The sequence below is a fragment of the Methylobacterium sp. 13MFTsu3.1M2 genome, from assembly GCF_900112625.1.
Lineage (GTDB): Bacteria > Pseudomonadota > Alphaproteobacteria > Rhizobiales > Beijerinckiaceae > Methylobacterium.
Genome location: NZ_FOMM01000026.1, coordinates 1 through 55958, shown reverse-complemented (window position 1 = coordinate 55958; position 55958 = coordinate 1). Strand labels below are relative to the sequence as shown.

The following is a 55958-nucleotide window of genomic DNA, read 5'->3' as shown; positions in this document are numbered from 1 at the left end:
TGGCGACCTGGAACTGCGACGCCGGTCCCTCCGGCCACGGGATCGCCGCGGTCCCGCCGGGCCGGCCCGGCCGCCCTCCGCCCGGCGGATCATGGAACCTCGCGGCGTTCGAGCGCCATCGCGCGGCCTATCTGGCGCGGGCGCGCCGCATCCTGGGCTGCCCGGCCCAGGCGGAGGACGTCGTCCAGGACGTGCTGCTCCGGCTGATCGCCGATCCGCCCCCGGCCGAGACCGCGATCCAGGCCGCCTATGTCGGGCGGATGGTGCGCAACCTCGCCCTAGACCGGGCGCGGCGGCAGGGCCTCGAGCGGCGCCTGTTCACCGGCCTCGACGCCGCGCCGGACCCGGCCGATCCCGGCACCGGCACTCCCGAGGCGGCCGCGGCGTCGCGGGAATCCCTACGGCAGGTGGAGGCCGCGGTGGCCGAGCTGCCGGAGCCGGTGCGCACGGCCTTCCAGCTCCACCGGGTCGAGGGCGTGCCGCAGATCGAGATCGCGGCCCGGCTCGGGGTCTCGCGCGCCCTGGTGTGCGGCCTCGTGCGCCGCGGCCACCTGCACTGCCTCGCGGCCCTCGACCGGCGCTGCGCCGCCTGCCCGGCGCGCGCCGAGGCCCCAGGCCGGCAGCGGCGCCGGACCGCGCCCGTCGGCCAGGACCTCGGCCGCGGCCCAGCGCAGGCGATCATCAGCCCGCCGGCGACGGGCCCGTAGGCGGGGGCGGGGGCGTCACCGGACGCTCATCCCTGTTCGCGGAGGGCGGTCTAGGCGGGCACCGCGGGAGGCCGCGGCACGGCGTCGGCAGCGGCCGCCCCCGGCACCCAGAGCCGGTCGCGCACGAAGTGCTCGCGCGACAGCGCGACCAGGGCCGCGCGCTTGTGGGGGAAGTCGATGGTCGCGATCGTCGCGAAGCCGGAGCCGTGGAGGTTCCGGATCTGCTGGGCGTGATCGGCCCGCGGCTCGCCGACGACGCGCTGCGTGCGCGGCTCGTCGAGGAACAGGTAGTGCATCAGCGACGGCAGCCAGGCCGAGAGCGCGGGCCGCCCGCGTACGGACGCGTCGCCGATCGCGACGTGCCAGCCGCGGTCGTAGGGGCCGGCCTCGTAGAGCGGCCCGAGGCGGCTCTCCCGCGCCCAGTACAGCTCGAAATAGCCGAACGGCCTGCCGTCGAGGCAGCCGAACAGCGGCAGGGTCGCGGGGTCGGCCTGGAGCCCGGCGATGTAGGCGGCGTGCGCCTCCAGGGTACCGGTCTCCTGCCAGATCGCGGCGATGCGGGGGTCGTTCATCCAGGTAGAGAACAGGGCGACGTCGCCGGGCTCCGTCATCGTGCGGAAGCTCAGACGCCGATCGAGCCACGGGATCGCCCGCGCGTAGACCGTGCCGGCGGGCGTCCGGGGCCGCAGCGGGTGGCGGCGGCCGGCCGTGGCGGTGAACAGCTCGGGGAAGGGCGGCCGGGCCCGCGGGAGCCAGCGGGCGGCGCATTGCCAGAGGAGCCCCGGCAGGATCTCGACCCCGTCGCCGTCACCGAGGGCCCGGGCCGCGCCGAGGTCGAGCAGCCGTCCGGACGTCGCCGGATCGGCCGCGACGACGATGCGCAGGACCTGCATGTCCTGGGCGGTCAGCGCCTCGGCGCGCGCCAGGATCGCCTCCGCGGCCGCCGCCGGCGCGACCGGCTCGGCGAGGCGGATCACCGGCACTTCGCGGGTCCCCTCCAGGGTGAGGGACACCGGCGCGGCGTCCCGCGCGGTTTCCAGCCCCCCGTCATCGCGCGGCTTCGGGGGATGCGCCCCCGCGTCGCGCATCCGCTGGCTCGAAGCGTCCGTCATCCGTCCTCCGCGCGTCGCCGGCACCTCCGCGTCGCCGGCACCTCCCTGACGGATGGGCCCGTCCGGCGTTCAGAGGTTTCGTGCGGGCGCCGTCCGCCGGCACCGGGTGCGACAGCATGAACGGCGCCCCGCCTCAACCGTCACTCCGTCGAAGCCCGAGCGGCGCAGGAGCGAGCGGATGGACAGGCACGGCCAGGAGGCGGGCGCGGACACGGCTGCGGAGGCAAGTCCGGGCACGGCCGGGGACACGGCCGGGGACGCAGCCAGGGACACCGCCGAGGCCCGGGCGCCGTCCCCCGCGCGAGCCTCCGCTCGGACGGCCGCCTGACATGCAGGCGCCCGAACCGACCTTCGAGACCCTGCGCGACGCCCATGTGGCGGCGCTCACCGGCTCCCTGATCGACGGCGTCGAGCACGGCCCCGGGGGCGCCGGCTACGTCTGGTCGCGCAGCATCCCGGACCCGACCGTGAACTTCGCCTTCGGCGTGCACCGTCCCGACCAGTTCGCCTGGGCGGGCGCGGCCGCCCTCGGGCGCGCGCGGGCGCCGGCCTTCCTGGCCCGGGACGACGGCGAGATCGCGCTTCTGCGCGCCCTGTTCGAGCCCGCGATCCTCTACCCGGCGCGCTGGATGGTGGCGCGGGAGCTTCCGGCGCCGGCCCCGGCCGGCAGCGCCGTCACCGTGCAGGCGACGCCCGCGCCGGGGCCGGATTTCGAGAGGGTCTTCGCCCACCTGTCCGACGCGCCGGGCGTGCGGACGCATCTGCGCCGCTACTACATCCCGGCGCTGCGCGCGGCTCGGGGCCGGCACGGCCTCGTGACCCTGCACCTCGTCCTGCGCGACGCCGCCGGCCCGGCGGCCTGCGCCAGCCTCTACCTGCGCGGCGAGACGGCGGGTCTGTACAATGTCAGCACGCGGGCCGACCGGCAGCGCCGCGGCCTCGGCACCGCCGTGACGGTCGCTGCCCTGCGCGAGGCGCGGGCGCGGGGGGCCGCCCAGGTCTTCCTGCAATGCCCCGCCGACGGCAGGACCGAGGCCCTCTACGCGCGGGCAGGCTTCCGGACGGCCTGCGCGCCGACCCTGCTGTGCACGACCCCGCCCTGATCCGGACCCGCTCAGAACAGCTCCGCGCCGTACCCGTCGGGCGTGAGGCCGAGGACGAACCCGATCTCCGCCTCCGCGTCGCGCAGGACGAGCGCACTGGCCGGACCGGTCACGACCTTGCCCCGTCCCTCGATCCGGGCGCCGTAGCGACCGCGGGGTTCGAGGGCGGCCAGCGCCGCGAGGGCACGGCGCACCGCTCGCGGGTGGCGGACGCCGTTCTCGTCGCGCCAAGCCGCCTCCTCGCCGGGCCAGACCCGCCGGGGGAGGTGCTGCACGCCGGCGCGCGCGGGCGGCCGCAGGGCCGCGGCGAGGCGCGCGCGGAGCCTCACGGCCGGCCGATCCAGGCGGCGCGCAGGATCCGCAGGGGCGCGGCCGGCACGGGCCTCCGGACGGGCGCGAGCGGGAGCGCATCAAGCACCACCGCGCTGGCGAGCGCCGCGGCCAGGGGCGCGTAGTCGGCCAGATGCACGCCGTCCCGGTGGAGGCCCGGACCGGCGAGGCCGCCGGTGCCGAATCGCCACGGCGCGAACGGGTCGAAGAAGGTGCGGCCCCCCGCGGCGCAGAGTGCCGCGAGGCGATCCGAGAAGACCGCGACGGCGGCGGGATCGCGCCCGGTCGCCCCGGCACCGATCGGCGGGATCGCCGCGACGAAGACCTGCGCGGCCCAGGCCTCCAGGCGGCGCAGGATATCCCGGACATCGGCCTCGAACCGGTCGACCACCCGGGCCCGCTCGGGATGGCGCCAGCGCTGGATGTCGTTGGTGCCGATGATCAGCACCGCGGCCGCGCAGCGGACCGGGACGCACAGCGCCGCGAGCTGGCGGCCGCAATCGGCCGCGGTGCTGCCGCCGACCGCGACGTTGATGCAGGGCCGGCCGCCGAGATCCGGCGCGCCGACGAGCTCCGCGTGGGAATTGCCGGCGAGCAGCACGCTGCCGGGCGCGGCCGCCCGGAGGGCCGCGCGGATGCCGGGACGCCGCTCGGCGAAGCGGTGCCCGACGATCCGCCCGTGCCGCCAGTGCCGGGCCGCATTCTCGATCCAGTGGGCGCCCATGGCTGTCCTGATCAGGCGTGAGGGAGCGGCCGCTCCCGGACGGCCGGGACCGGAGGATGACGGGCGCGGGCCGGTCCGCAGCCCGGATACAGGGGACGACAGGTCACGTGCGGCCGAACGACTTGCCGCCGCGAGACGAATCACCGGATAAACTTCTCAGAAACACGCGTTAATATGATCCAGTACACTAGATCACCTTCACCACGTATATGTGGGAAAAATTCACACGTCAATCGCGGCGCGGGCGCGATCGGGCGCATGTGCCGGGCCGGACACCTTCCGGCGGCCGCGGCGCCGCGCTACCTCGGGACTCGCGGGGCGCCGTCGGCCGCCCGGGAGCGGCGGGGAGCCAGGATGGCGAGCGCGATGATCAGGGACCGGGTCTTCATCGTCACGGGCGCGGGCTCGGGCCTCGGGGAGGCGACGGCGCGGGGCCTCGCGGCGGCGGGGGCGCGGGTGGTCGTGGCCGACATCGCCCGGGAGGCCGGCGCCCGTGTGGCGGCGGACCTCGGGGCGCAGGCCCGTTTCGCTGAGACGGACGTCACCCGCGAGACGGACGGCGCGGCGGCGGTCCGGACGGCGCTCGACGCGTTCGGGCACCTCCACGGGCTGGTGAACTGCGCCGGCATCGCGCCGGGGGAGAAGGTGGTCGGCCGCGACGGGCCGCACCGGCTCGAGACCTTCGCGCGGGCGGTCTCGGTCAACCTCGTCGGCACGTTCAACATGATCCGGCTGGCCGCCGACGCCATCGCCCGCGAGGCGCCGGACGCGGCCGGCGCCCGGGGCGTGATCGTGAACACCGCCTCGATCGCGGCCTTCGACGGCCAGATCGGGCAGGCCGCCTACGCGGCCTCGAAGGGGGGGGTGGTGTCGATGACCCTGCCGATCGCCCGGGAGCTCGCCCGGCACGGCATCCGGGTGGTCACCATCGCGCCGGGCATCTTCGAGACGCCGATGATGGCGGGTCTGCCCCAGGACGTGCAGGACACGCTCGGCCAGAGCGTGCCGTTCCCAGCCCGCCTCGGCCGCCCGTCGGAATACGCCGACCTCGTCCGGCACATCTGCGAGAACCCGATGCTGAACGGCGAGACCATCCGGCTCGACGGGGCGCTGCGGATGCCGCCGCGCTGACGGCTCAGCCGATCGACACGCTGGTCAGCACCTCGGCGGCGCGGCGGACCTCGGCGGCGATCATCTCCTCGCTCGGGCCGTCGATCGGCAGGTCCGACAGGATCGCCGCCACGTCGCGCTTCACGTCCTCGCGGATCTCCGGGTTCTCCTCGGAGAGGCGCCCGATCAGGACGCCGAGCACGATCTCCAGGGCGGACAGCTTGGCGTGCAGGCGGGTGAACTCGTCCAGCGGCTCGGGCTCGTGCGCGGTCATGGCCTGCTCCATCGGGGGGACGTCCGCCGTCCCCGAGGGGCGCGCCGGATCGTCCGCGTGTCATACAGGGGCGCCGGCCGTCCGTCTCGCCGGGCCGTCGACCCCGCGCGGCCCCAGGCGCCGACCCGGCCCCGCCCGGGGACGGGACCCGAATTTTTTCCCGATCGCGGGCAACCGGATTTCCGGACCCGACGTTTCACGCATCCGTGAACGAACCCGCGAAGGGACACACCGCCATGATCACCCGTCTCACCGCCGCAGCCGGCCTCCTCGCCCTCTCCACCGGCCTCGCCCTGGCCCAGACGCCCACCGCGACGCCCGCCGAGCCGGCCACGAAGGCCGACAGCAACATGAAGGAGTGGCAGGTCGCCAAGGTCGCCAAGGTCGGCCTCGCCCAGGCGCTGGCCACCGCCGAGTCGCAGGGCGACGAGAAGGGCGGCCGCGCCATCGACGCCGACTTCGAGAAGGCCGGCAGCAAGGATCCGGCCCACTACGCGATCAAGGTCGTCTACCCGAGCGGCAAGCTCGTCGAGTACGGCATCAACGCCGATACCGGCGCCCTCTACAAGACCGAGAACCAGCCGTTCGAGCGCTACTTCACCCGGCTGAAGGCCTCCGACTTCCAGAACGCCAAGACCTCGCTGAAGGACGCGCTGGCCATCGCCGAGCAGAAGGCCGGCGGCGGCAAGGCCTACGAGGCCGAGGTCGAGAAGGACGGCTCCGCGGTGCAGTACGAGATCAAGGTCGCGGGCGCCGACAAGGAGCAGGAGGTCAAGGTCGGACCGGACGGCAAGGTCCTGAACTGAGGCCCTGAACAGAGGTCCCGGGCTGCGGCAGTGAAGGCTGCCGCAGCCCGCACCGACCTCGCGAGCGCAGCCAAGCGATCCAGGCGGCGCCGCGCTGATCCAGGGCACGCTGGCCCTGGGTCGCGTCGCCGCGCTCGCGAGGACGACCGGGCCGGTTGCTGCATCCTGTCGCTCCACCGTCCGGGGAGCCGTCGAGCCCTCACGGCGATTCCCCCTTGCGATGCGGCCCGAGCGGCCGCGAACGGGGAGGGCGGCATGGACGCCGGCGCGCAGGACACCGACGGCCGTCTCGGCCGGCCCCACACCCGGGTCGAGGGACCCGACAAGGTCACCGGCCGGGCGCTCTACAGCTCCGACCTCACCGGCCCGGACCGCGACACGGCCCACGCGGCCCTGGTGACCAGCACCATCGCCCGGGGCCGCGTCACCGGGTTCGACCTCGCCGCGGCCGAGCGGGTGCCGGGACTCCTGCGGATCTTCACCCACCGGGACCTCGCGGGCGCGGTGGCGCCGGTGAAGCACCTGATGGCCGGCGGCTTCGCCAACAGCTCGCACCGGCCCCTCGATTCCGACGCCGTCGCCTATGCCGGCCAGATCGTGGCGCTCGTGGTCGCCGAGACCCAGGAGGCCGCCGAGGCGACGGCCGGGGCGGTCAAGGTCTCCTATGCCGCGGAGCCCGCCGCCGGCGGCTTCGACGCCCCCGGCGCCGAGACCGTGCGCCTCGCCGACCTGAAGCCCCACCACGCGGACATCGCCCAGGGCGATGCCGAGGCGGGCTTCCGGGACGCGGCCCTCCGCGTCGAGGCGCGCTACGCGACGCCGGTCCAGCACCACAACCCGATCGAGCTGTTCACCACCCGGGCCGCCTGGGACGGCGAAAGGCTCACCGTCCACGAGCCGACCCGCTACGTCGGCGCCGTGCAGCACGGGCTCGCGGCGCAGCTCGGGCTCGATCCCGCGCAGGTGCGGGTGGTGGCGGGGCTGATCGGCGGCCATTTCGGCTCGAAATTCGCCCTGTCGCAGCACACCGCGCTGGTCGCGCTCGCGGCGCGGCACCTCGGCCGGCCGGTCTCGCTGGTGCCCAGCCGGCGACAGTGCTTCACCATCGCCAATTATCGGCCGGAATCGCGCCACCGCATCCGACTCGGCGCCGACCGGACGGGCCGGTTCACCGCCCTGGTCCACGAGGCCGAGACCGTGACGTCGCGCTTCGATCCCTTCGTCATGGAGGGCGCGGAGGTGACGGCGAGCCTCTACGCCTGCCCGAACATCCGCACCGAGGAGCGGGCCGTGCGGGTCGATCGCAACACGCCGGGGCCGATGCGGGCGCCCCCGGAGGTGCCGTTCCTGTTCGCCCTGGAGAGCGCCGTCGACGAGATGGCGGTCGCGCTCGGCATGGACCCGATCGCGCTGCGCCGCCTCAACGACACGGCGGTCGATCCGGTCTCCGGAAAACCGTTCTCGACCCGGCCGCTGATGGCCTGCTTCGACGCCGGCGCGAAGGCCTTCGGCTGGTCGCGCCGGGTGCCGCGCCCGGGCGCGATGCGCGACGGGCCCTGGCGGGTGGGTCTCGGCTGCGCGACTTCGGTGCGGCCCACCAAGATCGCGGCCGCGACCCTGCGGGTCCGGCTCGGCCCGGACGGCGCCGCGGAGGTCGCCTGCGCGCACCACGAGATCGGCAACGGCATCACCACGCTGCTGGCGATGGGCGCGGCGGACGGTCTCGGCGTGCCGGTGGAGCGGGTCACCGTCCGGCTCGGCGACACCGACCTGCCGGCGGCGGGGATCTCGGGCGGGTCGAGCACGACCACCAGCCTGATGAGCGCCCTGGCGCTCGGCTGCCGCCAGATCCGCGAGAGCCTGGCGCAGGCCGCGACCGGGCAGGGCGGGCGCCTCGCCGGCCGCGATCCGGGCAGCCTGCGCCTCGCGGGCGGCCGGCTCGCGGCGCCGGACGGGGCCGGGATCGCGCTCGGCGAGGTCGTCGGCCCGGAAGGCGTCGAGACGGTCGCGGAGTTCGTGCCCGAGGGCGGCGACCGGGAGAAGGCGCTCGCGGGCCTGCGGCAGGGCCATATCGGGCTCGCCCTCGGTGGGGGCGGGAAGGCCGTCTCCTGGGGCTTCGGCGCGCAGTTCGCCGAGGTCCACGTCCACGCCGAGACCGGGGAGATCCGCGTCGCCCGGCTCACCAGCGCCTTCGCGGCGGGGCGCATCCTCAACCCGCTGACCGCGCGGAGCCAGCTCACGGGCGGGATGATCTGGGGCCTCGGCTCGGCGCTGCTCGAAGAGACGGTGGTGGACGGCGCCGCCTACCGCAACCCGGATCTCGCCGAGTACCTCGTCCCCACGGCGGCCGACGCGCCGGAGGTGGAGGCGCTGCTGGTGCCCGATCCCGACGATCAGGTCGACGCGCTGGGCCTGAAGGGCCTGGGCGAGCTCGGGATCATTGGGGTGAACGCGGCCATCGCCAACGCGATCCACCACGCCACCGGCCGCCGGATCCGCAGCCTGCCGATCCGGCTGGAGGACGTGGCGTGAGGGGCTGACTCTCCTCCCCCTTGCGGGGAGGAGTTTGGGGATCGCAGATCCCGCGTGGGGGTGGGGCCGGAAAGGGCTCGGCGGTTCCTTCTGAACCACACCCACCCCTAACCCCTCCCCGCAAGGGGGAGGGGAATATCGGACGCGCTTGCCCGCCGACTACTCCATCGTCGGCGCGAGCTTCTTCACGCTCGCCACGTCCTCGCCGAGCCACGCCGCGTTCTTGGCGGTGCCGTCGAAGGTCGCGCTCGTCTTGAACAGCTCGTACTTGCCCTCCAGCGCGTAGGGCTTCGAGCGCGACAGCAGCTCGGCCACCGTGGCCTTGTCCATCGGCTTGAAGGTCTTCACCGCCTCGAAGGCCTGGTCGAGGTCGCGCTGGTTCTGGATGCCGGTGATCACCACCGAGACCGGCAGGTTCAGCGAGAAGTGCAGGTACTCGAGCGGCTTGATCGGCGCGTCCGCCTTCAGGATCACCCCGTCGCCGAAGGTCTTCATGGCGAGCGGCGCGATGCCGTTCTGCACGAGGTAGGGCAGGACGAGGTGGCTGAACGAGCGGAAATGCGCGTCCATCACGTTGACCGGCATCTGCACGGCATCGAAGTGGAAGCCGCGCTCGGCGGCGACCTCCAGCATCTGCAGGTGGATGCGCGGGTCCTTGTGGCCGGTGAAGCCGATGTAGCGCAGCTTGCCCTGCTTCTTTGCCTCTAGGAAGCCCTCCATGGCGCCGCCCTCGGCGAAGACCCGGTCCGGGTCGTCGTAGCGCAGGATCTCGTGGTGCTGGACGAGGTCGATCCGGTCCGTGCGCAGGCGCAGGAGCGACTGGTCGATCTGCTTGAGCGCCTCCTCCTTGGTCCGCCCGTCCATCTTGGACATCAGGAAGACCTTGTCGCGGTAGCCGCCCTGGGCCAGGGCCGCGCCCATGCGCAGCTCGGAGCGACCGTCGTTGTAGTCCCAGCAATTGTCCATGAAGGTGATGCCGCGGTCGATCCCGGCATGGATCAGCCGCGTCGCCTCGTCGTCCGTCACGGCGCTCTTGCCGAGATGGAACCCGCCCATGCCGATCGCCGAGATCTTTTCGGAGCTCTTCCCGAACGACCGGTAGAGCATCTCGCCCCGACGCTCGCCGGGATCGGTGACGAAGGGCAGGTCCGCGGGGTCCTGCGGGCGGTTGCCGGGGAGGACGGGGGCGTTCACGGCCGCACCCGCGCTGCCGGCGCCAGCGAGGCCCGCGCCGAGCACGGCGCCCTGGAGGAAGCTGCGGCGTTCCATCGGCTGTCTCCGTTCGAGGATGTCCTGGTGAGGGGAGGTAATGCGTCGGGCCGCGTCATCGTTCGGTCCCCGTGGCGAGGCGTCCCGCCGCGTGGAGCAGGCGCAGGGCGGCGCAGGCGGCGCCGTAGCCGTTGTCGATGTTGACCACCGTGATGCCCGGCGCGCAGCTCGCCAGCACGGCGTCGAGGGCGGCGCGCCCGCCCGCGGCGACACCGTAGCCCACGGAGGTCGGGACCGCGATCACCGCGCCGGCCACGAGGCCGCCGACGACGCTGGGCAAAGCCGCGTCCATGCCGGCGGCGACGATCACCACCGGGTGCGCCCGGATCTCCTCGATCCGCGTCGTCAGCCGCCACAGGCCGGCGACGCCGACATCGGCGAAGAGCGAGGCCGCCCGTCCGGCATAGGCCAGCACTCGCAGGGCCTCGCGGGCGACGGGTACGTCCGAGGTGCCGGCCGCCACCACCGCGACCCGGGCCGGGCCGGTGATCCGGGGGGCCTCGCCGAACACCGCCGTGCGCGAGACCGGGCAGTAGTCGAGCCGCGCGGCGTCCCGGAGCCGGTCGCGCTTCTCCGGGTCGAGGCGGGTGAGGAGCAGCGAGGCGCTGCGCGCCCGGGCGGCGTCCAGGATCGCGTCGATCTGCTCCGGGCTCTTGCCGGCGCAGAAGATCGCCTCCTCCAGCCCGATCCGCTCGGGCCGGGCGAAATCGAGGGTGAACTCTTCGGAGATGCTCACGCCCGGCCCTCCCGCGGCTCGACCAGGAAGGCGCTGCCGACCCGGTAGGGGGCGAAGCGGACCGGGCCGGCGAGACGGGCCGGCGCCATGTCCCGGATGCCCGCCCCGAGCGTCTCGCGACCCTCGGCGTCGAGGGCGGCGAGGCTCGCCGGATCGAGTTCCACCACCACGCCCTCGGCGCGGACCCGACAGCGGACGGCCCGTCCGGCTCCGTCGGTCGCCAGCGCTCCGCCGACCAGCCGCTCGACCGCGTGAATGAAGGTCAGGGTCTCCGGCTCGATGGCGATGCCGGTCTCGACCCGGCTCGACAGGCAGGGCGCGGCCGGCAATTCCGCCACGGCCCCGAGGCCGAGGTCGCGGGCGAGCGCCCGGACCGAAGCCTTGTCGAACCCGGCCTCCACGTAAGGGTGGCGCACGCCGTGCTCCCGGGCGGCGTCGAGGCCGGGGCGGTACTCGCCGAGGTCGTCGCGGTTCGCGCCCGACAGGATCTGGCGGTCGGTGACGCGCCGGACCGCGCCGTAGAGGTTGGTCTTGCAGAAGAAGCAGCGGTTGACTGGGTTTGCCCGATAGGCCGGGTCGGCGAACTCGCCGGCCTCGATCACCCGTAAGGACCAACCCTCGCGGGCGCCCTCGGCGCGCACGCGCGCGGTCGCTTCCTCCGGCACGGCCGGCGAGACCGCGTGGACCACCAGAGTAGCGCTTGGCGCCAGCCGGTGGGCGAGGGTGGCGAGCGTCAGGCTGTCGACCCCGCCGCTCACCGCCACCGCGACAGGGCCGAGCCCGGCGAGGACGGATTCCAGATGCTGGCGCGTCACCGCTCCTCCTGCTCCTGTTCCAGGGCGAGGCGCTCGGCCTCGCGGCGTAGGGCGGCCCGGGCCGCGTGGTCCGGACGGTCGCGGGCGTCGTCGGCCTCGGCTTTGGCGGTGCGCCCGCCCGGTCGCGCCACGATCTTCACGCGAATCGACCGGCCCTCGTGCTCGACCGTGCGGGCGGCGCGCGCGAGCACCGCGCCCTCCACGGGGTGGTAACGCAGGCCGATGGTCGTGGTCTCCCGGAAGCAGGCGGCGACCGCCGCCTCCAGGCTCTCCGGACGGACCAGGACCTGGATCCGGGCCATCATCCGGCCCTTCTTGCCGATGACCGGCATCTGCACGACGTCCACGATGCCGGGCTCGGCGCGCAGCCGGTCGAGGCCCGTGGCGAGATCCTCGCCGGACTGGTCGTCGACCTCGAAGGCGATCACCGCGAGATCCCGCTGGCCCGGGCGGGACGCGGCGCCGTCCTCAAGCACGAGGGCGCGCAGGCAGTTGCTCAGGCCCGGCAGGACCTTCGTGCCGAAGCCGATGCCGGTGCGCCCGAGGATCCCCCGGGGGCGACCCCGCCCGGGATCGTCGCCGCAGAGGTGGCGCAGGATCGCCGCGCCGGTGGGGGTGACGCGCTCGCCGGGGATCCCGTCGTCGAGGGTCGCGAAGCCCGCCAGCAGCAGCGTCGTGGCGGGGGCCGGGACGGGGAGGGGACCGTGCTGGGTCCGCACCCGGCCGGAGCCCAGTGGCAGGGCCGAGACGCTCCAGCTGCGCGCCTCCAAGGCGGCGATCAGGTGGGCGGCGGCGACGATGTCGGCGATCGAGTCGGCGGCGCCGACCTCGTGGAACGCCACCGCGTCGACCGCGATGCCGTGGACGCGGGCTTCCGCCGCGGCCAGATGCCCGAAGATGCCGAGCGCGTGCGCCCGCACCGAAGGCGCGAGATCCGCCGCCTCCAGCGCGGTGCGGATCTCCGACCAGGGACGGTGGCCGTGGTCGTGGGCATGATCGTGGCCGTGGTCGTGGGCATGATCGTGGGCATGATCGTGGCCGTGATCGTGGCCGTGATCGTGAGCATGCGGATGGTCGTGGTGCCCGGTATGCGCGTGCCGGTGCGGCGTGGGCTCCGACACGGGCGCCGACACGGTGAAGCGCGCGCCAGTGAGGATCCCATCGTTGTGCGCGCTGACCGCGCAGGCGATGCGCGCGTCGACCGCCTGGACGCTGGCGTACACGCCGGCCCGATGCTCGGGGAAGGCGTCCAGCAGGGCGGCGGCGAACATGTCGCCGGCGACGCCGCCGAGCGCGTCGAGGTGGATGTGCATCGTGTGTCGCGCGGGCGCCGGTGGCGGGTGACGGGTCCGCCTCAGATCGGCCGCGGCCGCCCCGCGGCAAGGCGCACGCGGCCTCCGGTGCCGCGGCGTATCGCCCGCGCCGCTCAGGAGAGCTGCAGGTAGGCCGGATCGAACAGCCCGCGCTCCCGCAGCCCGTCGAGGTCGCGGATCGTCAGGCGGCGGCTGCGCAGGGCGACGAGGCCGCCGGTGCGCAGCTCCTTCAGGGTGCGGTTGATGTGCACGCTCGTCTGGCCAAGGGCGTCGGCGAGGTCGGGCTGGGTCACCGGCATCGGCAGCGTCGTCCCGTCCGCGAGGCCGACGCGCGTCAACCGCAGGTGCAGCTCGCAGAACAGGTGCGCCAGCCGCTCGATCGCCGAGCGCCGGCCGACGCTGGCGATCCACTCGCGGTGGATCGCCGTGGCGGCGAGCAGCTCCCGCCACAGGCACTCCTCGACGGCGGGCCGGCCGCGGACCGCGTCGCCGATCTGCTCCGGGGCGATCCGCGCGACGGTGACGGGCGTCAGCGCGCCGATGGCGTGGTCCATGCGTGCCCGGCGGAACACGAACGGGTCGCACAGGTCGCCCGGCAGGAGCAGCGCGACGATCGCCCGCCGCCCGTCCGGGAACTGCTTGTACCGGCAGGCCCAGCCGTCGAGGATCAGGTGCGTGTGGTACGGGTCGCTCTGCTGCCCCTCGATATCCTGCCGGGCCGCGACGTGGCGGACATGCAGGCGCCCCAACCCGTCGAGGATCGCGCGGTCCTCGGGCGCGAGCCTGACATGCCGCTCCATCTTCCGTACGAACGGGTTGTCCACGTCCGCCTCCGGTCAGATCACCGGGGCGCCGGCGTGCCGGCGGCCGGGCAGTCGCCGGGACAGGCGCCGGGGAGGTCGCCGAAGCGGGGGGCCATGGGGGATCGGGCGACGTCGCGCCCATCCGAAGCGTCCCGAACGGCGCCGCCATGGGTATCGGTCAAATAATGAGGCACGGATATTTCTATCGGCAGGGGGCCAAACCGTCGCCCGAACATCGAAGTCCGGATCTTCTTGATCGGCTTGTGCCTGCAGCAGAAAAACGCGCGCCAACCTGTGTTAAGTCGGCGTTCTCGCCGGCGACGCGCTCCGCGAGCCCCCCTCGCTCAGGAGGCCGTGCCCCGGGTGAGGTCCGGGCGCCGCGCTACTCCGCGGCGGCGCCCACCGTATCGGCCATCCGCGCCCGGCGCGTGCCCAGGGGCTGCGGTTCGCCGACGGTTGTGTCCTCGGCGGTCTGATGCTCCATCTCGGCGTTCACCTGGGCGCCGGCCAGCACGATCATGGTCGAGAGCCAGATCCAGGTCATGAAGCCGATCGCCGCGCCGAGCGAGCCGTAGGTCTTGTTGTAGCTGCCGAAATGGCCGACGTACCAGGAGAACAGCAGCGACGCGACGATCCACAACACGGCCGCGAGGGCGCCCCCGAGCGTGACCCAGCGCCAGCGCGGCGCGTCCCGGCTCGGCCCGTAGCGGTAGAGCAGGGCGAGGCCGAGCAGCACCGCCAGGAGCAGGACCGGCCACCGCAGCAGCGCCAGCCACCAAGCGTCCGCGCCGAGCCCGACGAATTCCAGCACCACCGGCACCACCACCACCGCGGCCAGCGCCAGGAGGAGGAACAGGAGCGCCCCCGCCGTGAAGGCGAGGGAGACGAGATTGAGGACGAGGAAGTTGCGCTTCTCGCGCTCGTTGTAGACGAGGTTGAGGGCGTCGAAGACGTGCTTCACGCCGCCATTGGCGCTCCACACGGACAGGGCGATGCTGATGAGCAGGCTGAACCCGAGGGTGGTGTTGCCCTGCTCGTTCAGCCGCTTCACCTGGTCGCCGACGATCTCCAGGGCGCCCTGGGGCAGGATGCCCTGGAGGCTGGCGAGCTGGTCGTTGATGGTCGAGGCGTCGGCCACGAGGCCGTAGCAGGAGACCAGGGCCGCCACCGCCGGGAAGATCGCCAGGAGCGTGAAGAAGGTGACGCCGGCCGCGATCAGCGACAGGCGGTTCTCGCCGATGTCGTGATAGGCGCGCAGCGCGATGTCCTTCCAGCCCTTGGCGGGGATCTCGGTCGGCGTCGAGGCCTGCCGCCCGCGATCGGCCTCGGCCCGGGCCACGGCGTGGGCCTCCCGTCCCGCATGCGCGGGCGACGTCCGGCGCGCCCCGTCCCGGTCGGCGGACCGGCCGGGCGCACGGTCGACCGAGGCACCGACCGCGCCGCGCGCCGACCGGCGGGGGAGGGCGACGAGGCCGATCAGCGCGGTGGCGAGGGCGAGCGTCCAGACCGTCGAGGCGCCTCCCTCGGGCGCGGCGGCCCTGGCGGGGGCTGGATCGGGGGCAGGCATCGGCGACCTCGGCAGGGTTCGGGCAGACGGGGGCGGGCCTTCGGGGCCGCGCGTCGCAGCGTCCGGGTCGGCGCGCCCGGGACGGCGCGTCCGAATGGCCGCAGCTGCGAGGGGGAACGCCGCGGCGCGGGGAAGGGTTCGCCGTGCAGTTGCAACTCGACGACACACGACGCGGAGAACCGGCATGGCACGCCTGGACGGCGGGACGGTGGTCATCACCGGGGCCTCGAGCGGCATCGGCCGGGCGGCGGCCGAGGCCTTCGCGGCGCGGGGCGCCCGGGTGGTGCTGGCGGCGCGGCGGGCCGACGTGCTCGACGGAATCGCCCGCGACCTGCGCGCGTGGGGCGCCGAGGCCGTCGCGGTCCCCACCGACGTCACAGAGCCCGAGGCGGTGGACGCCCTGTCCCGGGCGGCACTCCGGGCCTTCGGCGGCATCGACGTCTGGATCAACAATGCCGGGGTGGGGGTGTTCGGCCCCCTGCTGGACGCTCCCCTGGACCTGCACCGGCAGACGATCGCGGTGAACCTGCTGGGCGCCGTGCACGGGGCCTACGCGGTGCTGCCGCATTTCCTCGACCGCGGCCGGGGGACGCTGATCAACACGGTCTCGATGGGCGGCTGGGCGCCGACGCCCTTCGCCGCCGCCTACACGGCCAGCAAGTTCGGCCTGCGCGGCTTCTCGGCGAGCCTGCGCCAGGAACTCGCCCGGCACCGCCACATCCGCGTCTGCGCCGTATTTCCCGCCATCGTCGACACGCCGGGCCTGGAGCACGGCGCCAATGTCAGCGGCCGGCGGCTCAATCCCGGGCACCTGTACTACGCGCCCGAGGCCGTGGCGGAGACCTATCTCCGCCTCACGCGCCACCCGCGCGACGAGGTCGCGGTCGGCTGGCCGGCCCGCCTCGCGCAGGTCGGCTACGCGCTGGCTCCGTACCAGACCGAGCACCTGATGGGTGCCGGGTTCCGGTGGGCCCTCGACCGGGCCGAACCCGGGCCGCGCACGCACGGGGCCCTGCGCGCGCCGACGCCGGAGGGCACGCGGGCCGACGGCGGCTGGCGCGCCCGCAAGGGCGTCCCCGATGCCGGAACCCTGAGTACGGCCCTCGGCACGGGGCTCGCCGCCGCAGGGGCCTGCGCGGCCGTCCTCGCCGGTCTCGCGGCGGCGCGGCGGTTCGGCGCCCGCGGCTGAGCCCCGTTCGGGACAGGCGTTAACCCATGTTGCGGCATGGGCGGCCGGGGCGCGCCACAACCGGTCCTCTGGGCTTGACCGGCCCGCCCGCCGACGACCGGACCGAATGCCCGACACCGAAGGCCCATCGCTCCTCGATCCCATCGCGGATGTCGCAGAGGAGGCCGGGGACGAGACCCGCTTCGGCCTGCCGGAGGCCGTGCGCGCCCATCTCGGCACGCTCCTCGGTCGCGCCTACGACCGGATCGACCTCGACTCGGACAGGGATGCGAACCCCTTCGCCGACCTGCTCGCGCGCCTGGAGACCGCCCTCGCGCAGGCCGAGGGCGAGCGCGACAGAACGTTCCGCGCGGGCCTGCTGCAGGTGGTGCCGGCGCTGCACCGGTTCGCGGTCTCGTTGACGCGCGACCCGGCCGCGGCGGACGATCTCGTGCAGGACACCCTGCTGCGCGGCTGGCGCGGCCGCGGCGGATTCACCCCCGGGACCAACCTGGAGGCGTGGCTGTTCACGATCCTCCGCAACGTCTTCTACAGCCAGCACCGCAAGCAGGGCCGCGAGGTCGCCGACACCGACGGCAGCTACGCCGACCGGCTGACCAGCATCCCCGAGCAGGGGGGCCATCTCGACCTGCAGGACGTGCGCGCGGCCCTGGATCGGCTCGCGCCGGTGATGCGGGAGGCGCTGGTCCTCGTGGCGATCGAGAACCTGAGCTACGAGGAGGCCGCCGTCGTCATGAACTGCCGGATCGGCACCGTGAAGAGCCGGGTCTGGCGCGCCCGCGAGCAACTCGCGCGCATGCTCGGCTACGGCGGCGACGAGATCGGCAGCGACGGGGTCATGCTCTCGGTGACCGGCACCTCGGCCTGATCGCGACGATTCTCACGATCGAATACGCCAATTCGACACTTCGACGGCCGTATTCGCAAGCAAATTGACTTAGGTGAAAGCGCCCGGGCTGCCGCCTGGGCGATATGGGGCGGGTTGGGTCGATCCGTCGACTCGGCCGGGCTCCCATCGGTGTGACACCCCCCCGATCCACCGATGGGAGCCTCTTCACCGGAAGCCGCAGCGGATGCGCGGGCCGGACACCCCCGCCCCCGATCTCAGGTCGAGCCGCCCCGATCCGCATCGAGCTGCTGCAGCAGCTCCGCCAGCCGGGGATCCAACGCCTCGTCGATCACCGGATCATACATCGCCCGCATCTGGTGGCCGAGCCGCACGCGCGTCTGCGCGTCGAGGGTCGGGCCGCCCGCGATGGGGATCACCCGCAGGGCGGCGGGTGCCGCGCCGGGGGCGTAGCGCTCGGTCGGTCTCGGGGCGGCACGCCGGTGCTCGGGCCGCGGTTCAGGCCGGTGTTCGGGATAAGGCATGCCTCCTACATCGGCCCGCACCCCCGCCGCGGCAACCACCGGTCCGCCCGATGGCACGCCCGGCGGCACGACCGGCGACACGACCGGCGGCGTCTCGTCGTCCGCCTCAGGCATCGTCCTCCGGGGCGAAGACCTCGCCCTTCTCGGCCAGCACGGTGTTGGCCGCGTCGCGGGCCAGCTCGTCCCGCGCGGCCGCGGGATCGGGGCGGCCGAGGGCCCGCGCCAGGGCCCCGTCCCAGCCGGGCGCCGGCGCCTGGCCCTGCCCGGCGAGGATCGCGCCGGCCCGGCGGCAGACCCGGTCCCAGTCCGGCGCGCCGAGGGCGGCCCAGTCGGTCCCGAGGCCGAGTTCGGTGGCGGCTTCGGTGGCGGCCTGAGTCGCGGCCCGGGTCGCGGCGTCGGCCGGGCCCGGCGGCGGGGCGGGGATGTCGGTCATGGCGATGCGGCCTCCTGCCGGGCTGTCGATGCTCCGGCGCACGATATAGCGCGCCGGTCCCCGCCCATCAGCGCAGGCCGTGGGCCGCGAGTTCCTCCGGCACGCAAGCGGCCTCGTCCTGGCGCACCAGGATCGCCTCGAGGGTGACCGGGCGGTCGTCCCAGGCATCCACGCCGACATCGCAGGAGCGCGTGGTGTCGGCGAGCCAGCCGTGGCTGTGCCCGTAGAGGTGGCGCGTCTCCCGCCACAGGCCCGGCCAGGCCCGGTGCGCGTAGTGCGACAGGAACAGGCGGTGCGGCCGCCCGCGCGCGTCCGCGACGGAGAGGCGGGCGGACTCCACCGGCGGCTCGGCCCAGGGCAGGTCCAGGACACGGTTCGAATCGTGGTTGCCGCGGACGAGGCGCTTGGCGCCGTTCAGCCGCGCGAAGATCGCCGCGCAATGCGCCCGGCTGGCATGGGCGGCGAAGTCCCCGAGGTGCCAGACGACGTCCTCCGGGCCGACCACGGCGTTCCAGCCGGCGACCAGGGCCTCGTCGTGGGCCTCGACGCTGCCGAACCGAGCACCGCGGTGGCGGAGGATGTGCGGGTCGCCGAAATGCGTGTCCGCGGTGAAGAAGATCGCCATGGTGTCGAGACCTGGGCCGCGGGCGCGTCCCGTCCAGGCCGGCCGGCGCGGGGCGCGCGGCCGCACCGCCGCTTCGGGCCCGCTTCCAGCCCGACTCGGGCCCGCTTCCGGGAAGCCGCACGGGCCGGTAAGGCTGCGGCGATGCTGGATCCCGCCATCTACGCCCATCTCCTGGACGCGGCGCGCGCCCATCCGCCGCTGCGGGCCGCCCTCGAGCGGGCCGGTCCGATCCGGATCGAGCCGCCGGCGCATCCGTGCGTCGCCGACCGCCTGTTCGTCGAGGTGGTCAACCAGCAGCTCTCCGTCCGGGCGGCGGCGGCGATCTGGGCCCGGATCGAGGCCGCGGCCGCGGCGGCGGGCGCGAGCCCGAGGGGCCTGTTCGAGGCCGGGGACGCGGCGCTGCTGCGGGCCTGCGGCCTCTCGGGCAACAAGGTGCGGGCGCTCGGGGCGATCGTGGCGGCCGAGACGGCGGGCCTCCTCGGGCCGGGCCTCGCCGCCCTGCCGCATCCCGAGCGGGCGGCGATCCTGTGCGGCATCCGCGGCGTCGGCCCCTGGACGGCCGACATGGTCGGCATCTTCCACTTCCACGACCCGGACATCTGGCCCGCGGGCGACGTGGCGGCGGTGGGCTGCCTGCGCCGCCTCACCGCACAGGCCGACACCGCCGCGGTGGCGGCCGCCTTCGCGCCGTACCGCTCGATCCTGGCCCGCTACCTGTGGTGGATCAAGGACACGGCGCCCGCACCGGCGGACCTACCGGCGGACCTGCCGACCCGAACGGAACCGGCGCCCTGGGCCCGGCGCCCCCGCGGCACGGCGAAATCCGGGTGACGGCCGGCCGGAGATCGGCTATCCGTCGGCGCCTCCCGGGCCCGTAGCTCAATGGTTAGAGCCGGCCGCTCATAACGGTCTGGTTGCAGGTTCGAGTCCTGCCGGGCCCACCACCAATTAGCTAAGGCGCTGCAAACGCTTAAAGATCGTCGACCATCTCGCTTGCAATCGGGCCGGGATGCATCACAAATTGCCTAACATGGGCGACGACGTTCCTGAGGGTCGCCCAGATCTTGATCCGGCCGGAAGGTGAGCTTCCAAGTCTCATTGGGCGGCTTGCAAGGCCGTTTCCCGGGCCATTCCTGGGCCGTTGGCCACCCCAGGGCGGTCTGAGGACCGCTCTCGTTGTAGTGCCGCCGCCTCGTCTCGATCTTGTTCCTCATGTCGGCCAGCGACAGGGACGCAGTTCGCGTTCAGGCACTCGTCGCGTCGGCGGCCGTCTTGTGTGGATGGCTCCCGCATTGCAAGTGGCGAATTGAGCTTCTGACGCGTTGGTCGGGTGCAGTCTTGTGTCCGGCCTGTTGATGCAGTCGTTCATGTTGACTGCTGGCCCTGATGGTATCCGTGAGCTGGGTCCCACTCTGCTTTGCGGGCTATGACGCCCTGGACAGCCGGCGGGGTGTCCCGGCTCCCGGTCTGACCGGTTTGCCATCAACTCTCATCGTCCTCGCAACCTGGAAACGTCTCCTCTACGTGCTGTCAGGCGGCCGTGGCCGCCGGTGCGCGGTAGGTGCCGCCGCGGGTCATGATCGCCCAGGCGACCCGCGCCGTGCGATTGGCCGCCGCCACAGTCACCACGCGCACTGGCTTACGCTGCAGCAGCGCCGGCAGCCGCGGGTCGACCGAGGTCGGTGTCGTCTTCGCGCGCCGGATCAGAGACGTCATGCCGACCACGAGCAGCCGGCGCAGGTAGCGGTCGCCCATGCGTGAGATCCGGCCCAGGCGCTCCTTGCCGCCACTGCAGTTCTGCAGCGGTGTCAGGCCCAACGAGGCCGCGAACTGCCGACCGGAGCGGAAGCGCTCGGGCTCGCTCACCGAGGCGGCCAGCGCGGTTGCCGACACGATGCCGACACCCGGGATCGTCGCAAGCCGCTGCGACAGGTCGCTGTCTCGATGCCAGGTGAGCAACTCCTTCTCCAGTCGGGTGAGCTGAATCTGCAAGGCACCGATCTGATCGGCCAACCCGGTCACCACGCGCTGGGCTAACGGCGGCACCTCGGCCGCGTCTCCGGCCGAGAGCCGGGCCGCCAGTTCGAGCGCGTGCCGCAGGCCCCGCGCCATCTCGATCCCAAACTCGGCGAGCAGGCCTCGGATCATGTTCACCAGCTGCGTGCGTTGCTTGACCAGCAGGTCGCGCGTCCGGTGCAGCGCCAGCGCCGCCTGCTGCTCGGTCGCCTTCACGGGCACGAAGCGCATGCTCGGGCGCGTCACCGCCTCACAGATGGCAGCGGCATCGTTCGCATCGGTCTTGCCGCGCTTGACGTACGGCTTCACGTAAGCCGGCGGCATCAGCCGCACGTCATGGCCGAGCTTTATGAGTTCCCGGGCCCAGTGGTGCGCTGTGCCGCACGCCTCCATGCCGATCAGGCACCGTGGCAGCTTGGCGAAGAACGGCGTGACCTGCGCCCGCCGCAGCGCCTTCCGAACGACGACGTGCCCAGCTGCATCGACGGCGTGAACCTGAAAGATGCTTTTGGCCAGATCGATGCCGACGGTGGTGATCTCCATGGGGATGGCTCCTGCATGAGCGTGGCTGCTGCTTCGACAGCGACCACATCTTGGCACCGAGATGCCGTCAGTCGGAGCGGGAGCCATCCACCCCATCTGCTTTCTCTGCCCCCCATTTCCAAAGCAGCCGTTCCATTATCGGCCAGACTACGACACGCTGGATCGCAATCGCGGGTAAAACCAGACATTCGGCTTGGCGCCCATACCCGCCGCTGGAGCGCGCTGCCCGCCTCGCGGCAAGCAGACAGTGTCGGCATCAACTGGAACTGTCGTTTGCCGCAATGAAGCGATCGATACTGGCGCCGGAGAACATTGCATGTCCTGAAAGTCGATGGTGCCATAGCACTGATGGGTAGGCTCGGAACGGAAATCAGCTATCCCGTAAGATCGTCGGAGCGATGACACGGCGTATTTTATGCGATCAGCCGGCCGGCCAGAAACTGGTTGTGCCGTCGGAATCATGCTACTTGCAGGCATGTCTGAGGCTCTCGAGATTGCTCATGGCACCTTTGGTCGCGTGGCGCTCCTCGACATGGACCGGAGCCTTGTTCGGCACGCGCATCCGCACTGCCACGTTCTTCTGAAGGTCGAAGGGGACGACACCGAGTTCCTCGTCGGGGACCGTGTCGTTGCGCTGACCGACGAACAGGCCGTGCTCGTCAATGCCTGGGAAACGCACGCTTATCTCCATGATCCGCGCCGCGCCAAGGCGATGATCCTGGCCCTCTATATCGAGCCGGACTGGCTGGGGGCTTTCCGGCGCAATTGGGCGGCGAGCGGGGCGCCTGGCTTCTTTGGAAAGCCCTTGGGCGGCGTGACCCCGACGATCCGCCGCTTCGCGCACGACCTCGCTGCGGAGATGGTCTACGCGCCGCACTCCTCGCACATTCAGGATCAGTTGCTGTCGGGCCTGATGATCGCGGTAATCGAGCGGTTCACCGCGTGGCGTGAGGAGGCCGAGTCGCTCCGCGCCGCCGCCAGGCGCAACGCCAGCGATTGGCGCATCCGGCGGACTATCGCGCGAGTGCGCGCCGAGCCCGGTGCCACGTTGGGGATCGAGGCCCTGGCCCGTGAGGCGGGCCTTTCCCGAGCGCAATTCTATCGCCTGTTCGAGCAATCCACCGGAGCTCCGCCCCACGTCTTCCTCAACGCGATCCGCATCGAGCAGGCCGTCGAGTCGATCGTGGGCAGCGAGGAATCCTTGGCGGCGATCGGCACGCGCCTCGGCTTCGCCGCGCCTGCCCATTTCTCGCGCTTCTTCCGGGATCATGTCAGCGTGCCCCCAAGCGTATTCCGCAGCATTGTCCGGCGAAGCGGCCAACCCGCCGTGTGAAGCCAAAGGCCCTCCGCCACGTCGAAAATGAGACGTTTGGGTAAGTCGCGAGATGCCTCGGCATCGTGGCGCCCGCCCGGATCCGTCACTCTGCCCGCGACAAGGACCCCATCGAGAGGTCCGGTGGAGGAAGCGGCTTGGGCATCGTGTCAACGAGCTATGTCGGACGGTCCGTAGAGCGCGTTGAGGACGCCGCCCTGCTCTCCGGGCTCGGCCGCTACATCGACGATCTCGGCACGCGGCCCGGCACGCTGCACGCGTCGATCCTGCGCTCGCCCCACGCCCATGCGGACATCCTCGCCATTGACGTCCAGGCGGCCAAGGCGCTGCCCGGCGTCACCGCCGTGATCACGGGCCGCGACCTTGATGCCGTCACCACCGGTCTCGTCCCCGCCCTGCGGGCGGCCGTCGATGCCCGCGCCATCGCGGTGGACCGGGTGCGCTATGTCGGCGAGCCGGTGGCTATCGTCGTCGCCCGCGACCGCTACCTCGCGGAGGACGGCTGCGACCTGATCGAGGTTCAGTACCGGGTCCGCCCGGCGGTGGTCGACCCGCTGGCGGCCCTCGCCCCCGACAGCGAGATCCTGCACGAGGGTGTCGGCGCGAATCTCGTGAGCGACCGGCGTTTCCGCTACGGTGACCCCGAGGTCGCCTTCGCAGATAGCCCGCACAGCCTGTCCGTGACCGTGCGCTACCCGCGCAACACCGGCTCGCCGATGGAGACCTACGGCGTCGTCGCTTCCTACGACCCCACCGACGACTCCTACGACGTGCTCGCGAACTTCCAGGGGCCGTTCAGCATTCACGCGGTCGTTGCCCGGGCGCTCAAGGTGCCGGGCAACCGCCTGCGCCTGCGCACGCCCCCGGATTCCGGCGGCAGCTTTGGGGTGAAACAGGGCGTCGCCCCCTACGCGGTCCTGATCGCCGCCACGGCCCGCCTCGTGGGACGGCCGGTGAAGTGGATCGAGGACCGGCTGGAGCACCTCTCGGCCTCCGTCTCCGCCACGAACCGGGTCACGACCCTCCGGGCCGCCTTCGAGGCGGACGGGCGCGTCACCGCTCTCGATTGGGATCAGGTCGAGGATTGCGGCGCCTACCTGCGGGCGCCCGAACCCGCCACGCTCTACCGGATGCACGGCAACCTCACCGGCGCCTACGCCATCCGCAACGTCGCCGTACGCAACCGGGTGGTGCTCACCAACAAGACCCCGACCGGCCTCGTGCGCGGCTTTGGCGGGCCGCAGGTTTACTATCCGCTCGAACGGCTGATGCAGCGCATCGCCGTGACGCTGGGCCTCGATCCCTTCGCGGTGATCCGGGCAAACCTAATCCCGGCCGACGCCTTTCCCTACCGCACCGCGACAGGCGCTCTCTACGATTCCGGCAATTACCAGCGCGCCCTCGACGAAGCCGCCCGGGATGGCGGGCTCGTCGAGTTGAAGCGGCGACGGGACGCCGCCCGCGCCGAGGGCCGCCTCTATGGGATCGGCCTGACGGCGGCGGTCGAGCCCAGCGTCTCCAACATGGGCTACATCACCACCGTCCTGACGGCGGAGGAGCGCACCAAGGCCGGGCCGAAGAACGGCGCGCAATCGACCGCCACCATCACCCTCGATCCGGTCGGCTCGGTGACGGTGCAGGTCGCTTCGGTGCCGCAGGGCCAAGGGCACCGGACAGTGCTGGCCCAGGTGGTGGCCGACGTCCTCGGCCTCCCGATGGAGCAGGTCCGGGTCACGGCCGACCTCGACACCGCCAAGGACGCATGGTCCATTGCCTCCGGCAACTATGCGAGCCGCTTCGCCGCCGCCGTGGCGGGGGTCGCGCACCTCGCCGCCACCCGCCTGCGCGACAGGCTCGCGCGGATCGCGGCGGCTCAGTTGAACCTACGTCCCGAGGACCTGCTCTTCGCGGGTGGGCGCATCGCCTCGCGATTGAACCCGGATGCAGGCCTGCCCTTCGCGCGGGTGGCCGCCACGAGCCACTGGTCGCCGGGCCTCGTGCCCGAGGATCTCGGCGCGGTGATCCGCGAGACGGTGTTCTGGACGCCCCCGGAGCTGACCGCTCCGGACGCGGAGGACCATATCAATTCCTCCCTCTGCCACGGCTTCATCTTCGACATCTGCGGCCTGGAGATCGACCGGGTCACGGGGAAAATCGCCATCGACCGCTACGTCTCGATGCACGATTGCGGGCGCGTACTGCACCCGGGCATGGTCGAGGGCCAGGTGCGCGGCGGCTTCGCGCAGGCGCTCGGCGCGGCAGTCTACGAGGAACTCGCCTACGGCGACGACGGCGCCTTCCTGTCCGGCACCTTCGCCGATTACCTCCTGCCCACCGCGACCGAGGTGCCGGACCTGCGCATCCTGCACGTCGAGAGCCCGTCTCCCTTCACGCCGCTCGGCGCGAAGGGGGTCGGTGAGGGAAACTGCATGTCGACGCCGGTCTGCCTCGCCAACGCGGTGGCCGACGCCCTCGACCTCGAGGCCATCGACCTGCCCCTGACGCCTGCCAAGCTCGCCGCCCTCGCGGCAGGGGGCGACGAGCCGGCGCCGCCGGCCGGTCGAGCCGCGAAGGCCGCCGCGAAGGCGGGCGACCGGACCCTGCGCGGCGACGGCGCGGCCACCGTCACTGCCCCGCCGGAGACGGTTTGGGCGATGCTCCTCGACCCGGACGTGCTCGCCTCCATCATTCCCGGTTCGCATGGGGTGCGGAAGCTCTCCGACACAAGGTTCCGGGCCGACGTCACCCTCGGCGTCGGTCCAGTGAAGGGTCGCTACAAGGCCGAGGTGATCCTCTCCGATCTCGATGAGCCCCGGGCGGTGACGCTCACCGGCACGGTGACGGGCGGCCTCGGCAGCGGCGGCGGCACCGGCCGTTTGACCCTGGAGCCCGATGGCTCGGGGGGCACGCGGATCGCCTACGTCTACGAGGCGGCGGTGGGCGGCAAGGTCGCGGCGGTGGGCGGACGCCTCCTCGACGGGGCCGCGCGGGTGATCATCGGCGGGTTCTTCACGGCCCTCGCCCGGCGAGCCGGCGGGTCCGGCAAGCGCGGGCTCCGCCTCCCGGCCGCCCTGCGATGGCTCCTCGCGCGTCTGGGGGTGTCCGCATGAAACCCGCGCCCTTCGCCTATCTGCGCGCCACGTCCGTGGACGACGCCCTCGAAGCCCTGCGCCAGCACGGCCCCGAGGCCCGGATCATCGCGGGCGGCCAGTCCCTGATGCCGATGCTCAACATGCGGCTGACGAAGCCCGCCGTGCTCGTCGACGTGATGCGCATCCCCGCTCTCAAGGAGCCTCGCCTCGACAAGGGGGCCCTCGTTATCCCGGCGGGCGTGCGGCAGGCGATCCTGCTCGACCGGCCGGGGCTCGCCCGGGACTTGCCGCTGCTGGCCGCCGCCCTGCCGTGGGTCGGGCACATCCAGACCCGGGCACGGGGGACACTGTGTGGCTCCGTCGCCCATGCCGACCCGAGCGCAGAGATTCCCCTCTGCCTCGTGGCGCTCCAGGGCGAGGTGCATCTGCGCAACCGGCGAAAGGTCCGGCGCGTCGCGGCGGAGACCTTCTTCGCTGGCATGATGGTCACTGACCGGGCCGACGACGAGATGATCGAGGCCATCGCCTATCCGCTGCGGCGGGAGGGCACCGGCACGGCCTTCGCTGAGATCGGGCGGCGACACGGCGACTACGCGATCGTCGCCTGCGCCGCCGTGGTGGACGGCACCCGGATGCGGCTCGCTGTCGGCGGCGTCGCCGACCGGCCCACAGCCCGCGACTTCCCCCACCTCGACGGCTCGGCGCTCGACGATGCCCTCAACGCCTTCGCCTGGGACCTCGGCGCGGGGGACGACCTCCACGCCACCGCCCGCTACCGCCGCGACCTCGTGCGCAGCCTCGGCCGCCGGGTGCTGGAACAAGCCGCCAAGGTCGCCCGCGGCGACACCCATCAGGAGGCCGTGCCATGCCACAGCTAGACGCGCAGGACCGTCACACGGTCGCCTTCACCCTCAACGGGCGCGAGACCGCGGTCGAAGTCGAGACCCGCACCCTGCTGACCGACGCCCTGCGCCACGGACTTGGGGCCACGGGCACGCATGTCGGCTGCGAGCACGGCGTCTGCGGCGCCTGTACGGTGTCCATCGACGGGGTGCCCGCCCGGGCCTGCCTGACCCTCGCGGTGGGGGTCGAGGGCTGTGCCGTGCGGACCGTCGAGGGTCTGGCCCCGGAGCCTGGCCGCCTCGGGGTGCTGCAGGTGGCCTTCCGGCGGCGGCACGCCCTGCAATGCGGCTTCTGCACCGCCGGCATCCTGATGTCACTCGACGCCTATCTCGCGCTCCGGCCGAACCCGTCACGACGAGAGATCACGGAAGTGATCGGGGGCCATCTCTGCCGCTGTACCGGCTACGCGCCGATCATCGAGGCCGCCCTGGAGGCGGCTGCGGAACTCAGGGGCGACATCCCGGCCCCGTCATCCCCGGAGGCCGCCCATGCTTGATCTCGGCACCAGCTTCCTCGCGAGCGTCTCCCGCGATCCCTGGGCCCTGGCCCTTGTCGACGGGGAGACCCGGCTGACCTACGCGGAGTGGTTCGGGGTCATTTCTGCGACCGTGGCCGGGCTCGACCGGCTCGGGCTGAAGCCCGGCGACCACCTCGTCACGGTCCTTCAGAACCGGCACGAGGCGGCGACCCTGCACTGGGCCTGCCAATTCTCGGGAGTCGTGATCACGCCAATCAACTGGCGGGCCAAGGCCGAGGAGATCGATTTCGCGATCGAGAACGCGGAAGCCCGCGCCATCGCCTACGAACCGGTCTCGGCCGCGAGCCTGCGTGAGAGCGCGGCATCGCAGCTGATCCCGCGCATCGCCGTCGGCACGCCACCCGGCCCCGGCGAGACGGCCTTCGCCGACCTCGCCGCCACCGAGGGGCCGTCGGCGACGCCCCGGGCCGACGCGGAGGCGATCTCGCTGATGCTCTACACCTCCGGCACCACCGCCAAGCCCAAGGGGGTCCCACGGCGACACCGGGCGGAGCGCGCGGCGGCCGTGGCCCATGTAGCGCAAAACCTCTACGGGCGCGGCGAGCGCACGCTCGGCGTGATGCCACTCTACCACACGATGGGGGTGCGCTCGCTCCTCGCCATGTCGCTGATCGGCGGGACCTTCGTCTGCCTTCCCCGGTTCGATGTGGCGGGGGCGCTGCGGCTGATCGCGGCCGAGCGGATCACCAACCTCTACCTCGTGCCGACCCTCTACCACGACCTCGTGCACCACCGGGATTTCCAGGCGACCAACACGACCTCCGTGCGCAAGCTCGGCTTCGCCGGGGCACCGATGACGGACGGCCTGCTCGCCCGCCTGACCGAGGCGTTCCGGCCGGACCTCTTCGTCAATCATTACGGCTCGTCGGAGGTCTACACCTTCACGATCAACCACGAGGCGGCGGTTAAGCCCGGCTCGGCCGGGCGGGCGGGCCTCAACACCATGGTACGTGTCGTGTCCCTGGGGGGCGATCCTAGCCGGACCGCCGCGCCGGGCGAGGAGGGCGAGATCGCCGTCATCGCCAAGGGCGACGAAGCCTTCGAGGGCTACTGGCATCGCCCCGAGGCCGACGCCAAGGCCTTCCGCGACGGCTGGTACTTCACCGGCGACACCGGCTTCGCCGACGCCGACGGCGACCTCTACGTCACCGGGCGGGTGGACGACATGATCATCACCGGAGGCGAGAACGTCTCGCCCGTCGAGATCGAGAGCCGCCTGTCCCTGCATCCGGCGGTGTCCGAAGTCGCCGTCGTCGGCCTGCCCGACGAGCGCTGGGGCCGGATCGTCGCGGCCTTCATCAAGCGGAGCGGCAGCACCGACGCGGCGGCGCTCGACGCCCATTGCCGGGCCGGCGGCCTGCCGAGTCACAAGCTGCCGCGCCGCTACGTCTTCGTGGACGAGATCCCGAAATCGCCGGTCGGCAAGCTGCTGCGCCGCCAACTCGTGGCCGGCGAGTACGTCCTGGAAGGCGGGGCCGAGCCCCATGCCGAAGGTCACGAGGCTGCCTGACGGTCCCGCCCCCACTCCGAATCACAAGCGAGAGACCAAACCCATGACGAGCGACACCCACACCATCGACCCGCGCCTGACGAACCTCGACGGGTTCCGCGTCGAGATCGACTCGGAGCGCGAGCGCGCCGACGTGATCCTGGCGCGGCCGCCCATGAACGTCATTGCGATGCCCCAGCGCGACGAGATCCGTAAGGTGTTCGAGGCGCTGGACGAGGATCCCCGCGTGCGGGTCATCGTCCTGCGGGCGGAGGGCGAACACTTCTCGTCGGGGGGCTACATCAAGGGCTTCCTCGACGCCTCGCCCGAGCACGTCTCGAAGCTCGCCTGGAACATGGCGGCGCCGGCCCGCTGCTCGAAGCCCGTCATCGCCGCCAACCGGGGCTATACGTTCGGCGTCGGCTTCGAGATCTCGCTGGCCTGCGACTTCCGCATCGTCTCCGAGACCTGCCGTTACGCCCTGCCCGAGCAGAAGCTCGGGCAGATTCCCGGCTCCGGCGGCTCGGCCCGTCTCCAGAAGATCGTTGGCATCACCCGGACCAAGGACATCGTGATGCGCTCCAAGCGCATCCCCGGACGGCAGGCCCTCGACTGGGGCATCGCCACCGAATGCGTGGCCGACGCGGACCTGGAGAAGGCCACCGACGCGCTGGTCGACGAATTGCGCGCCTTCTCCCCCATCGCCCAGCGCACCGCCAAGAAGCTCCTCAACGACACCGAGGATGCGAGCCTCTCCATCGCCATCGAGCTCGAAGGGCATTGCTACAGCCGCCTGCGGCAGGCCGATGACTTCCGCGAGGGCGTCGAAGCGTTCCACGCCAAGCGCGCGCCGCGCTTCACCGGCTCATAGCCCGGCCGCGCCGGGGGGCTGCATAGCGGCTCCCCCCATCCCGTGACCTTCACCGCATCGCTTCGATCCCGCCCAGGCGGGAAACGACGGCGCGCGCCCGAATGGCTCCCATCCAGACCCAGAGCCCGAACCGGCCCCACCGCGGCAACGACCGCATCCCCCGGAGGAACCCCATGCAGACCGCCGCCACCTTCGCATCCGATCCCCCCGCCCTCGCCAGGCCCACCGGTCGGCAGACGGCGACGGCCGCCATGGCCTCGCTGTTCGGCTGGGGGCTCGATCTCTTCGACCTGTTCATTCTGCTCTACGTGGCGCCGGTCGTCGGCACCTTGTTCTTCCCGGCGGACAAGCCGATGCTGTCGCTGGCCGGAGCCTATGCCTCCTTCGCGGTCACGCTGCTGATCCGGCCCCTCGGCTCCGCCCTGTTCGGCTCCTATGCGGACCGCTTCGGCCGCCGCCGCGCCCTCATGGTGGCGGTGATCGGCGTCGGCCTGTCGACGGCGGTCTTCGGCCTCCTGCCGACGGTCGGCCAGATCGGATGGCTCGCCACCGCGATCTTCCTATTCTTCCGCCTCGTCCAGGGCGTCTTCGTCGGCGGTGTCGTTGCGGCATCCCACACGATCGGTACGGAATCTGTGCCGGAGCGGTGGCGGGGGCTGATGTCCGGGGCGGTCGGCAGCGGGGGCTCGGCCATCGGCGGCCTCCTGGCCTCCCTGGTCTTCTATCTCGTCTCGCTCATGGCGCCGGGCGAGGCCTTCGCCGACTGGGGCTGGCGGGTGATGTTCTTCTCGGGCCTACTGACCTCGGTGATCGGCCTGATCCTCTTCCGCAACCTCGAGGAATCCCCGATCTTCAAGGAACTGCAGGCCCGCAAGGCCGCGCTCCGGGAGGGTGCTCCGACGAAGGCCTCGCCGATCCGCTCGCTGTTCTCGCCGTCCAACCGGGGAAGCTTCGCGGTCGCGACGCTCATCTCCTTCGGCGGCGGCGCGGCCTACTACCTCACGTCCGGCTACCTGCCGACCCTCCTCAAGCTCGTGAACGGCGTACCGAACGCCACCGCCTCGATGATCCTGATCGGCGCCAACGTGGCGGCGGCGATCGGCGCCTGCGGCATGGGCGAACTGAGCCAGCATATCGGGCGCAAGCGGTCGTTCTTGCTGATGGGAGTCATCCGCCTGTTCGCCTTTCCCGTTCTCTTCCTGACCATGGCGAACACGACGAGCCTCATGGGGGTCGCGGCCTGTGCCTTCCTTCTCTCGCTCATCGCCAACGCCAGCTACGCGCCGCTGTTGATCTTCCTCAATGAAAAATTCCCGACGGCGGTACGGGCCACGGGGACGGGCCTGACCTGGAATATCGGCTTCGCGCTGGGCGGCATGCTGCCGACGTTCGTCTCCCTCATCGCCGATGGGCCGACGCAGATCCCGATGGTGCTGACGGTCGTGATGACATGCGTCACGCTAGTCTATCTCGTTGGCGCCGTTATCACTCCGGAGACGCAGGGCAACCTCGACCGGGCGTGACGGCCCCCCATGCAGGCGGAGCCACCTCCCAGGGCGAGCGTTCTGCTGGTCCTCCGCCTGCACGCCCTTGACCAGTCCGTCCTTCCCTATTCCGAGGGAAGGACGATACGTGCTGGTCGAATCCCGGTGGGAGCGATGAAATGGCTCGTCTGCAATCCTCCGGCTTCTTCGATCTCGGCGATGGTCGACTGGAATATCATTTCGTCGGTCGACAGCCGGAGGTGGCCCCCACGCTTGTGTTGCTCCACGAAGGCCTCGGTTCGGCGATGCAATGGGGCGCCCTGCCCGAGACCCTCGCCCAAACGACAGAGTGCGGTGTCCTGGCCGTCTCCCGCCAGGGATATGGCGCGTCGAGCCCGGTGCCCTTGCCTCGCCCGGCCGATTATCTCGAGCACGAGGCCCGCACAGTCCTCCCGCGGTTACTCGACGCCGCAGATTTCAGGAGCGGCGTGATGATCGGCCACTCCGACGGCGCCTCGATCGCCGCTCTCGCCTTGGCGGAAGGCGATGCCCGCCTGCGGGGCGGTGTGCTGATGGCACCGCATTTCTTCGTGGAGGAGGTCACGCTGTCCGCGATCCGGCGAACCCGAGCCGCCTACGAGCGGGGGCTCTTGAGGACCCGCCTCGGCCGCTGGCACACCGATGTCGAAGGGGCCTTCCGTGGCTGGAACGACGCATGGCTGGATCCGGCCCGGCGCGGATGGACGATCGAGGCTGCGCTGACACGCCTGACCGTCCCCGTGACACTTATACAGGGAACCGAGGACGCCTACGGGACGCAAGCCCAGATCGCTGCAGCCCGCAGATCATGTCCACCCAGCCTGCTCACAGTCCGTGAGATGCCGGGTGTCGGACATGAACCACATCGCGAAGCTTTCGCGGACACGGTCGCTCTCATCTCGGCTTTCGTCGAGCATGTCCTGAAAGACGAACCAGGCTAAGGACCTACACAATCCTGACGGCGCTATGATGAATGACGGAGCTGTCTCCGACAACAGAAGCACATCTTCAGTTCGCGATTCTGCGAGAGGCCGAAACGCCACGTCCGCTATATGTCCCGCACTTCCGCAAATCGCCTTTCCGCTTCCGGCCAGCATTTTCCATCACGAAGCACTTCTGTGAACGTCTTCGATGAGTGGTTTTCTGTCTATCGAATTTCGGCCAGCAAGGCATGAAAGCGAACGTCGGCCACATGCATACTCACAAGGGAAGCCAGGCATTGGCCTGCTTGAGGTGAGCGCCATTTGTTCGTTCAGGTGTGAGGCCTAGATCATGCTGCTATGCCACGCCATCTTCGGCCACTACCTCCCGCGTCACGGCGAATTGGCCAACACAGCCCGTAGTGCTCCGCATTTCACTGCGTTCGTGGTCAGCACGTGCAATGCCGTTGCAAAGTTCTGCACCTGCCGCACATTGAAGCGGACCTACGGGCCTAAGATCGCGATTCTGCGAAATGCATGATCCGAGCAGGCCGCCGGCTCAGCCCGGATTGGATGGCGGGTCGCCCTCCCGACCCTGAGCCGGCCGACAGGCGCCCTAGCCGTGATCGGTCCGCCGGATGCGCTGGCTTTGCTGCCCGAGGCCCTCTATCCCTAGCGAGACCGTGTCGCCCGGCTGCAACCAGACGGGCTTGGGCTTGATCCCCATGCCGACGCCCGGCGGCGTGCCCGTCGCGATGATGTCGCCCGGCAGGAGCGTCATGTACCGACTGCAGTACGCGATGATCTCGCGAACGCCGAAGATCATCGTGCGCGAATTGCCCGTCTGACGGCGGGTTCCATTCACGTCGAGCCACATGTCGAGCTGCTGCGGATCGTGGATCTCGTCCTTTGTCACGAGCCAGGGTCCAATTGGACCGAACGTATCGCATCCCTTGCCCTTGTCCCATTGGCTGGACTGAAGCTGGAAGGCCCGCTCCGAGACGTCGTTCACGACGCAGTATCCGGCAACATGATCGAGGGCGTGCTCCTCGGTGACGTACTGCGCCGTCGATCCGATCACGACGCCGAGTTCCACTTCCCAGTCGAGCTTGGTTGAGTCGCGGGGCTGGATCGTGTCGTCGTTCGGCCCGCAGACGGCGCTCGGAGCCTTGAGGAAGATGATTGGCTCGCTCGGGATGGCCATGCCGGCCTCGGCCGCGTGGTCCGAGTAGTTGAGCCCGATGCAGATGAACTTCGAGAGGCCTGTGAAGGGAACGCCGAGGCGGGGGCTTCCTTCTACCCGGGGCAGCCGCGTCGGATCCGTCTGTGCGATCCTGGCGAGACCGTCGGGCGCGAGTTCGGACGGACCAAGATCACGGCACACCGACGAGAGGTCGCGGAGGACGCCTGCAGCATCGACCAGAGCAGGCCGCTCGGACCCAACCTCACCGTAACGACAGAGCTTCATCGATCATCTCCGGATCAAGGGCGAATCAAGTGGGAGGAAGCCGGTCCAGCGGGTGCCCCTTCGGCGAGAGAGCTGAGCCAGTCGCGGGCGAGGGGCACATCGGCCGGTGTCAGGTCGTGGCCGCAGGGTAGGACATGGTGGGTCGCTTCGGCGCCCAGCTCGGTCAGGCAAAGTGCCAGATCGGCCCCGAGTGCCGGCGGCGCGATCGTATCCGTCTCGCCCGAGACAACGACGGCGCGCTGCCCGACAAGGGCAGCGGCCGCGGTACCAGTCAGCGGTGGAACGGCGCGCAACAGGATCGCGCCCGTCAGAAGAGCAGGATGCAGAAGCATGAGTGCGGCCGCGATGTTGGCTCCGTTCGAGAAGCCGAGGGCAAGCGGAGGCCCGAAACCGTAACGGTCGCGGGCGGCCGCGACGAAGGCCGCCAGCTCATCGGCTCGGCGGACGACCTCGGATGAATCGAAACGACCGTCCGGATGGCGAGCGAAGTGGCGCAGCTTGCCACCTTCCGATACGGCTCCGCGGACGGCCAGCATCGGCGCGCCGGGGGCCGCTGCCTGGGCAAAGGGCACAAGCTCGTCTTCGTCACCTCCGGTGCCGTGCAGCAGGAGGAGCGGCGATCGGCTCCCTTCCGACGCATACCAGCGGTGGGCCAAGCTATCGAGGCTCACCGGCCTGCCTCCGACCCGAAACTGAGCCCGGAGTTGGCGGGGTGGGGCGTGACTCGCGTGAACGGGCGGCGTGTCGCCAGGAGTAGCACCACGATGCCCGTCAGCATCAGGCCCGTCATGAACCACAGGCCGGGCGTCAGGCTCCCCGTCGCGTTCCGGATCCAGCCCAGCAGGAAGGGGCTCACGAAGCCACCCGTGAGGCCAAGGCAGTTGATCAGCGCCAAGCCGCCCGCGGCCGAACGCTCGGGGAGATAGGCCATCGGGATGCCGTAGAAGATCGGCATCGCGCCGAAGAGCGTCGCGGTCGCGACGGAGAGCAGTGCCAGGACGACTGGAAGGTTCGCGCCGGCGAGGGACGCCCCAATCAGCGCGCAGGCACCGACACCGACACAGACGGCGTAGTGCCACCGCCGCTCTTGCCGTCGGTCAGAGCGTCGGGACAGCCACACCATGCCGATGCCGCCGATCGCATAGGGGATTACGGACCATAGGCCAATTTCGGCGGCTCCCTGGACACCGGCGGCCTGCATCATCACGGGCATCCAGAAGGTGATCGCATAGAGCCCGCAGACGAGGGTGAAGTACGCCAGCGCGAGGACGTAGATTCGTGGGTCGCGGAACGCCGCACCGAATGCATGGCCGCCGGCAGCCAAGTTCGCGTCCCGGTTGATCTCTGCCAAAAGGAGCATCTTCTCGGATGATGTCAGCCAGGGAGCATCTTGAGGCTTGTCGACGAGGATCCGGAGCGCGACGAGCCCGAGAAGCACGGCCGGCATGCCCTCCAGAAGGAACATCCACTGCCAGCCCCTGAGGCCGAGGACGCCCTGCATGCCTTCGAGGATGAAGCCTGAGACAGGTGCACCGATCACACCGGCGAGCATGCTGCCGCTCAGAAAAATTGCAGTCATTTCCGCCCGGCGGCGGTTCGGATACCAGAGCGTCAGATAGTACATCACCCCGGGGGCGAGGCCCGCCTCGAACGCTCCCAGGATCAGCCTCAGCGCGTAGAACGAATGGGGCCCGGTGATGAACATCGTTGCCGAGGAGGCGAGCCCCCACAGGATTAGGATGCGCGCCAGCGTTCGCCGGGCGCCGACGCGCTGAAGGACGAAGTTGCTCGGGACTTCGCACAGAAAGTAACTGACGAAAAATAGTCCGGCGGCGAGGCCGTAAACCGCGTCGTTGAAGCCCAGCTCCGCGCGCATGTGCAACTGCGCGTAGCCGATATTCACCCGGTCGAGATAGGCAGCCACGTAGCATGCGAAGAGGAACGGCAGCAGCCGCCACTGCAATTTTCGATAGAGTGCGGCGCTATCCACATCATCCGTCGCGAATGACTTAGCCGGCGGTCGGCCAAGCACGGGCGGATCACCTCCGGGCGTCACGTCCATTTTCATGATCTCCCTATTCTGTTCCGGAACTTCCGTCCGGTTCGAAGGCACGCCGGGCGCAAGTTCTCTCGCGCTCGCCCTCAGAGACGTGAGAACCAGTCCTCAAGTTCGATATTGAGGGGGAGGAGGATGCGAACGACGCAGTTGTACCAAGCCGTCGTCAGGACCAGTTCTAGTCGCTCCTGCTCGTCCAGGAACCCGCACAATTCGGCCCAGAGGCCGTCATCGACACGGCCGGTCCGCGTCACGTCGCGAGCGAAGCGCATGACGGCGCGTTCGGAAGCGGTGAACCGGTCATCCGTCTCGAACTGCGCAAGCTGCTCCAGCTTGGCTTGGGACAGCCCGGCCTTCACCGCCGAGTTCCAGTGATGCGCGACCTCGTAGTCAGCCCGCGTCTCAAGCCCGACCGTCAGGACGGCTAGTTCGCGAAGTTGCCGGTCGAGCAGAGTGCTCTGGCGCAGCGACATCGCCATCGCGAGAACCCCGTCACACAGCGCAGGCGCGTTGGCGACGGCGAGAAAGACGTTCTCGACCGGCTTTCCCCGCAGCGCTTCCAGGCGGTCGAACAATCCCTGGTGATCTGGTCCGACGCTGGCCCGGCTCGCGTTCCCAATCCTCGGCACTTCGAACTCCCAATCAGGGCGTTTGCGCGGAGTGGCGGACCGTGAAGGTAGAAGCCGTCAGCCCAGCGTCAGCATCGTATAGCGCGCCGGGTTGCATCGATATAATGATATCGATGCATTCAATTGATCGATGCCGTCGATCGAACGGGCAGACCGATGGAACTCCGTCACCTGCGTTACTTCGTGGCTCTGGCTGAGCACCTGAGCTTCACCCGGGCCGCGCGGCAGACGCACATCACCCAATCGACCCTGTCTCACCAGATCCGGCAACTGGAGGATCAGGTCGGGCAACGCCTGTTCGACCGCGTCGGCAAGCGCGTGTTCCTCACTGAAGCCGGGCAGAACCTGCTGCCCCGTGTCCTACGGGCCCTCGGCGAACTGGACGAGGGCCTTCGGGCGCTGTCCCCCCAGGATCAGGTCCTGACCGGTTGGCTTAGGATCGCCGCGACGCACACCTTTAACGTCAATCTCGTCCCCGCCTGCCTGACCGAGTTCCTCACCCGCAATCCTTCGATGCGCGTCGTCGTGGAGGAACTCGCCGCTAGCGTGATCGAGGAGCGGCTCCTGGCCGGTGCCCTCGATCTCGGAATCTCCTACAGGCCGGACCACCAGCAGGATCTCGCCTTCGAACCCCTCTATGACGAGCCTCTGGATCTCGTGCTTTCGCCTGAACACCGGTGGGCAGCCCGGAAATGGGTCCGCATGGCGGAACTCCACCATCAGCCGGTCGTGTTGCTCTCACCGGAATTCACCACCCGCAGGCTGCTGGATGACTGCTTCCGGCAATGCGGCGCCGTCCCGCACCTCGTCGCAGAGATGAACACGATCGGTCCCATCCTCGGCCTCGTTCGGCGTATGAACATCGTCGCGATCCTGTCGAGACAGGCCGTCCCAGAGGATGGGACGCTTTTGTCGGTTCCTCTGGAAACTCCCACGCCCATGCGGAGCCCTGGCGTGCTATTGCGCCGGAACGAGGTCCTGCCTCCGCACGTCGCATCCTTCCTGCACACGCTCCGACGAGCCTGCGATAAGGCTTCTCATTCGACGCGTCGGTTGTAGCGGGGATGTCGTCGCGGGAGCTCGCCAGTGTGTCCACGACCGCTACGGCGAACGAGCCCGAATTGGAGTCAGATATGGCAGCCAAGCAGGTCACCCTCACCTTCGACAACGGCCCCACACCACATGTGACGGATCAGATCCTGGGGATCCTAGACCGGGCCGGAATCAAGACCACCTTCTTCGTGATCGGGCAGAGGCTCGACGACCCCGCTGCAGCCGATCTCATGCGGGCTGCTCATACAGCGGGGCATTGGATCGGAAATCACACCTTTACGCATTCGGTGGCACTCGGGGACCGGACGGACCGGGACTATGCGCTCCGAGAGATCGAGGAGACACAGCAAAGGATCGGTTCGCTGACGCGACCGGAGAAGCTCTTCCGCCCCTACGGGAACGACGGACTGATCGGCCGGCATCTGTTGAGTCGGGCGGCGCTCGATCACCTCCTCGCCGAACGCTACACGACGATCACCTGGAACAGCGTCCCCGGTGACTGGAAGGACGCGGACGGCTGGGTCGAGACCGCGATGGCCCAGGTGCGGGAGCAGGACTGGAGTGTCATGGTCATTCATGACATCGAGGCTGGATGCCTCGTCCGGTTGCCTGAGCTGCTTCAACGTCTGACAGATCTTGGAGCGACCTTCGAGCAGGCGATTCCGAGGTCGGTGATTTTGACCGAAGCGGGACGGACTGTGTCGATGTCTCCGGACTTCATGGCCGATTGATCGGCACACCCTCGCAGGGCGTGCGACAGATCTGCCGGCATCATCGATCGATGGCATCGATTGAAACGACGAAAATATATCATCGCAACACTGCAAAATGGCCTGCTATGCTTCGTAGCGAGACTTGGCTCGGTCGGGACGGCGCGAATTATTCGAACAGGATCGCGCCGCGGAAGCCAAGCTCGCGATGGGGGATTTGGAATGGCCGATGCGTCCAAGACGCGCGTTGCTATCGAGCAAGCGTCTGAGAACGAACGAGCCAGGATCTATCGGAAGATCAGCCTCCGGCTGATCCCGATGATTTTCCTATGCTATGTCCTGAACTACATCGACCGTGTAAACGTCAGCTTCGCCAAGTTGACGTTCCAGAGTGACATCGGCCTGTCGGACGCGAGTTACGGCTTCGGCGTCGGCATCTTCTACGTCGGGTACATCCTCTTCGAGGTGCCGAGCAATCTTCTCCTTGGCCGCATTGGCGCGCGGAAGACGCTGACACGTATCATGTGTCTGTGGGGCCTCGTGTCCTGCTCGATGGCGTTTGTGACGAGCCCGGCGACCTTCTACCTGGCTAGGATCCTACTCGGTGCGGCCGAAGCTGACTTCTTCCCGGGCATCGTCCTCTACCTCACCTTCTGGTTCCCCCATCGCCTGCGCGGGCGGGTGATGTCGCTGTTCGTCCTCGCCATTGCGGTGTCGGGCATCGTAGGCGGACCAGCCTCCGGTTGGATCATCCAGCACCTCGCTGGCGCGGCCGGCTTCAAGGGCTGGCAATGGCTGTTTCTCGTAGAGGGGGCGCTGCCGGTACTCGTCGGAGTCGGCGCGTTCTTTGTGCTGAGTGACCGACCCGCGGATGCCGCCTGGCTGACGCCACGGGAGAAGGCGATCGTGGCGGCCGATCTCTCATCCGGGACCTTCGAACAGGGACCCGCGCCCGCGAGGGCCTTCCTGTCGGCCCTGCGAAATCCGAAGCTGTGGATCGCGACCTTCGGATATTTCTCCATCACCTGGGCGGGGACCGTTCTGAACTTCTGGGCGCCGACGATTATCCATCGATCGGGCGTAGCCGACGTGTTCAGCGTCGGGCTCTTGTCGGCGATCCCCTATTCCGTGGGTGCCGTCGGCATGCTCCTGCTGTGCCGTAGTTCGGACCGGCGGCTCGAGCGGCGGTGGCATTTCGCCCTATCCGCCTTCCTGGCCGCGACGGCCGCCCTCGCCATCTCCCTCGTCGCGCAGAACGTTGCGGCGGCCATCGCCTGCCTGGCCCTGCTCGCCATCGGCTATCTGTCGGCGACCGCCCTGTTCTGGACCATACCGGTGCGCTTCCTGACCGAAGCCGAAGCCGTGGGAAGTCTCGCCTTCATCAGCAGCATGGGGCAGGTCGGAAGCCTGGCGGCGCCAATCGCGTTCGGATTTTTCACGAGCCTGACGGGCGGTCTCGCCGTCTCGACGGGTCTCGTCGCTTTCGTCCTTGCCACCGGCGGAATGGCTATTCTCTCCCTCCGCAACCCGCGTTTGGTTGAAAGACCTCTGTCATCAAAGCCAATAAACACGGGCTGCGACTTCGGCACGCGGTCGTGACATCGCTCCTGTCGCTAGTGTCCAATTCCACAGCGGGCATGCTCTGAAGCGGATCGGCCGCTTACGGCCAGACTACGTCTCGCCGGATCGTCGGGGCGCGTAGGACCGACCGTTTCGCTTCGCGCTCAACCCGGCCATTCGGGGTACACCGCCGTGTTCTCCGAAGCGGACGCTCCGGCAGCGCCACGCGTAAGACGGTGGATCGCGCGCACCTGCTCTCGATTGTCGAGAAGATCCAGGCCAGGAATGCCGCCCCGCTGATCCGCGCTGAGGCCGTCGCGGCGGATGCGTCTTCATTCGGGCCTGCCTGAACAAGGTGGAGAATCAACCCGAACGCGCCCGCGCTGAGGCGTTCTGGGACCGCGTCATGCAGGAAGTCGCCCAACATCGGCTACGGTATCGCCTTCGGGCGCGCGATAGTCGCTCTCCCGAGGAGCGACCTGGCGCAGGTCAGCCCATCGCATTGCGGAGTTCGCCTACGTGGATGTCGTCGAGATCCATCGCTCGCCGTGGCGGACCATCGGCCTCTTCCTGGCCTCCGTCGGTTTCGCGGCCTTCGCCGGCTGGCTGATCTATGCGCACCCGACAATCGGGCGCACGGCCGTGACGCCCGGAAGCTTCGCCGAGTTCGAGGCCTATGCCGGCGTCGCGTTCTTCGGCCTCTGCACGGTGCTGATCTTCCCCAAGCTGTTCCAGTCGAAACCGGTGGTGTCCGTCGGGCCGCGTGGGATCTACGATCGCAGGCTGTCGACCGACTGGATCCCCTGGGAGACGATCCGCAGCGTGACCCCGATGCAAATCCAGCGGCAGCGCATGCTGGTGCTGGAGATCGACCCGACGGCCGACGCGCATCTGTCCTGGACGAAGGGGGCGCGCCGCAGGGCCAAACTGAATCGGGTCTTCGGGCGGTCCGGTTACTGGATGACGGCGGCCGATCTGCGCGGCGGCTTCCCGGCATTGGCCGAGGCGGTGTCCGCGGCCCGGCGCAACGCGTAGCCTGGGGTCCGCCGGCTATTCCATCGCCGCCCGGTCGCTCATCCGGGAACTGACCCGGTGATCGCGGCTCTCCAGCCCGGCTGTCGACGAAATCACGACGTCGGACAGGCCGAGCCACGAGGCCATCAATCGCAACTCCGCGAGTATCCGCTCCATCGTAGCCGCCGGCGCACCCGGCTCTTGATGCGCGCGTAGGACGATCAGCGCCCCGGCCCGTCGATCCGCCTTCAGGTCGACCCTGGCTACCAGCGCGCCGTCCATGAGGAACGGCAGCACGTAGTAGCCGTGCTCGCGCTTGTGGGCGGGCGTGTAGATCTCGAGGCGGTACCGGAATCCGAAGAGGCGCTCCGTCCGTGGCCGGTGCCAGACGAGCGGGTCGAACGGCGACAGGAGGGCCGCGCCGCGGTGACGGCGGCCGGGCCGGGCATCCCTGTGCAGGTACGCCTGCTGCTGCCATCCGCGGACGGTCACGGGAATGAGCACGCCCTCCTCGACGAGCTGCTCGATGGGCAGGCGCGCCTCGGTCGGCGAAAGGCGGTAGTAGTCGCGCAGGTCGTTCGCGGTCGCCACGCCGAGCGCCTCCGCGGATCGCGCGACGAGTTCGCGCCGGGCGTCCACCGGAGCCGGGGTCGGTCGGGCGAGGACGGAGCGGGGCAGCACCCGTTCGGGCAGGTCGTACACGCGCTCGAAGCTGCCCCTCCGATGCGTCGACGCCACGAGTCCTGCCCAAAAGAGCCATTCGAGCGCGTGCTTGGCATCGCTCCAGACCCACATGCCCTTGGACGCCTTCGGGCCCGAGACGTCGGAGGCAGCCAGCGGGCCCTCCTGCCCGATCCGGGCGAGCATGGCGTCCGCCTCCGCGCGCCGCTCGCCCGCGAACGCCTTGAGCTGGTTCCATACGCCGTGGCCCTGGCGGGCGCGGTCCATGCGCCAGCGCAGCAGAGGCTGGAGATCGATCGGCAGGAGGGACGCCTCGTGACCCCAGTACTCGAAGAAGCGCTTCGAGCCTGCGACAGCCAGGGCGTCGAGGGCGCCGCGGTCGTAGGGCCCCAGGCGCGAGAACAGCGGCATGTAGTGGGCGCGGACGAGGACGTTCACGCTGTCGATCTGGAGCAGGCCCAGGCGGCCTATCTGCCGACGCATCCGCGAGACGGCGATCCCGTCCGACAGCGGGCGCATGCCGAGGCCCTGGGCGGTCAGCGCGATGCGGCGCGCTTCGGTAATCGACAGTTCCAGCTTCGATCCAGCCATGGGATGGGCGGGGAGGCGGGCGTCACGATCCTACGGCCGCAGGTGCTGACCTTCGGAGGATACCCTCCACCGTCATCTGCTCAGCGGATCGTGTGGCTGGCAGCCTCGACGGTGGCTGGCCGGGACGGCTTGTTGAACACCGTCTGGCAGCCCGGACTCAGGCGCGCCCTGTTCCGGACCATGCAGGCCGTGATCCGGTCACGGTCCGGGATCTCGCTCAGGCAGAGCTTGAATGCGTCTCCTCGGCACAGGCGCGCCGCCTCGGCATCGTCGGCCCTGGCGGGCGTGCCGACGAAGGGCGTCGATGCGACGACGACGGCGGACAGACAGACGATTGCTTTCATGGTGCCGAGGTGCCCGATCTGGATCCTTCCGAAGGGCGGGCGTCCGATGGGCCAAGTGGCATCTGCGCTCGCCGATCCCACAACAGGATCCGGAACCTCGGGTTCCGCCCGGGGATGCCGCCCCATGCGCCCGGCACAGGCGCACCATTCGTGGGCAGGGCCAGCGGCCCGGTCTACCGGTCGCAGCGGCCGTCGATCCGGTCCTGAAGACCAATCGCGACATAGACGAAGGCGCCGAGCAGGGCGACGGCCGCGGGCGTCGCAAACAGGAGCCACGTGTAGTCGTGCGGGCTCATCGCAGCTCCTTCGCACCCAGGGGGAGGGGCGTGCCCGCCCATGGATGGACCCGAACGGCGGGAAGCGATAGCCGGCCGGGCCTCAGGCTCGGCTTCCCGGCTACCTCGTGGCGCAGCGCTTCAGGGTGAACGGCTCGCCGGCCTTGAAGCCGCGTGCGATCGACGCGATCATCGTGTCGCCGGCGACCGAGAGCGTCCATCGCGCCTTCCTGGCCGAAGGACCGCCGCTGCAGACCTCGTCGAGCTTCCATCCGAAGCTGCCGGCCGTACCGCTCCCAAGAAAAAACGCCCCCGACGTTTCTGACGAGGGCGCGAGGTGCGTTGAGGACGACCCATGCGTCAGGCCACTGGTATAATGCATGCCAGAGCGAGAGGTGCAACTCCCGAATCCCGGCCACCCAGCTTGCGATCCGCGCTGGGGCCACAACGGCTGCCTTGATCCAGATTGCAGTCGGGATGGCGTACAACACTCGGCCGATGACACGCGAGAGTGCATGACATCGCTGCTGCAGATCTCATCGACCGACACCAGTCCGATCCTGGCCCTCAACAACGCGCACGCGGCCGAGCTCTCCCTGCTCGACGAGGAAGGTCTCTCCGAGCTCGTGGCGGGGAGCTTCCACGCACGCCGGATTGGCCGCAACGACGCTTTCCTGATCGCCCTCGATGAGCGGCATCCGACCTATGCGAGCCCGAACTATCTATGGTTCCGCAGACGCTACCCGCGCTTCGTGTACGTCGACCGGGTCGTGGTCGCCGGCATTGCCCGCGGCCTCGGCTATGCGCGGCGGCTCTACGAGGATCTCTTCCGGAAGGCCCGCGAGGCCGGTCACGACCTGATCGTGTGCGAAGTCAACTCGATGCCGCCCAACCTGGGCTCGGACGCCTTCCACGCCCGGCTCGGTTTCGAGGAGGTCGGCGCAGCCACCATTCACGGCGGAGCCAAGACCGTCCGCTATCTCGCTCTTCGCCTGCCCGGCCCGCGCTGACCGCGCACGAGCCGACGGCAAGTCCATACAGACAGGCCAGTCAGGTTCGTCGACGCCCGCGCTTGCCGGCTGCCTCCAGAGGCCGCGCGGCACGCTCGAAGCCGGCCCAGGGATCCTTGCCGAGCGCCGCCAAGCGACCGGGCAGGGTGGCGACGTCGAAGCGCGATCCGGAACCGAGGGACGGGAGTTCGTCCCAGCCGACCGGCACCGAGACCGGCGCTCCCGCGCGGGCGCGGGTCGAGAAGGTCGCAACCGCGGTCGCACCACGCTGGTTGCGCAGATAGTCGATATAGATGCGGCCGTCCCTGGACTTCTTGGACACGGTCGCGACGTAGCGGTCGGGCGCGTTCTTGGCCATCTCGGAGGCGAGCCCCTTCGAGAACGCCTTCGCCTCATCCCACCCACCCTTCGGTTCGACCGGGACGACGACGTGCAGTCCCTTACCTCCGGTCGTCTTGACGAAGGCGCCGAACCCCGAGATCCGCAGACGCTCGCGGACCTCGAGCGCGCCGGCGACGAGGTCGGTCCAGCCCACGCCGTCCCCGGGATCCAGATCAAAGACCAAGCGGTCCGGCCGATCCGGGTCCGCGGCCGTCGCGCCCCAGGGATGGATCTCGAGGACGCTTGCCTGGACCAGGGCGCGCAGGCCATCCGGGTCGCCGATCACGACCGCCTTCCCGGTCCCGCCTTCGAGGACGCGGAGAAGGCGTTCGTCGATCCCGGACCAGCCGTGCTTCTGGTAGAAGCACGAGCCGAGGCCAGCCGGGCACCGGACGAGCGACAGAGGCCGGTCGATCACGTGCGGCAGGATGCGGTCGGCGATCTCGGCATAGTACCCGGCCAAGCCCTCCTTCGTCAGGCCGACGTCCGGCCAGAGCACGCGATCTGGATGCGTGAGCGTCATGGTCGACTCCGCGGTTGTCCGCTTCGGCGCCCGTGAGCGCGCCGGCGCCGCCTTCCGGACGACCTCGTCGGGCGCCACGCCGGTCCGGATGGTCTTGAACGACGCATGCCGCAGTTGACCGTCGGCGGTCCATCCGCGGAACGTCACCTCACATACGAGACGAGGCTCCACCCATCGTGCATTGCGGCGCGCCAGGGGCGGCAGTTCGGCGTCGAACGGCGGCGCTGGGATCCGCAGGGACTCCAGTTTCACCCAGAGCTCGCGCGCGACCGCGTCGCCGAACCCCGTACCTACCCGTCCCACGTGGACGAGGGTGCCATCCTGGTGTGTTCCCAGGATCAACGAGCCGACGGATTTCGGGGCCGTGCCTGAGGGCATGAAGCCCGCGACGACGAACTCCTGGGAGCCGGTGCATTTCACCTTGCGCCAGAGATCGCTTCGTCCGGAGCGGTAGGCCGCGTCGGCCCGCTTGGCGACGATGCCTTCGAGCCCGAGGCGGCAGGCATGGCGGGCCATGGCCGCACCGTCGTCGATGAGATGCTCACTGAACCGGATCCGGTCGGCGGACCCCGCATCGTCCAGGCTCTGCAGCAGCAGAGCCTTGCGCTCGGTCAGGGGGAGGGCGCGGATGTCCTTGCCGTCGATGTAGAGCAAGTCGAAGGCGTAGAAGAGCGCCGCGCCCGTGTCGCCGTCGGCGAGGGCCTGCTGAAGCGCCGCGAAGCTCGAGATGCCGCTCGCGTTATCGACGACGATCTCGCCGTCGATCAGGGCGGAGGGCAGCTTCAGCTTCTGCAGGGCCTTCGCGATCGGCTCGAACTTCGCCGTCCAGTCGAGGCCGGATCGCGTCGACAGCTTCACGGCACTTCCGTCGATGCGCGCCTGCATGCGGTAGCCGTCGTGCTTAATCTCGTACAGCCAGCCCTCTCCGGTCGGCGCCGCGTCGACGAGGATCGCCAAGGCCGGCTCGACGAAGGGCGGCAGCACGGCCTTGCGGGCGCGCGGGGACCGGGCCGAGGCGGTCTTCGTCACTCGCGTCAAGGCGACTTTCGCACGTGCCGCGTGGTCGGGTCTGATCTCGCCGCCGGCGGCGAGATCGCGGTTGGTCCGGCCCGACAGGACCGACGCATCGTGCTCGACGAGGATGTCGCCCTCGCGGCGGGCATGCTCGTCCTCGGCCTTCATCAGCAGCCACGGCTGCCTCTTCTCGCCGCCGCGACCCTTCATGCGCACGAGATGCCAACGGCCGCCGAGCCGCTCTCCGTGCAGAACGAACTCGAGGTGGCCCTTCTCGAGACCGGCGGCCGCATCGCCGACCGGTTCCCAGGAGCCGATGTCCCAGACGATCATGGTTCCGCCGCCGTACTGGCCCTTGGGGATCGCCCCTTCCCAGCGCAGGTAGTCGAGGGGGTGGTCCTCGGTGCGGACGGAGAGCCGCTTCTCGGCCGGCGATAGGCTCGGCCCGCGGGTGACGGCCCAGCTCTTGAGCACCCCGTCCATCTCCAGCCGCAGATCGTAGTGCAGGCGTCGGGCGTCGTGCTTCTGGACGACGAAGCGCGCCTTGGCGGCCTTCCGGCCACGGCGCCCACGAGGCTCGGGCGAGGCCTCGAAGTCCCGCTTCTCGCGGTACGGCTTGAGGAGCTCGGACATGACTTCCGGCAAACCGCCGCGGCCGATCGCCGGTTCCGGGATGCCGCTTCGAATGCGGGGGCAGACAAGATCTCGCAAGTTATCCACAGGACGAACTGTGCAGGAACGAGTCGAGAGCGACTCTCGTTGAGTCGCCGAATTCGTGGTCGGCATCGCATCGACTCATCGCCGGCGACGAATACTTGTGCGAATTTGGAGGCTGCGGTGGCATCGCGCGCCAATTGGAAGGGGCACCTGCGACTTTCACTCGTCTCCTGCTCCGTCGGACTATATCCGGCGATCAGCTCGTCGCGGGACCTGAAGTGCCACACGATCAACCGTGAGACCGGCAACCGCGTGAAGCAGCTGCTGGTCGACTCCGTGACCGGCGAGACCGTCGATCGCGACGATCAGGTGAAGGGCTGCGAGGTCGCCAAGGACGACCTCGTCCCCGTCGAGGACGAGGAGCTCAGCGAGATCGCGCTGGAAAGCACGCATACGATCAACATCGAGGCGTTCTGCAGGCGCGAGGAGGTCGACGAGCGCTACCTCGACAAGCCCTACTACCTCGCGGCCGAGGACAAGGTGTCGCGCGAGGCGTTCGCCGTCATCCGGGATGCGATGAGGAAGAAGGGGATGGCGGGCCTAGGCCGGATCGTCATCTACAAGCGGGAGCGCATCGTCCTGATCGAGCCCTACGGCAAAGGCCTGCTGGCGACCCTGCTGCGGTACCAGGACGAGATCCGGTCGCCCACCGCCTACTTCGAGGACATGCCGGACGGCAATCCGACCGACGAGATGCGGTCCCTGGCCGAGGAGCTGATCGCCCGGTCGACGAGGAAGTTCGATCCGTCGAAGTTCGAGGACCGCTACGAGGAGGCGCTGATCGCGCTGGTCAAGGGCAAGGCGAAGAAGCCCGAGAAGGGCAAGGGTCGATCGAAGGCGGCGGCACCGAGCTCCGGCAACGTCGTGAACCTGATGGAGGCCCTCAGGCGCAGCATCGACTCCGAGAAGGGTGGATCCTCCGCTCAGCCGGCCGCTGCCCGGAAGAAGGCGGGTTCGAAGCGGTCTCGGCTAAATTCGACCCGCGGCGCGGGCAAGGCGACGTCCTCGAAGCCGCGGAAGGCCGCGTGATGGCCGCTCGTCCGCTCCGGCCTCCGGCCCTGGTCCTCTCCCGTAGCGCCGCACGGCGGCGACGGGCGTGCCGAATGCTCGAGAGACTCGGCTACGACCCGCTCGGTTTCTCCTCCAACAAGGATGCGGAGGCGTGGCTGGAGGAGGACACGCCGGAAGCCGCGATCGTGGACGATCCCTGCGATCGCGAACTGGAAGGCCTGTTCGGCGTCCTCAAGGCGCGGAACGTCGATCTGATCGCCCTGGATGGCCCGCCGCCGCAGCCTTACAGGGCGTGAGGCTGGAATTCCGGTCACGACATGGCGACATGACCGAGTCGGGTCTTGGCGAACTGAGGCTGACCGAAGCGGGCCTTCGGTATCAGTTAGTTGACGAGAGCGGCGCCGAGATCGCAAGGGACGAGTGCCTTGTGCTTCTCGAGTATGAATTCAGCATAGTTTGCGTTGCCGGACACGCCGCAGGCGAGGCAATATCGAACCACGGCCTCGGTCGAGCGTCCGTGAAGCGATAGATACGTGTCGATGTTCTTCACGAACACGGTATCCGCAAACACCGTCCGACCTCTGGCCATGTGCTCCCTGTGCCGGGTCGCGTACCGCCAATTCTCATTGGTCAGATGCAGCACCTCGAAATCCTGTCCGCGCATGTAGGCGACGGTCTCGTCGAAGTGCGGCTCCCCCTCGTAGGCCGGCATGAAACGGAGCTCGGCCTGTACGACGGCGGCCCCGGCGATGTGCTGCCGGGCGTCGCGCAGGACCAAGCCGTCTATGCCCTCCAGATCGCTCTTGAAATAGTCGAGACCTGAGACCCCGATTTCATCGAGGGCATCCGACATGCGCTTCGCTTTGACCTTGTGAACCGCTTTGACCCGTGCCAGATCCCGGAGGCCGAACGCCTCAAGGATCTCCTGCTTGTCCTCCAGCAGTGAGGACGCGTAGATGAAGTGCTTCTCGCGGAATTCATAGTCTCCCGCGGTAGGAGCGATGACGCAGTTGATAGGCGAGTACCGACCGAACTTCGATCTGTTGGAGCCTACAGACAGAGCGTCGAGCGATATGAAGTGGATCGCGCTAGCGATCTCGGATGGGACGCGCACGATCGCCTCGCCCGAGGATCCGAAATCCGCCATGCTGAGAAAACCGTCGAGGCACGCCGTTATTGTCCGCGCATCCTTCTTGGCGTCATCACTTATCGCTTCGACACGATCGGCGAATTCCTCGACGGAAAAGCTCCGCAGAAGGGCCGAGCACGTGCCGAGGAGGTCGCTGTCGAATGGATTCTCTAGGACTATTGCCGAGATGTAGTTGACCGCCTTCGGCAGGTCGCCTTGTTGGAAGCTGACGACCGAAATTCCGATCAAGGCTCGCGGGTTTCTGTCTTCTACCTTGAGTATCGCCTCCAGAAGATTTCTGGCTTCTTGGCGCCGTCCCGCTTGGATATCGGCGTTGGCTCGATCGAGAGCTTCATCGACGAACATCTCGGCCATTCTATTGCGTTCACGCCGGAGATTGCAGGTGGCTTATGCAAGCGCGCGAAGGGTCCTTGGCGCAGTCTGGCAAGACACCGCGACAGTGACCTGAGGTATGGTCCGCCACATCTGTCTTAAGGGTTAACGCTTGTTTATGCCGGTTGGCCGCTCGAGCCGCCGGGATGGAACCGGAGGCTCTCGGTCAAGGCCGGGACATCAGCTTATGAGTGACGCGTTTCGCTCCGTTCCTTTCCGATCCGGATCGATTGAAGGCCGTCCGCATCTCTGGTCGGCCTTTTCCGAAGCAATTGTTCCGCTTTCGGCCAGCATCTGCCACCACGACGCGCCCATCTGAACGTCCAAAATGGGTGGCTTCAAGATGGTCCGCTTCGGGGATGCAAACCGGCGGAAGCGGACACCCTGAAACTGCTATCGGGACGCTAGACCTGCTGCATCCCGCCGTCGACGCACAGTTCGGCCCCCGCGACGAAGCTCGCCTCGTCGCTCAGTAGGAACAGCGTGGCCGCTGCCACCTCCTCGGGACGCGCCATGCGGCCGAGCGGGATCGGCGCGATGAGTGCGGCCCGCCCGTCCTCAGATACGCTCGCCATCATGGCGGTATCGGTCGGACCGGGGGCCACCACGTTCACGCGGATGCCGTGTGGGGCCAGTTCCGCCGTCCATGTGCGCGCGTAGGAGCGCAGCGCTGCCTTCGTCGCGGCGTAGGTCCCGTAGGGCGTCACGCCCATGACGTCGGCAATCGACCCCATCAGCACGACGGCCCCACCCCGCCCCATTGCGCCCAGAGCCGCTTGCAACCCGAAGACAGCCCCACGGACGTTGACCGCAAAGTGCCGGTCGAAATGCTCGGGCGTCCCGTCGCGCAGGGTCGCGGGTTCCGAGATGCCCGCGTTGAGGACCAGCGCGTCGATCCGGCCATGCATCTCCCGCACCGTCGCCACGACGCGGTGCAGATCCTCTTGTTGGGCTGCGTCCGCGACGAGGCCCTGCGCACCGCGCCCGATCCTCGCAGCGGCTGCGTCGACCTCGTCGGCGCGCCGCCCGGTGAAGACGACCGACGCGCCTTCGACCGCCAGCCGCTCGGCGACCGCAAGGCCGATGCCTTTCGCCCCGCCGATCACCAGCGCAACCTTGTCTTGCATGCGAGCCATCGGGGCATCCCTTCATCTGCAATGGCGCAGCAGATACACAGCGTGTATCTGCTATCAAGAACGCACTTAAGGTAGACTAGATATGGCCGACGATACCGACTTCGATGCCGCGTCCGCTTGCGCGCTCGCCAACATGGCGCAGGTCCGCCCGGTGCTGGACAAGATCGCCGACAAGTGGACGATCCTGATCCTCACGGTGCTTTGCCCGCGGCCTTCACGGTTCAACGCGATCAAACGGCGGCTCGACGGCATCACGCACAAGGCGCTGGCGGACGCGCTGAAGCGGCTGGAGCGCAATGGTTTGGTGACCCGGACGGTGCTGCCGACCGCACCCATCGGCGTCGAGTATGCGATCACCCCGCTCGGCCATTCACTACGCGAGCCCTTTGAGGCGCTCTGCGCGTGGGCACTCAACAACGGTGCGGCGATTGATGCGGCCAACCGCGAACATGACAGCATCAAAATGAAGCCGTGAAAACGCGTCCGCTTTCGGATCGCCGGATGCCGGGACCGAACATCTAGAAGTCCAAATCTCACGCTTGGTACCCATACGCACATGTCGGCTCAGGGTGGTTTGCGGACGGTCTACTTACGAGTTGGAAGGCGCTTTAGCGGACGTTGCTGCCCCTTCCGCTTGCGACCCTTTGCCGAGCCCCGGACTAAATAATCCGAATTCTTCGGAGTGTCAGAAGTCCGCGACCCATTGTCAGTATCTGAGAGAAGTGTGTAAATGGCCAACGTCTTTGCAGGCAACGCTGGCGCTCTTGGCTGAGCCTATCCAGGCGGTGCTGGTTCATACGAAAATGTGGGAGGCGGCAAAAACCTACTTGGTGCGATGCGCCTTCGCGAGTACATAATTATCGGGCTCTTTTTTATAGTCCTTGTATCGCTGAATAAAGCGATCGTGAAATTTACAGACCCGAGGGACCATTAATAGATCTGTATATCCCCATTTTCTTTGCAAAATATCCATCATAAATTGATCAATATCATCAATTTTATTTACCATTGTTGGGTTCGGCGCATAGAATAAGTCATAGATCGTATGCGTTCGGTTCATTAGCGCCAGAAAATTTCGTGGATCGATAATCTTATATTGCTCCTGTCGGGGATTGAACTCGATCACCAAAGTGCTTTCTTGCAGAATTGCAAGATTGTTTGCCACGATAAGTGCATCAATTCCTTCGACGTCGATCTTAATAATTTGATGTGAAGGACGCCTGTTTCTTTCCAAAATTTCTTTCAAAGTATAAGTATTTATAATATACGAATCTACATCACGGCCAAAACTGTCGACCATGGATAGTCCAGATGAGTCCGAGTGTCCGCGCACTTGATTAAACAGCAGTGGGCCGCCATCGAGGCTAATACCCGCGGGCACAAAATCCACAAGGTCCGCTACATTATTCAGGCGTGCGTTGAACGGTATCAATGACCCGGCAGTTGATGGGTCATAGCATTGGGCGCGGAAATCGATTTTGGATGCTTTGGCGTAACGCGCCAGACGGATAGCGATGTCTCCAGCCCAAGCACCAATGTCGTATAGAATTATTGTCGAGTAATCGCTTGCCGCTATCTCTATATAATCTTGAAAAACTTTCGCGGGCGTATTGCTTGGATTGCCGAGCATCACCTCCGGCAAACCGCTGGCAAAAACGTCATATTTCTTGTTGCTGTCCGGTATAAAATTTGAATACAGATTGTCTGCTGTTGGAACATACGCAACAATACTATCTAGGATTACGAGATCGACTCCAGATCCATGCCTTACAGATCGGAGCATGCCAACTTCAGACCGAAGTTGTTGGATTTCTTCCTTCAAGGCATCGAATTTTTCGCTCAGTTCCTGAAGATGCACGCGCTCTTGCTCTGACATGCCCCAGTTTCCTCCAGCTCACATTTTAATCGGCGTGTGCTTTTCGTCGATCTATACCGTCGCTTGGGCAAATTTGGTTAACAGCCTACTATATGGTGGCTTTGGCGGATAGCGAGGAGGTCTGGTCCAGAACGGCGTTGGCGGGCTCGCGGTGTCCGCACGGCCTATGTCGTCCGCAGTCGGATGTCTTCTTCCAGACAGCAGCCGCCATCTTGCTGACCATCAAGAGCCGAATTTGCCTGTCCGGCGGCGAACGACCGCTTCTGGGAAGCGCTCACTGCCGCCTGTACAGCTGAGTTGGGTCGGCAGCGGAAGGGCTGTTAGGAGTGGAATGCTGCCGGTCTGCTTCTGCGCCACGCGGGCACTCGAGCGGACATGTCCTCGACGATTCAGACGGTCAGAGGCCGGAAGTCAGTTTTGTAAGCCAATCGCGCGAGTCTTTGACTAGGACAGTCTCCATAGACCTGTAGAGAGGCAGAAGACCTCCGCCAAGTCCAACCAGACCGCATGCGCCGAGCCCAGCCGCACTCGTGACGCCGGCTCCCACTCGAAGCCTCTAAGCCAAATGATTATCAGTCCTGTGCCAATTTACGGCTTGCGCTGTGGATCGCGATCGAAAATCTTGCTTTGAATACGCGCCTACGGAGCTTTCGATGCGAGCCGCAAGTTGTTACATAGGGAAATATCTAGGTTCATTTTTGCTATATGCCGCCGGATCCAGCGTCGTTTTCGCGGATATGAGGGTGAATCGTTCCGTCGACGGCAAAATCGTCTCGATGTCTAACCTGTCGCCGGCGAAGGACTGTTCTCCGATGGTCTCGCGCGGCCGCATCAGCGATCTAACATTCGAGCAGGGAACGGTACGCGGATTCACACTTAGCCAAAAAGGCGGCGGGCAGTACATCAACGTACCCGCTTTGTACTATTTTCCCGATTCACACCAGAAAGCGATCGCCCGCGATGGATATTCCACATTGATCCGGGACGGCCGCATCGTGACGATCAAGGCTCTGTTCTGCGGCGCAGCGGGAAAAATCGTGAAAATGGACGCGATCTCAACAAAGTAGGGACCATATCATGTCAACCAGATCGGGTGCGGTTGCCCTCCTATTCATGCTGTATTGCGTCCAGGTTGCGAACTCGGGGTGGAAGCCGGCAAAAGGAACTCCGTATCCTGCGTTCACCTCCTGCGTCTCCTCCAATCTGTGCATATTCGTCTCGTGCCGGCGCGGTGGCGAAAGGTCCTTCGAGATCTACTCCGTCGAGAACGGTCTAAGCGCTGGAGATACGCTATCCCTCTCCGCTGCCGGACGCCAGATCAAGCTGACCGTACCGCCGAGGACCAACAACGAGCTCTACAGCTGGCCGTTGCGACCGGACATAGATGAATTACTGAGCTCGGGCAGTAAAGCGGCCATCGTCTTCGACGAACGCACCAAGTGGCCCGTAAGGACTGACGGCTATGCATCGGCGAAGTCAAGCTTGTCGCGTCAATGCAAAGGCTGACTCCGGGCTGTTTGGGACGAATATCGGGAGACGTACGATTTTTATGGGAAGACTGACTTTCGTGATCCTGATGGGATCGCTCTTTGCAGCGCCGGCTATGGCGGAATCAAGAGCGGCGGCCTACTTGGCAAAGCAGGAGATCAATGACGGGTGCGATGGTCGTCAAGGGCGCATCGATCCCGCCGGCCTGATCGAGCGGGATCTCGATGGCGACGGCATGCCCGACCTGATTATATCCCACGAGGCGATCCGATGTGCCGGTAAAATGTCACGGAGCAGTCATTGCGGCATGCAGGTTTGCTCCGTACTGTTCTATCTGCGTCGCGGATCATTGCTTCAGAAGGACCACGATATGCTGGGTGCCAACGTCAAGGTAGGCCGCGAGCGCATCCCGAAGGTTCATATGGATGCCCATGGCGGAGGTGGAGGCTACATTCGTTGGAATGGGAAGTTCTTTGATTGAGAACTAATGTCTCGCGACGACGTCCAACATTCATAGATAGCCGCGGTCGGAGCCATCACAAATCATGATATCTCCAGCATTCGGCCGATGCGGTTACAGCCGGTCGATCGGCGAGATGCGCCTGGAGGCGGCGTTCGATCGGATCGCTTCCCGGCCGAGGTTCTCCGCACCGACAGCCAGGATCCGGGACGATCCGACGACCGACGTCGGTCGCCGATCAAGCTATCCCCCAAGCTGTCCCGACATGCGTGGCCCGCGATCTGGTGGCCGTGCACCGCAACGTCGGGCATGATGCCCTGCACATGATCGGCGGACCTGGGGAGGTCACATGCGGTTCCTGGTGGCGACGATTGTTCTGATCGGACTGTGCGGTCAGGCGAATGCCCAGGGCAAATCGAAGAAGCCGCAGCCTCAGCAGCCGTCGACCCGCTACCTCAGCTTTTCGGAAGGGTCCCTGGACGGTTCGGCGACGTATCTGATCGACGGCGTCCTGAAGTTGACCTTGCAGGGCAGCCAGATCACCGACGCGAGCATCGACGTCTGCTACCCGACAAGCACGCTGTCGCGGCGCGTCGACCGTCTGGTGATCCCGCTGCAGGCCGACGGCGCGAAGTTCTCCGGAGCCGGAGCAAGCTCGGCGGGGGATCGGGTCGCCGTGTCGATCAAGCGGAGCGGCTCGAAGGACGACCAGCAGCTGAACGGCTCTCTGAAGCTTCCGGACCATAGCGTCGCCATCGCAGCCACCGGCCTGACGTTCTCGGAGGAGGATCCGACCGCGCTGCCCTCCGGTTCGACGGCAGAGGACGAGCCTGAAGACGTGAGCGACAAGCCCGTACCCGATCCCGGGACCCTCTCGGTGACGACCAAGCTTCCGAACGTCGTCGATCTGGTGAAGCTAGTCCGCACTGAAGGTGCCCGGATGGATCCCGCCGGTCTGGTCCCGAATTGCGCCGACCTGAGAGGCGGCACCTCGTCGATCTCGATCGACGTCGATCCGGAGAGAGCTCCCGCGCTCCTCGAGAAGGTGAAGAAGCTCCCGGGCGTTGAGACTGCGGAATACGGGCAGGTCGCTGACAAGTCCCAGCTCGTCAAGCTCAAGGTGAAGCCGGGCGACACCGATCTGATCGCCGCCCTCGGTCGCGCATTGCCGAAGGCCATCACCGATGCGACGATCGTCTCGTCGGGCAAGGACGCCGGGCGAGGCGAGATCCAGATGGCCCTCACCCGCAAGGTGTCCTACCTGGACCCGATGGGAGCTCAGGAAGCGATCTCGCTCCGGGCTACCGCGTGGCAGGATCCTCAGGACAAGTCCGTCTCTTACCTCCAGCTCCGGGGTGTCGATGCGAGACTTGTCGATACCGGCAAGGAGAAGGTCTTCTCGGTAGGGCCCGCCGAGTCCGAGGGGGAGGACGCCGTCGTCGCCTCCGATCTCGACACGGCGGCAGCACAGCAGGCGATAGCTGCGGCATTGGCTTCTGATCTGCACGGGCAGATCTGGGTCGAAGATGCGTGGGTGTCGAAATAGCAGGTCGCCCGCACGCCTGGATGCCGACGACGGGCGAGTGCTGGAGGCGGCCGCACACTCGAAACGCCGCCCGCACCGTGGAGCGCGATCGGTACCTGCCGAACGGGAGTCCCGGCCGCATGGTCGACGAGGAGGCCGACTTGGAGAGTAACACGATCGGATGATGCGTCGGAGGCTATGCCGGCCGAATGCGAGGGGCCACGTAAACGATCGGCGGGCGACGACATGCATCCGCCGATCGTAAGGCTAGCTAGGAACGCTCGAAGGTCCGTCGATGCTCTACCACGCGGCCTGAAGGCCTACGGTGAACACCTGGGCGGTGGCGCCCGGGTGGACGTCGCCGGTATAGCTCACCGACAGCCGCACGCCCGCGGCGACCGCCCCCGTCAGGCTCACCCCCAGAACCGCGCCGTCCCGGCCCAGCGCGCTCGTCCGGCCCGCGAACCCCGCCCCGAACAGGCTCGAGCGGATCACCGCCGCGGTGTCGGCCAGCTCGTGCGCCCAGTACGCCCGGCCCTCCAGGCGCAGGTCCGGAATGCCCGCCAACGCCCAGCTCGTCACCCGCCCGCCGACCAGGCTGCGCGCCGCGTCGAGGTCGGCCACCGCGAAGCCCTGCCCGCCGAAGCCCTGCCCGACCAGACCGCCCCGCTCGGACACACGGCCCCGCGTCAGCCGGTCGTAGCTGAAGCCCACCTCCGGCACGACCTCGACCGGCAGGCCGGTCGCCAGCGCGTAGCCGGCAAAGCCCGACACCCCGCCGTTCCAGCCCGACGACAGCCCGGAGGCCTGCGACACCGCCGCGCCCAGCGCCACCGTCCGGTCCACCCGCCCGTCCGCGTACGACAC

General features: G+C 68.7%; 53 protein-coding genes, 1 tRNA gene and 1 pseudogene (1 of these 55 running past the window's edge). 28 read left to right on the top strand and 27 right to left on the bottom strand.

The window, feature by feature from the left end; all coding sequences use genetic code 11:
* Nucleotides 1-707: the 3' portion of a sigma-70 family RNA polymerase sigma factor gene (locus BM314_RS23720; RefSeq protein ID WP_244540019.1), read on the top strand. It extends 13 nt beyond the left edge of the window; the window shows 707 of its 720 coding nt (coding positions 14-720); its start codon lies beyond the left edge, outside the window; its stop codon occupies nucleotides 705-707.
* 50 nt (nucleotides 708-757) lie between these two features.
* On the opposite strand, the gene BM314_RS23715 is transcribed toward BM314_RS23720, so the two are convergent.
* Nucleotides 758-1819, bottom strand: a complete 1062-nt coding sequence (locus BM314_RS23715) for a GNAT family N-acetyltransferase (protein WP_244540018.1) — start codon at nucleotides 1817-1819, stop codon at nucleotides 758-760.
* Nucleotides 1820-2148: 329 nt separating this feature from the next.
* Here BM314_RS23715 and BM314_RS23710 point away from each other — a divergent pair, with 329 nt between their 5' ends.
* Nucleotides 2149-2922 carry a GNAT family N-acetyltransferase gene (locus BM314_RS23710; RefSeq protein ID WP_091682592.1) on the top strand — a complete coding sequence of 258 codons (774 nt, stop codon included), beginning with the start codon at nucleotides 2149-2151 and terminating at the stop codon, nucleotides 2920-2922.
* A gap of 11 nt (nucleotides 2923-2933) precedes the next feature.
* Here BM314_RS23710 and BM314_RS23705 read toward each other — a convergent pair whose 3' ends face one another.
* The gene (locus tag BM314_RS23705) at nucleotides 2934-3251 is read right to left on the bottom strand and encodes a hypothetical protein (RefSeq protein WP_091980634.1); all 318 of its coding nucleotides are present in this window, start codon (nucleotides 3249-3251) and stop codon (nucleotides 2934-2936) included.
* On the bottom strand, nucleotides 3248-3976 hold the full coding sequence (locus BM314_RS23700) for an SGNH/GDSL hydrolase family protein (protein ID WP_091980632.1): 729 nt from the start codon (nucleotides 3974-3976) through the stop codon (nucleotides 3248-3250). The genes BM314_RS23705 and BM314_RS23700 overlap by 4 nt, the downstream gene beginning before the upstream one ends.
* A 354-nt stretch (nucleotides 3977-4330) precedes the next feature.
* Between BM314_RS23700 and BM314_RS23695 the strand changes: the two genes are divergently transcribed.
* On the top strand, nucleotides 4331-5107 hold the full coding sequence (locus BM314_RS23695; protein ID WP_091980630.1) for a 3-hydroxyacyl-CoA dehydrogenase: 777 nt from the start codon (nucleotides 4331-4333) through the stop codon (nucleotides 5105-5107).
* A 4-nt stretch (nucleotides 5108-5111) separates the two neighbouring features.
* On the opposite strand, the gene BM314_RS23690 is transcribed toward BM314_RS23695, so the two are convergent.
* Nucleotides 5112-5360, bottom strand: a complete 249-nt coding sequence (locus BM314_RS23690; RefSeq protein WP_026605197.1) for a hypothetical protein — start codon at nucleotides 5358-5360, stop codon at nucleotides 5112-5114.
* Nucleotides 5361-5596: 236 nt separating this feature from the next.
* Between BM314_RS23690 and BM314_RS23685 the strand changes: the two genes are divergently transcribed.
* Nucleotides 5597-6166: a PepSY domain-containing protein gene (locus BM314_RS23685; protein WP_091980628.1), complete on the top strand. Its 570-nt coding sequence runs from the start codon at nucleotides 5597-5599 to the stop codon at nucleotides 6164-6166.
* Between the two features lie 255 nt (nucleotides 6167-6421).
* The gene (locus BM314_RS23680; protein ID WP_091980625.1) at nucleotides 6422-8698 is read left to right on the top strand and encodes a xanthine dehydrogenase family protein molybdopterin-binding subunit; all 2277 of its coding nucleotides are present in this window, start codon (nucleotides 6422-6424) and stop codon (nucleotides 8696-8698) included.
* A 159-nt stretch (nucleotides 8699-8857) separates the two neighbouring features.
* On the opposite strand, the gene BM314_RS23675 is transcribed toward BM314_RS23680, so the two are convergent.
* From BM314_RS23675 to BM314_RS23650, 6 genes are all read right to left on the bottom strand, one after another.
* Nucleotides 8858-9967, bottom strand: a complete 1110-nt coding sequence (locus tag BM314_RS23675) for an aldo/keto reductase (RefSeq protein WP_091980623.1) — start codon at nucleotides 9965-9967, stop codon at nucleotides 8858-8860.
* Nucleotides 9968-10022: 55 nt separating this feature from the next.
* Nucleotides 10023-10703, bottom strand: coding sequence for a nickel pincer cofactor biosynthesis protein LarB (gene larB / locus BM314_RS23670; RefSeq protein ID WP_091980621.1), 681 nt, complete (start codon nucleotides 10701-10703; stop codon nucleotides 10023-10025).
* On the bottom strand, nucleotides 10700-11518 hold the full coding sequence (locus BM314_RS23665) for an ATP-dependent sacrificial sulfur transferase LarE (RefSeq protein ID WP_091980619.1): 819 nt from the start codon (nucleotides 11516-11518) through the stop codon (nucleotides 10700-10702). The genes larB and BM314_RS23665 overlap by 4 nt, the downstream gene beginning before the upstream one ends.
* On the bottom strand, nucleotides 11515-12831 hold the full coding sequence (locus BM314_RS23660; RefSeq protein WP_091980616.1) for a nickel pincer cofactor biosynthesis protein LarC: 1317 nt from the start codon (nucleotides 12829-12831) through the stop codon (nucleotides 11515-11517). The genes BM314_RS23665 and BM314_RS23660 overlap by 4 nt, the downstream gene beginning before the upstream one ends.
* Nucleotides 12832-12944: 113 nt before the next feature.
* On the bottom strand, nucleotides 12945-13655 hold the full coding sequence (locus BM314_RS23655; RefSeq protein WP_042672072.1) for a Crp/Fnr family transcriptional regulator: 711 nt from the start codon (nucleotides 13653-13655) through the stop codon (nucleotides 12945-12947).
* 361 nt (nucleotides 13656-14016) lie between these two features.
* Nucleotides 14017-15201 (bottom strand): YihY/virulence factor BrkB family protein, encoded by a 1185-nt coding sequence (locus BM314_RS23650; RefSeq protein WP_091980614.1) that lies wholly within the window; start codon nucleotides 15199-15201, stop codon nucleotides 14017-14019.
* Between the two features lie 184 nt (nucleotides 15202-15385).
* Between BM314_RS23650 and BM314_RS23645 the strand changes: the two genes are divergently transcribed.
* Both BM314_RS23645 and BM314_RS23640 read left to right on the top strand, forming a co-directional pair.
* Nucleotides 15386-16390 carry an SDR family oxidoreductase gene (locus BM314_RS23645; protein ID WP_091980612.1) on the top strand — a complete coding sequence of 335 codons (1005 nt, stop codon included), beginning with the start codon at nucleotides 15386-15388 and terminating at the stop codon, nucleotides 16388-16390.
* 106 nt (nucleotides 16391-16496) lie between these two features.
* On the top strand, nucleotides 16497-17258 hold the full coding sequence (locus BM314_RS23640; protein ID WP_020094805.1) for a sigma-70 family RNA polymerase sigma factor: 762 nt from the start codon (nucleotides 16497-16499) through the stop codon (nucleotides 17256-17258).
* 236 nt (nucleotides 17259-17494) lie between these two features.
* Here BM314_RS23640 and BM314_RS23635 read toward each other — a convergent pair whose 3' ends face one another.
* From BM314_RS23635 to BM314_RS23625, 3 genes are all read right to left on the bottom strand, one after another.
* Nucleotides 17495-17761: a hypothetical protein gene (locus tag BM314_RS23635; protein WP_020094806.1), complete on the bottom strand. Its 267-nt coding sequence runs from the start codon at nucleotides 17759-17761 to the stop codon at nucleotides 17495-17497.
* Between the two features lie 106 nt (nucleotides 17762-17867).
* Nucleotides 17868-18194, bottom strand: a complete 327-nt coding sequence (locus BM314_RS23630) for a hypothetical protein (protein ID WP_020094807.1) — start codon at nucleotides 18192-18194, stop codon at nucleotides 17868-17870.
* Between the two features lie 67 nt (nucleotides 18195-18261).
* Nucleotides 18262-18819: a metallophosphoesterase gene (locus tag BM314_RS23625; RefSeq protein ID WP_091980609.1), complete on the bottom strand. Its 558-nt coding sequence runs from the start codon at nucleotides 18817-18819 to the stop codon at nucleotides 18262-18264.
* A 141-nt stretch (nucleotides 18820-18960) separates the two neighbouring features.
* On the opposite strand from BM314_RS23625, the gene BM314_RS23620 reads away from it, so the two are divergent.
* Nucleotides 18961-19650, top strand: coding sequence for a DNA glycosylase family protein (locus BM314_RS23620; RefSeq protein WP_091980607.1), 690 nt, complete (start codon nucleotides 18961-18963; stop codon nucleotides 19648-19650).
* Nucleotides 19651-19687: 37 nt separating this feature from the next.
* Nucleotides 19688-19763, top strand: a tRNA-Ile gene (locus tag BM314_RS23615).
* Between the two features lie 151 nt (nucleotides 19764-19914).
* Here the strand turns inward: BM314_RS23615 and BM314_RS31050 are convergent.
* A pseudogene (locus BM314_RS31050) lies at nucleotides 19915-20097 on the bottom strand (integrase core domain-containing protein); the annotation flags it as partial.
* 252 nt (nucleotides 20098-20349) lie between these two features.
* Nucleotides 20350-21378 carry an IS110 family RNA-guided transposase gene (locus tag BM314_RS23610; RefSeq protein WP_091980604.1) on the bottom strand — a complete coding sequence of 343 codons (1029 nt, stop codon included), beginning with the start codon at nucleotides 21376-21378 and terminating at the stop codon, nucleotides 20350-20352.
* A 475-nt stretch (nucleotides 21379-21853) separates the two neighbouring features.
* Here BM314_RS23610 and BM314_RS23605 point away from each other — a divergent pair, with 475 nt between their 5' ends.
* From BM314_RS23605 to BM314_RS23570, 8 genes are all read left to right on the top strand, one after another.
* A complete protein-coding gene (locus BM314_RS23605) occupies nucleotides 21854-22711 on the top strand; it encodes a helix-turn-helix domain-containing protein (RefSeq protein ID WP_020096244.1) in 858 nt (285 codons plus the stop codon).
* A 137-nt stretch (nucleotides 22712-22848) separates the two neighbouring features.
* Nucleotides 22849-25821, top strand: coding sequence for a xanthine dehydrogenase family protein molybdopterin-binding subunit (locus BM314_RS23600; protein WP_091980603.1), 2973 nt, complete (start codon nucleotides 22849-22851; stop codon nucleotides 25819-25821).
* Nucleotides 25818-26681: an FAD binding domain-containing protein gene (locus BM314_RS23595; RefSeq protein ID WP_020096246.1), complete on the top strand. Its 864-nt coding sequence runs from the start codon at nucleotides 25818-25820 to the stop codon at nucleotides 26679-26681. Before BM314_RS23600 ends, BM314_RS23595 begins: the two co-directional genes overlap by 4 nt.
* Nucleotides 26669-27202: a (2Fe-2S)-binding protein gene (locus tag BM314_RS23590; protein WP_042669571.1), complete on the top strand. Its 534-nt coding sequence runs from the start codon at nucleotides 26669-26671 to the stop codon at nucleotides 27200-27202. Before BM314_RS23595 ends, BM314_RS23590 begins: the two co-directional genes overlap by 13 nt.
* On the top strand, nucleotides 27195-28754 hold the full coding sequence (locus BM314_RS23585) for an AMP-binding protein (protein WP_056531127.1): 1560 nt from the start codon (nucleotides 27195-27197) through the stop codon (nucleotides 28752-28754). The genes BM314_RS23590 and BM314_RS23585 overlap by 8 nt, the downstream gene beginning before the upstream one ends.
* Nucleotides 28755-28797: 43 nt before the next feature.
* On the top strand, nucleotides 28798-29604 hold the full coding sequence (locus tag BM314_RS23580; protein ID WP_020096249.1) for an enoyl-CoA hydratase/isomerase family protein: 807 nt from the start codon (nucleotides 28798-28800) through the stop codon (nucleotides 29602-29604).
* Between the two features lie 173 nt (nucleotides 29605-29777).
* A complete protein-coding gene (locus BM314_RS23575) occupies nucleotides 29778-31127 on the top strand; it encodes an MFS transporter (protein WP_020096251.1) in 1350 nt (449 codons plus the stop codon).
* A gap of 140 nt (nucleotides 31128-31267) precedes the next feature.
* Complete coding sequence (locus tag BM314_RS23570) at nucleotides 31268-32068, top strand: alpha/beta fold hydrolase (protein WP_091980600.1); 801 nt, start codon at nucleotides 31268-31270, stop codon at nucleotides 32066-32068.
* 595 nt (nucleotides 32069-32663) lie between these two features.
* On the opposite strand, the gene BM314_RS23565 is transcribed toward BM314_RS23570, so the two are convergent.
* From BM314_RS23565 to BM314_RS23550, 4 genes are all read right to left on the bottom strand, one after another.
* On the bottom strand, nucleotides 32664-33515 hold the full coding sequence (locus tag BM314_RS23565) for a fumarylacetoacetate hydrolase family protein (protein WP_091683068.1): 852 nt from the start codon (nucleotides 33513-33515) through the stop codon (nucleotides 32664-32666).
* Between the two features lie 14 nt (nucleotides 33516-33529).
* The gene (locus tag BM314_RS23560) at nucleotides 33530-34186 is read right to left on the bottom strand and encodes an alpha/beta hydrolase (protein ID WP_056531139.1); all 657 of its coding nucleotides are present in this window, start codon (nucleotides 34184-34186) and stop codon (nucleotides 33530-33532) included.
* Nucleotides 34183-35577, bottom strand: a complete 1395-nt coding sequence (locus BM314_RS23555) for an MFS transporter (protein ID WP_244540017.1) — start codon at nucleotides 35575-35577, stop codon at nucleotides 34183-34185. The genes BM314_RS23560 and BM314_RS23555 overlap by 4 nt, the downstream gene beginning before the upstream one ends.
* Before the next feature lie 80 nt (nucleotides 35578-35657).
* Nucleotides 35658-36146 (bottom strand): carboxymuconolactone decarboxylase family protein, encoded by a 489-nt coding sequence (locus BM314_RS23550; RefSeq protein ID WP_020096256.1) that lies wholly within the window; start codon nucleotides 36144-36146, stop codon nucleotides 35658-35660.
* A gap of 210 nt (nucleotides 36147-36356) precedes the next feature.
* Here BM314_RS23550 and BM314_RS23545 point away from each other — a divergent pair, with 210 nt between their 5' ends.
* The 4 genes from BM314_RS23545 (at nucleotide 36357) to BM314_RS23530 (ending at nucleotide 40558) form a co-directional block, all read left to right on the top strand.
* Complete coding sequence (locus BM314_RS23545; RefSeq protein WP_091683065.1) at nucleotides 36357-37259, top strand: LysR substrate-binding domain-containing protein; 903 nt, start codon at nucleotides 36357-36359, stop codon at nucleotides 37257-37259.
* A 74-nt stretch (nucleotides 37260-37333) separates the two neighbouring features.
* Nucleotides 37334-37984, top strand: coding sequence for a polysaccharide deacetylase family protein (locus tag BM314_RS23540; protein WP_029359437.1), 651 nt, complete (start codon nucleotides 37334-37336; stop codon nucleotides 37982-37984).
* A gap of 201 nt (nucleotides 37985-38185) precedes the next feature.
* Nucleotides 38186-39562, top strand: coding sequence for an MFS transporter (locus tag BM314_RS23535; RefSeq protein WP_091980599.1), 1377 nt, complete (start codon nucleotides 38186-38188; stop codon nucleotides 39560-39562).
* A 480-nt stretch (nucleotides 39563-40042) separates the two neighbouring features.
* Nucleotides 40043-40558 (top strand): STM3941 family protein, encoded by a 516-nt coding sequence (locus tag BM314_RS23530; protein ID WP_020096260.1) that lies wholly within the window; start codon nucleotides 40043-40045, stop codon nucleotides 40556-40558.
* A gap of 15 nt (nucleotides 40559-40573) precedes the next feature.
* Here BM314_RS23530 and BM314_RS23525 read toward each other — a convergent pair whose 3' ends face one another.
* The 3 genes from BM314_RS23525 to BM314_RS31300 all read right to left on the bottom strand — a co-directional run bounded on the left by BM314_RS23525 (nucleotide 40574) and on the right by BM314_RS31300 (nucleotide 42449).
* Nucleotides 40574-41809 (bottom strand): winged helix-turn-helix domain-containing protein, encoded by a 1236-nt coding sequence (locus BM314_RS23525; protein WP_020096261.1) that lies wholly within the window; start codon nucleotides 41807-41809, stop codon nucleotides 40574-40576.
* An 80-nt stretch (nucleotides 41810-41889) separates the two neighbouring features.
* Entirely contained in the window at nucleotides 41890-42153 is a 264-nt protein-coding gene (locus BM314_RS23520; RefSeq protein WP_020096262.1) for a hypothetical protein, read from the bottom strand.
* 173 nt (nucleotides 42154-42326) lie between these two features.
* Nucleotides 42327-42449, bottom strand: coding sequence for a hypothetical protein (locus BM314_RS31300; RefSeq protein ID WP_280142567.1), 123 nt, complete (start codon nucleotides 42447-42449; stop codon nucleotides 42327-42329).
* 494 nt (nucleotides 42450-42943) lie between these two features.
* Between BM314_RS31300 and BM314_RS23510 the strand changes: the two genes are divergently transcribed.
* Nucleotides 42944-43438 carry a GNAT family N-acetyltransferase gene (locus BM314_RS23510; protein ID WP_091980595.1) on the top strand — a complete coding sequence of 165 codons (495 nt, stop codon included), beginning with the start codon at nucleotides 42944-42946 and terminating at the stop codon, nucleotides 43436-43438.
* A gap of 40 nt (nucleotides 43439-43478) precedes the next feature.
* Here BM314_RS23510 and ligD read toward each other — a convergent pair whose 3' ends face one another.
* The gene (ligD, locus tag BM314_RS23505; RefSeq protein ID WP_091980593.1) at nucleotides 43479-45989 is read right to left on the bottom strand and encodes a DNA ligase D; all 2511 of its coding nucleotides are present in this window, start codon (nucleotides 45987-45989) and stop codon (nucleotides 43479-43481) included.
* A gap of 204 nt (nucleotides 45990-46193) precedes the next feature.
* On the opposite strand from ligD, the gene BM314_RS23500 reads away from it, so the two are divergent.
* A complete protein-coding gene (locus BM314_RS23500; RefSeq protein ID WP_091980592.1) occupies nucleotides 46194-47102 on the top strand; it encodes a non-homologous end joining protein Ku in 909 nt (302 codons plus the stop codon).
* A 74-nt stretch (nucleotides 47103-47176) separates the two neighbouring features.
* Nucleotides 47177-47380 (top strand): hypothetical protein, encoded by a 204-nt coding sequence (locus tag BM314_RS23495; protein ID WP_091980590.1) that lies wholly within the window; start codon nucleotides 47177-47179, stop codon nucleotides 47378-47380.
* 86 nt (nucleotides 47381-47466) lie between these two features.
* On the opposite strand, the gene BM314_RS23490 is transcribed toward BM314_RS23495, so the two are convergent.
* Complete coding sequence (locus BM314_RS23490) at nucleotides 47467-48588, bottom strand: tetratricopeptide repeat protein (protein ID WP_139237874.1); 1122 nt, start codon at nucleotides 48586-48588, stop codon at nucleotides 47467-47469.
* Nucleotides 48589-49010: 422 nt separating this feature from the next.
* Nucleotides 49011-49742 carry an SDR family NAD(P)-dependent oxidoreductase gene (locus BM314_RS23485; protein ID WP_020096270.1) on the bottom strand — a complete coding sequence of 244 codons (732 nt, stop codon included), beginning with the start codon at nucleotides 49740-49742 and terminating at the stop codon, nucleotides 49011-49013.
* A gap of 82 nt (nucleotides 49743-49824) precedes the next feature.
* Between BM314_RS23485 and BM314_RS23480 the strand changes: the two genes are divergently transcribed.
* Complete coding sequence (locus BM314_RS23480; protein ID WP_020096271.1) at nucleotides 49825-50217, top strand: winged helix-turn-helix transcriptional regulator; 393 nt, start codon at nucleotides 49825-49827, stop codon at nucleotides 50215-50217.
* A 348-nt stretch (nucleotides 50218-50565) separates the two neighbouring features.
* On the opposite strand, the gene BM314_RS23475 is transcribed toward BM314_RS23480, so the two are convergent.
* A complete protein-coding gene (locus BM314_RS23475) occupies nucleotides 50566-51618 on the bottom strand; it encodes an FkbM family methyltransferase (protein ID WP_091980586.1) in 1053 nt (350 codons plus the stop codon).
* A gap of 743 nt (nucleotides 51619-52361) precedes the next feature.
* Here BM314_RS23475 and BM314_RS30270 point away from each other — a divergent pair.
* The 3 genes from BM314_RS30270 to BM314_RS23470 all read left to right on the top strand — a co-directional run bounded on the left by BM314_RS30270 (nucleotide 52362) and on the right by BM314_RS23470 (nucleotide 55112).
* Complete coding sequence (locus BM314_RS30270) at nucleotides 52362-52685, top strand: hypothetical protein (protein ID WP_139237873.1); 324 nt, start codon at nucleotides 52362-52364, stop codon at nucleotides 52683-52685.
* A 500-nt stretch (nucleotides 52686-53185) separates the two neighbouring features.
* A complete protein-coding gene (locus BM314_RS30265; RefSeq protein ID WP_139237872.1) occupies nucleotides 53186-53587 on the top strand; it encodes a hypothetical protein in 402 nt (133 codons plus the stop codon).
* Nucleotides 53588-53915: 328 nt separating this feature from the next.
* Nucleotides 53916-55112 carry a hypothetical protein gene (locus BM314_RS23470; protein ID WP_091980584.1) on the top strand — a complete coding sequence of 399 codons (1197 nt, stop codon included), beginning with the start codon at nucleotides 53916-53918 and terminating at the stop codon, nucleotides 55110-55112.
* Nucleotides 55113-55391: 279 nt separating this feature from the next.
* On the opposite strand, the gene BM314_RS23465 is transcribed toward BM314_RS23470, so the two are convergent.
* A partial coding sequence (locus tag BM314_RS23465) for an autotransporter outer membrane beta-barrel domain-containing protein (RefSeq protein ID WP_139237871.1) occupies nucleotides 55392-55958 on the bottom strand: 567 nt, incomplete at its 5' end.

What these genes read in the sequence shown, in the direction of transcription:
- BM314_RS23715 (WP_244540018.1), bottom strand. Translation starts at nt 1,819, where the DNA reads ATGACGGACGCTTCGAGCCAGCGGATGCGCGACGCGGGGGCGCATCCC.
- BM314_RS23710 (WP_091682592.1), top strand. Translation starts at nt 2,149, where the DNA reads ATGCAGGCGCCCGAACCGACCTTCGAGACCCTGCGCGACGCCCATGTG.
- BM314_RS23700 (WP_091980632.1), bottom strand. Translation starts at nt 3,976, where the DNA reads ATGGGCGCCCACTGGATCGAGAATGCGGCCCGGCACTGGCGGCACGGG.
- BM314_RS23695 (WP_091980630.1), top strand. Translation starts at nt 4,331, where the DNA reads ATGGCGAGCGCGATGATCAGGGACCGGGTCTTCATCGTCACGGGCGCG.
- BM314_RS23690 (WP_026605197.1), bottom strand. Translation starts at nt 5,360, where the DNA reads ATGACCGCGCACGAGCCCGAGCCGCTGGACGAGTTCACCCGCCTGCAC.
- BM314_RS23685 (WP_091980628.1), top strand. Translation starts at nt 5,597, where the DNA reads ATGATCACCCGTCTCACCGCCGCAGCCGGCCTCCTCGCCCTCTCCACC.
- BM314_RS23680 (WP_091980625.1), top strand. Translation starts at nt 6,422, where the DNA reads ATGGACGCCGGCGCGCAGGACACCGACGGCCGTCTCGGCCGGCCCCAC.
- BM314_RS23675 (WP_091980623.1), bottom strand. Translation starts at nt 9,967, where the DNA reads ATGGAACGCCGCAGCTTCCTCCAGGGCGCCGTGCTCGGCGCGGGCCTC.
- BM314_RS23660 (WP_091980616.1), bottom strand. Translation starts at nt 12,831, where the DNA reads ATGCACATCCACCTCGACGCGCTCGGCGGCGTCGCCGGCGACATGTTC.
- BM314_RS23650 (WP_091980614.1), bottom strand. Translation starts at nt 15,201, where the DNA reads ATGCCTGCCCCCGATCCAGCCCCCGCCAGGGCCGCCGCGCCCGAGGGA.
- BM314_RS23645 (WP_091980612.1), top strand. Translation starts at nt 15,386, where the DNA reads ATGGCACGCCTGGACGGCGGGACGGTGGTCATCACCGGGGCCTCGAGC.
- BM314_RS23640 (WP_020094805.1), top strand. Translation starts at nt 16,497, where the DNA reads ATGCCCGACACCGAAGGCCCATCGCTCCTCGATCCCATCGCGGATGTC.
- BM314_RS23635 (WP_020094806.1), bottom strand. Translation starts at nt 17,761, where the DNA reads ATGCCTTATCCCGAACACCGGCCTGAACCGCGGCCCGAGCACCGGCGT.
- BM314_RS23630 (WP_020094807.1), bottom strand. Translation starts at nt 18,194, where the DNA reads ATGACCGACATCCCCGCCCCGCCGCCGGGCCCGGCCGACGCCGCGACC.
- BM314_RS23625 (WP_091980609.1), bottom strand. Translation starts at nt 18,819, where the DNA reads ATGGCGATCTTCTTCACCGCGGACACGCATTTCGGCGACCCGCACATC.
- BM314_RS23620 (WP_091980607.1), top strand. Translation starts at nt 18,961, where the DNA reads ATGCTGGATCCCGCCATCTACGCCCATCTCCTGGACGCGGCGCGCGCC.
- BM314_RS23610 (WP_091980604.1), bottom strand. Translation starts at nt 21,378, where the DNA reads ATGGAGATCACCACCGTCGGCATCGATCTGGCCAAAAGCATCTTTCAG.
- BM314_RS23605 (WP_020096244.1), top strand. Translation starts at nt 21,854, where the DNA reads ATGTCTGAGGCTCTCGAGATTGCTCATGGCACCTTTGGTCGCGTGGCG.
- BM314_RS23595 (WP_020096246.1), top strand. Translation starts at nt 25,818, where the DNA reads ATGAAACCCGCGCCCTTCGCCTATCTGCGCGCCACGTCCGTGGACGAC.
- BM314_RS23590 (WP_042669571.1), top strand. Translation starts at nt 26,669, where the DNA reads ATGCCACAGCTAGACGCGCAGGACCGTCACACGGTCGCCTTCACCCTC.
- BM314_RS23585 (WP_056531127.1), top strand. Translation starts at nt 27,195, where the DNA reads ATGCTTGATCTCGGCACCAGCTTCCTCGCGAGCGTCTCCCGCGATCCC.
- BM314_RS23580 (WP_020096249.1), top strand. Translation starts at nt 28,798, where the DNA reads ATGACGAGCGACACCCACACCATCGACCCGCGCCTGACGAACCTCGAC.
- BM314_RS23575 (WP_020096251.1), top strand. Translation starts at nt 29,778, where the DNA reads ATGCAGACCGCCGCCACCTTCGCATCCGATCCCCCCGCCCTCGCCAGG.
- BM314_RS23570 (WP_091980600.1), top strand. Translation starts at nt 31,268, where the DNA reads ATGGCTCGTCTGCAATCCTCCGGCTTCTTCGATCTCGGCGATGGTCGA.
- BM314_RS23565 (WP_091683068.1), bottom strand. Translation starts at nt 33,515, where the DNA reads ATGAAGCTCTGTCGTTACGGTGAGGTTGGGTCCGAGCGGCCTGCTCTG.
- BM314_RS23555 (WP_244540017.1), bottom strand. Translation starts at nt 35,577, where the DNA reads ATGGACGTGACGCCCGGAGGTGATCCGCCCGTGCTTGGCCGACCGCCG.
- BM314_RS23545 (WP_091683065.1), top strand. Translation starts at nt 36,357, where the DNA reads ATGGAACTCCGTCACCTGCGTTACTTCGTGGCTCTGGCTGAGCACCTG.
- BM314_RS23540 (WP_029359437.1), top strand. Translation starts at nt 37,334, where the DNA reads ATGGCAGCCAAGCAGGTCACCCTCACCTTCGACAACGGCCCCACACCA.
- BM314_RS23535 (WP_091980599.1), top strand. Translation starts at nt 38,186, where the DNA reads ATGGCCGATGCGTCCAAGACGCGCGTTGCTATCGAGCAAGCGTCTGAG.
- BM314_RS23525 (WP_020096261.1), bottom strand. Translation starts at nt 41,809, where the DNA reads ATGGCTGGATCGAAGCTGGAACTGTCGATTACCGAAGCGCGCCGCATC.
- BM314_RS23520 (WP_020096262.1), bottom strand. Translation starts at nt 42,153, where the DNA reads ATGAAAGCAATCGTCTGTCTGTCCGCCGTCGTCGTCGCATCGACGCCC.
- BM314_RS31300 (WP_280142567.1), bottom strand. Translation starts at nt 42,449, where the DNA reads ATGAGCCCGCACGACTACACGTGGCTCCTGTTTGCGACGCCCGCGGCC.
- BM314_RS23510 (WP_091980595.1), top strand. Translation starts at nt 42,944, where the DNA reads ATGACATCGCTGCTGCAGATCTCATCGACCGACACCAGTCCGATCCTG.
- ligD (WP_091980593.1), bottom strand. Translation starts at nt 45,989, where the DNA reads ATGTCCGAGCTCCTCAAGCCGTACCGCGAGAAGCGGGACTTCGAGGCC.
- BM314_RS23495 (WP_091980590.1), top strand. Translation starts at nt 47,177, where the DNA reads ATGCTCGAGAGACTCGGCTACGACCCGCTCGGTTTCTCCTCCAACAAG.
- BM314_RS23490 (WP_139237874.1), bottom strand. Translation starts at nt 48,588, where the DNA reads ATGGCCGAGATGTTCGTCGATGAAGCTCTCGATCGAGCCAACGCCGAT.
- BM314_RS23485 (WP_020096270.1), bottom strand. Translation starts at nt 49,742, where the DNA reads ATGGCTCGCATGCAAGACAAGGTTGCGCTGGTGATCGGCGGGGCGAAA.
- BM314_RS23480 (WP_020096271.1), top strand. Translation starts at nt 49,825, where the DNA reads ATGGCCGACGATACCGACTTCGATGCCGCGTCCGCTTGCGCGCTCGCC.
- BM314_RS23475 (WP_091980586.1), bottom strand. Translation starts at nt 51,618, where the DNA reads ATGTCAGAGCAAGAGCGCGTGCATCTTCAGGAACTGAGCGAAAAATTC.
- BM314_RS23470 (WP_091980584.1), top strand. Translation starts at nt 53,916, where the DNA reads ATGCGGTTCCTGGTGGCGACGATTGTTCTGATCGGACTGTGCGGTCAG.